Origin of the sequence: Rhodococcus sp. IEGM 1372, assembly GCF_030056835.1 — a bacterium.
Classification (GTDB): Bacteria; Actinomycetota; Actinomycetes; order Mycobacteriales; family Mycobacteriaceae; genus Rhodococcoides.
Map to the genome: position 1 here is coordinate 1 of NZ_JASHKS010000024.1, position 57,671 is coordinate 57,671.

Consider the following 57,671-nt stretch of genomic DNA (forward strand, 5'->3'; position numbering starts at 1 on the left):
ACCACCCATCACCCACACCCACGAGTATCCGACGAACGCGCGCGCACCCGCCACGATCCGGGCCTGACCTCGGCGGGCGGGCAGCCGACGCGACCGCGGATCGCTCTTACGAGCGCAGACGCGCGCGCGTTCGCTATCCGCGCGCACAATCGCGCCCCGACCGGTCACCATTTCCCGCGCACCCGACGAACGCCCGCGCACTTGCTAATAGCTGGGACTGGTTGAAAACTCGTGCCGGCAGACGACGCGACCGCTGACGCTCATAGGAGGGCAAAGGCGCGCGCATCCGCCAAACGCGCGCAGAATCGCGCCCCGACCAGTCACCATTTCCCGCGCACCTGACGAACGCGCGCGCATTCGCATACAGCCCGGGCCTGACCTCGGGGTGGCGGACAGACGACGCGACCGCGGACCACGAGTACGAGCGCAGACGCGCGCGCGTTCGCTATCCGCGCGCGGAATTGCGCCCTGACCAGCCCCTATTTCCCGCGCATCTGACGAACGCGCGCGCATTCGCGGCGATGCATAGGCGGCAGCAACTGCCATGCTGCAATAGCGGACCCACGAGCTGCCCGGCACCCCAGCCGCCCAGCCCCCACCCCCTCCGACACACACGCGCGCGCATTCGCCATCCGCGCGCACAATCGCGCCCCGACCAGCCCCCAATTCCCGCGCACTTCACGAACGCGCGCGCATTCGCGGGCGATGCCTAGGCGGCAGCAACTGTCCTGACCTGCGATACAGGTCAGGCGTGCACAGCAACGGGCTCGTCGGCGGTGACTTTCACATCTTTCGGATTCGCGAGGACTGTTTCGACGGAGCGTCCGCGAAGAGTCACCGAGTCACCGAATTCCCAGCGACCCGATTCCTCGTCTGCGGCACCGTCGACTGCCGTTTTGGAGGCCAGGATTGCCCCTGGAGCGTTCTTCGCCAGCTCGGAGAGGCGAGCAGCTTCGTTCACCGGGTCTCCGATCACGGTGTATTCGAATCGGGACTTCGCACCTACATTGCCGGCGACTGCGCGTCCCGCTGCGACACCCACAGCGGCACTGCATTCGGGCACTTCGACCAGCAGCCGTCGGGCAATTGCTCGTGCTGCGGCCAACGCCGAGCCGCAGTGGTCGGCAATTTCGTTGGGAGCTCCGAAGATGGCGAGCGCGGCGTCGCCCTCGAACTTGTTGATGAAACCGCCATGCTCGTCGACCTCGTCGACGACCACGGCGAAGAATCGATTGAGCAGATCCACGACTTCGGTGGGTGGTCGAGACGCCGCCAGCTCCGTCGATCCCACGAGGTCGATGAAGAACACTGCGATATCACGTTCCTGGCCCCCGAGTTCACTGTCGGATTGCAGTGCTTTTTCGGCGACCTCGTGGCCCACGTGCCTGCCGAACAGGTCGCGAATTTTCTCCCGATCGCGCACACCGTCGGCCATCCGGTTGAACCCACTCTGCAGCTCGCCGAGCTCGGTGCCGTCGTACACCGCGAGTCGGACATCCATGTTGCCCTTCTCCACCTCGGCCATCCCCGCGCGCACATTGTTGATGGGGGAGGTGGTCGCGAAACCTCCGAGCACTGTCAGCGCAAGGCCGAACACGATCGTGATCCCACCGAGGGAGAGGATGGACACCGCGAGCTGAGTCGCTGTCGTCTCGGGATTGATGAAGCGGAAGATTGCGATGATCATCAAACCGCTGACCGGCACGCCGGTGCCCAGCAGCCACGAGAGAATCGAGCGGCCCATGACTCCGGCAATACGAATCCGTCGAGGATCGCCGGCTTCGAGTGCCCGAGCTGCAGCGGGACGAAGGGCGAATTCACTGAGCAAATAGCTGAAGGCACAGACGACTGTGCCACCGGCGGCGATAGTGAAGGCCACCTTCGGGATCGACGCCGAGTCGATGATGCCGTCGATCGTGGTGAGTAGAAGCAAGGCTCCGATCCAGAGCAGAATCTGGATTCGCGTCAGTCGCCATGGCATCGCGAGTGTCGCGACCTGTTCTCCGCGGCTGGGTTGCCGGTCCTCGATTGCCCACCGCAAACTTCGCAGAGCGTGCGTGGTGCCCCAGACCGCACCGACGACGAATGCCACGAACACGTAGACCGGGACGACGATGTAGTTCACCCACCAGTACTTGTCGGGATCGAGCACGTCCGGACCGGGCACCACGACGCTGATCAACACACCGACGATGACCGCGCCGATCAGATTCGACAGGATCAGGAAGACGGTCAGCAGGATCTGGATTCGGACCCGCCGTCGGCGAGGTGATTCGGAGGTGTCGCCGAGCAGTCGGGAGCCCAGCGGAGCGGCAGATCGTCTCAATTGCGGCATGGTCGTCACAGACTATCGGGGCTCCTGCTTTATGGTGGTCGAGTGCGTCTAGTTATTGCTCGTTGCCAAGTCGACTACGTCGGCCGCCTCACCGCACACCTCCCGTCCGCTCGCCGCCTGCTCCTCGTCAAGTCCGACGGATCGGTCAGCGTGCACGCGGACGACCGGGCCTACAAGCCCCTCAACTGGATGTCTCCGCCCTGCTGGATGGTCGAGACCACCGAGGACGAGACGATCAAGTGGATCGTCACCAACAAGGCCGGTGAGGAACTTCGCATCACCATCGACGACGTGGAACTCGACTCGAGTCACGAGTTGGGTATCGATCCCGGTTTGGTGAAAGACGGTGTGGAGGCTCACCTTCAGGAGTTGTTGGCCGAGCACGTCAGCACCTTGGGTGACGGTTACACGTTGGTGCGACGCGAATACATGACGGCCATCGGACCGGTGGATCTGCTGTGCCGCAACGCCGATGGCGGAACGGTGGCAGTGGAGATCAAGCGACGTGGTGAGATCGACGGCGTCGAACAGCTGACTAGGTATCTGGAGCTGCTCAACCGTGATCCGCTGCTGGCTCCGGTCAGTGGAGTGTTCGCTGCGCAGGTCATCAAGCCGCAGGCGAAGACGCTGGCCACCGACCGCGGCATTCGTTGTCTCACACTCGACTACGACGTCCTACGGGGAACCGACAGCACCGAGTTCCGTCTTTTCTGACGGCGGTCGGCGCGAATCGGCCCGTTCTCTACACTGGACGGGTGCCTCGTCGTAACCAACCCCGCCGACCGAATCGGAGCGGCCCGAGTGATCTCGCTCCAGCTACCGATTCCGTGCTGGGCGGCAACCGGATCGAGGTCGGCCCGGACGGTGACACGTACACGACACGAATGGTCCCGGGTGCGAAGGCCGTGAAGACCTATCGATGCCCCGGCTGCGATCACGAGGTGCGGCCGGGCGTCGCACATATCGTTGCGTGGCCGTCGGACGATTTCGGCGGTGCCGACAATCGCAGACACTGGCACACCGGGTGTTGGTCCGGCCGAAACACGCGAGGCCTCACCCGCAGGTGGTCGTAGCGGGGGAGGCCAGGCGCAGGTCCTGCTGAATCAGGACTCCGAGTCGGCCGATTCCTTCTCGTCCTCGGCCTTCGCGGCAGCCTTCTCTTCTTCTTTCTTCAGGATGGCCGTCGGGTCGGGATTGTCGAGCAGTTCGCTCTCACGATTGACCGAGGCGAGCATCGCCGGAACCGAATCGAGCTGGCCTCGAATTCCGAGCAGCTGTGCCAGCACCCGACTGCGGAGCACACGCAGCTCCTCGGCCAGTTCCTTGGAGTGCGCGATCCGACGCTCGGCCTGCTCACTCGCGGACTGAAGCCGTCGGGCAGCCTCGGTGGTCGCCTCCTCGATGCGGCGGGCAGCGTCGGCCTTGCTCGACGCTTCGAGTTCCTCGAGAGCAGTGAGAACCTTGGTGCGGCGCTCGGCCATCGTGATCTCGAAGTCTTCCTGAACCTTGGCGCGCTTCGCCTCGGATTCGGCAGCCAACTTGTCGCGCTCGGCCTGCGCGGCCTCGACTACTCGAGCTGCCTCGGTGCGCGCCTGAGCCATGGTCTGCTGGTGTTCGGCTTCGAGCGCCGTTCGGCGCTCTTCGAGCTCGGCCACCAGTGACTCGTGCCGTCCGCGGAGTCGGGCACTCTCTTGCTGCGCAACGGAAATCATCTCCTCGGACTCCGAGTGCGCCTTCGCGCGGACCTCGGATGCCTCGTCCGAGGCCAGTCGCAGCATGCGTGAGATGCGATCGCTCATCCCCTCCGCCGTGGTGGGCGGAACCGACAGGCGATCGATGTCCTTGCGGAGTTCGTCGATCTCGTCACGAGCGTCGTCGAGTTGCTTGGCCAGATCACGAGCCTGCGCGGCGGCCGCATCACGATCTGCGGTCGTCAAACGTAGTTCGGCGTCGAACCGCTCGAAGTAGTTGGTGACTTCGTCGCGATCGAACCCCTTCCGAACGATGGAAAAGGGAAGTTGCACCGTGGAAGTGCGCTCATGATCGATGGCCATGGCCGTCAATTTACCGGTGAGTCAAGTAGAGAGCCATACGGCTCGTTCACAGAGTTCGCTCAGTGCGCGGCGGGGTTGGGTTCGACCAATTCGATCAGTACGCCGCCGGCGTCCTTGGGGTGGACGAAGTTGATCCGAGAATCGGCGGTGCCGCGGCGCGGGGCGTCGTACAGCAACCGAACGCCGCGAGCGCGCAGCTCGGTCGAGATCTCTTCGATGTCGGTGACTCGGTAGGCCAACTGCTGCAGTCCCGGGCCGTTGCGGCCGATGAACTTGGCGATGGTGGACGATTCGTCGATCGGCGCGAGCAACTGCAGTGCAGCGGACTTCTCGGTGGCTCCGGGGAAGGAGAGCATCGCCTCGCGAACGCCCTGCTCCTCGTTGATCTCCTCGTGCACGGCAACCATGCCGAGGTGGTCGGTGTACCAGGTGATGGCAGCGTCGAGATCGGGCACCGCGACACCCACATGATCGATAGCCGTCACCAGATCGGAGCGCAGCGGGGCTCCCGTGTAAGACTGCGTGCTGGAGGTCATGGCCATGACGTTAGCGCCAGCTGCGTTTCGGTGCTCCGCCCGGCCGGTATCGGTAGGGGGCGTCGGAGCGTTGATCTCGACAAGGCCGTCTTCATACTTTCGGAGGAAATCGTGACCACAACAGTCATCGTCGCCGGCGCTCGCACACCCGTGGGACGTTTTTCGGGTGCGCTCAAGGACTTCTCGGGATCGGATCTCGGCGGAATCGCCATCAAGGGTGCACTCGACAAGGCCGGTGTTGCGCCGGATCAGGTCGACTACGTCATCATGGGACAGGTTCTCACCGCTGGTGCCGGTCAGATCCCTGCGCGGCAGGCTGCGGTTGCCGCTGGTATTCCGATGACCGTGCCTGCGCTGACGATCAACAAGGTCTGCCTGTCCGGAGTCGACGCCATCGCACTGGCCGACCAGCTGATCCGCGCCGGTGAATTCGAGATCGTCGTCGCAGGCGGTCAGGAGTCGATGACCCAGGCGCCGCACATGCTCGAGAAGTCGCGGGCCGGATTCAAGTACGGCGATGTCACCATGCGTGATCACCTCGCCTACGACGGTCTGTACGACATCTTCACCGATCAGGCCATGGGCGCGTTGACCGAGCAGCGGAACCAGAGCTCCGAGGCCATCAGCCGCGAGGAGCAGGACACCTTCGCTGCCGCGTCGCACCAGAAGGCCGCCACGGCCTGGAAGAACGGGGTATTCGACAACGAGGTCGTCCCGGTCTCGATCCCGCAGCGCAAGGGTGAGCCGATCCAGTTCACCGCGGACGAAGGCATTCGCGCCGACACCACGGTCGATTCCCTCGGTAAGCTTCGCCCTGCCTTCGACAAGGCCGGCACCGTCACTGCGGGATCCGCGTCGCAGATTTCCGACGGTGCCGCCGCCGTCGTGGTGATGAGCAAGGAGAAGGCGGAGTCGCTCGGTCTGTCCTGGCTCGCCGAGATCGGTGCACACGGAGTGGTGGCCGGTCCCGACTCCACCTTGCAGTCGCAGCCGGCGCGCGCCATCGCCAAGGCGTGCGAGAAGGAAGGCATCGACCCGAAGGACCTCGACGTCGTGGAGATCAACGAGGCGTTCGCAGCGGTCGGAATCGCGTCGACGCGCGAACTCGGCATCGATCCGGAGATCGTCAACGTCAACGGGGGAGCGATCTCGATCGGGCATCCCCTGGGCATGTCGGGAGCTCGCATCGCCTTGCATCTGGCTCTCGAGCTGCAGCGTCGCGGCGGCGGAGTGGGCGCGGCCGCACTGTGCGGCGGCGGTGGACAGGGCGACGCCCTCATCGTTCGAGTGCCGAAGCAGTAGGACTCGTAGTGGCTCTGGAGAAGAACTGAGACCAGAGCCACTACGCTCCGTCGTAGCAGACCGGGCACAATAGCGGGCATGACCAACTTCTTCGACCTGAGCAGCACGGCCAAACGCTTCCGTTTCATCGCTGTGCTCGAAGCGTTCACCTGGCTCGGACTGCTGATCGGAATGGCGTTCAAGTACATCCCCGCCGACGGCAACGAAATCGGCGTGAAGATCTTCGGACCGATCCACGGCGGCGTGTTCGTGGTGTACCTGGCCGTTGCCGTGTTGACGGCGATCAAGCTCAAGTGGGACGTCAAGGCAACCCTGCTGGCTCTGGTCGCGGCGTTCCCCCCGTTCGGCACCGTGATCTTCGAGATCTGGGCCGCGCGCACCGGCCGTCTCGCCGAGTTGAGCACCGGCCGGCCCGCCGCGGACACCAAGGTTCTGTCCTGACCGACCGGCACTGCCCGCCAGTGGATGGCGCATCGCGTTAGTGACAAACTGTAGGGCGTGACTCGACCCGGTTCCCGTCCTCCCGTCCGCCCGTCAGCCGTCGTTCCCGCATCCATTGCCGGTGCCGTCGACCTGTCCGTTCTCAAGGACCGTCCGGCACCTGCACCTGCAGCCGAACCCGCAGGCGACGCGGGAGGACTGGCACCGATCGTGGACGTGACCGCGGCGACGTTCGAGGTCGAGGTTCTGCAGCGGTCCACGCAGGTACCGGTGATCGTCGACCTGGGTTCGGCGCGTTCGCCGCAGTCCCAGGCGTTGACGCGTCAGCTCGGGCAGCTGGCCGTGGAAGCCGCGGGTACGTGGGTGCTCGCGCGGGTCGACGTCGACTCCAATCCGCAGATCGCGCAGGCGTTCGGCGTACAGGCCATTCCGACGGTGGTTGCCGTCGCAGCGGGCCAGCCCCTCGCCGACTTCCAAGGCACCCAGTCGGACGAGCAGTTGCGTCAGTGGCTACAAGCCGTCGAGCAGGCGACTGCAGGAAAGCTCACCGGGCCTCCCGGGGCGGCTGCTGCCGAACCGGAACCCGAGATCGAGGATCCGCGGATCGTTGCAGCCGAAGAGGCCATCGACGAGGGCGATTTCGACAAGGCGGAAGCCGCCTACCAGGCAATCATCGACGCCGAACCGAAGAACACCGAGGCGGTTGCCGCACTGCGTCAGGTCAAGTTCCTCGCACGGGTGCAGAACCTGGCACCGGACGCGATTGCACTCGCCGACGCCGATGCCGGAAACGTCCAGGCTCGGATCGATGCAGCGGACGCCGAAATGGCCGGTCAGCAACCGGAGCAGGCCTTCGCTCGTCTGATCGACGGAATCAAGATCAGCGCGGGCGACGACCGCACTGCACTGCGCACTCGACTGCTCGAGCTGTTCGAGCTGTTCGACTCGGCTGATCCGCTGGTGGTCTCCGCGCGGCGCAAGCTTGCGTCCGCTCTGTACTGACAGCAGGACTCAGCTGTAGCGCGCGTCGCACAGTTCCTTGCCGCCGAGCACTCCCGAACGGAACGCGTCGACTCGGGAGAACCCCGACGGCAGCGTCGTACCGTTGACGTCGCTGGCCGCGAGGCCGTCGCTGAGCAGTCCGGACACGGCTTCGTCGAGATCGCCTGGGGAAAGAAAGACTTCGAGGCCGGTGTCACCGTTCTCGGCGCTCATCGCCGAGGTGATGACCCCGGACAGGCACGCCGAACGCAGAGCGGTCTGCGGGTCGTCGAGGGTCTGGCCGGCTTCCTTCTGCACCGCGAGGGTGTAGCGCGAGGCGAACAGCACGTAGGCGCTGTAGTCACCGGAGACGTTGAGCGGCAATATGTCTCCGCGCTGCGGGGTCTCGGGCTGGCCGACTTCGGCCAGGCCCTCGACGTCGACGCCGATGGTGTTGGTCGAGGGGCAGTACGACACCGGCGCTGTGGCCTCGGCGTCGGCGCATCCGACGTCCGATCCGGTGTAGTCGACGGCCGGGGGATCCGCGACGGGCAGTACCTGCTCGAAGGATCGAGTGAAGGCGTCGAGGGAGTCCTCGGTGACCGGTAGTTCACCCGAGTCGTCGGGATCGTCGAATTTCTGCGGCAACGATGCTCGACGCGAGTCGATCTCGGCCTCGTCGATGCTCGTGCATGCCCCGGCACCTCGGTGAAGCCGATCTGCACTGCGGTGACGCGCTCGAAGGCAGAGCCGTGTACCGATTCCGGATCGTTGGGATCGACGTCGCGAACGGCGACGGTTGCGGCGAGGACGCCGTTGAGTCCGTCCGAGGTGTTGATGGTGAAGTGCGGCGCATCGCCCTCGGCGACGTGGCGGATGAAGGCACCTGCGAAACAGTCGGCCTGTTGTTCGGCCACGATGGTCGGGGTGTCGTCGCCGACGAGCCCAGACTGGTGCTGAATGGCATGGCCGTATTCGTGGGCGATGACCATCACCACCGACATCGGTCCGAACGCGTCGACCAGAGCCGGGAGCAGGATGGTCCTGTCCCAGCCGATCGAGTCGTCACGGGTGCAGTACGCAGCGTTGGGAATACCGCCGGTTCGGTCTCCGCAGAATCTGATGCCCGATCCCTCGTCCTCGGACGCGTCCCACGAGACGACCTTCGAGACCGGGGTGAATGTGCCCTTGAACAAGCTGGAGTACTGCTCGGCCCAGAACTGCTGGATGTCGTCGATCGCGTTCGTGGCGAGGATGTCCGAGTCGGTGCCCTCGGCGTTCTCCACGGTGATGGTCGAATCGGGGGCATCGGGCCGGGGCCCGCTGGGCCCGCTCGTCACCGGGAGTCCGGCAACGGTGAACGGGTTCTCGTAGATCGATACGGCGTTTCCGCTGACGGTCTGCGCGCACGAGGTCAACAGAATCAGCCCTGCAGTGGCGGCCGCGGCCAGTAGTCGGGGTGTGCGGCCGCCACTCATCTATCGCTCCAGTTTAATCCAGATCGCCCCGTTGGCGGGTAGGGCGACCTGGCCTGATGCCGGTCGACCGTGCCACGAGTGCGATGTTGCCGTCACTTCACCCAGGTTGCCCACACCGGAGCCGCCGTACTCCGTTGCGTCGGTGTTGAGGATCTCTGTCCAACGGCCGGGTTCCGGTAGTCCCACACGATAGCTGCCGTGCTCGGTACCGGAGAAGTTGAAAATACACGCGATGACCGAACCGTCGGATCCGTACCGCAGAAAGCTCAGCACGTTGTTCTCGGTGTCGTTGGCGTCGATCCACGAGTATCCACTCGGCGAGGTGTCGAGCGTCCACAGTGCGGGGTGGGACTTGTATGTCGAGTTCAGATCGGACACAAGGGTTTTGACGCCGTTGTGCAGAGGTTCCTCGTCGATCTGATACCAGTCGAGTCCGCGTTCCTCGGACCACTCACGGGTCTGCCCGAACTCCTGTCCCATGAACAGCAGTTGCTTGCCGGGGTGCGCCCACATGTAGGCGAGCATGCCGCGCAGGCCGGCTGCCTTGGCGTAATCGTCGCCGGGCATCCGAGTCCACAGCGTGCCCTTGCCGTGCACCACCTCGTCGTGGCTGATGGGGAGCAGGTAGTTCTCGCTCCACGCATAGACCAGAGAGAAGGTGATCTCGTGGTGGTGGTAGCTGCGATGGATGGGATCACGCCCGAGGAAGCCCAGGGTGTCGTGCATCCAGCCCATGTTCCACTTCATGTTGAACCCGAGTCCGCCGACGTTCGTCGGCCGAGTGACGCCGGGCCACGCCGTCGACTCCTCGGCCACGGTGACGACACCGCGGTGCTTCTTGTGCACCGTCGCGTTCATCTCCTGCAGGAAGGTCACGGCCTCGAGGTTCTCGCGGCCACCGTAGATGTTCGGCGACCAGCCGCCCTCGGGGCGGGAGTAGTCCAGGTACAGCATCGACGCGACGGCGTCGACGCGCAGTCCGTCGATGTGGAACTCGTCGATCCAGTACAGCGCGTTCGCGACCAGGAAGTTGCGCACCTCGCGCCGGCCGAAGTCGAATACCAAAGTGCCCCAGTCGAGTTGCTCGCCGCGCTGCGGGTCGCCGTGCTCGTAGAGCGGGCCGCCGTCGAACCGAGCCAAAGCCCATTCGTCCTTGGGGAAGTGGGCAGGCACCCAGTCGACGATCACGCCGATGCCGGCACCGTGCAGGTGATCGACGAAGTAGCGGAAATCGTCGGGGCTGCCGAAGCGCGAAGTCGGTGCGTAGTACGACGTCACCTGGTAGCCCCAGGATCCACCGAACGGATGCTCGGCGACCGGGAGCAACTCCACGTGAGTGAAGCCGGTCTCGGTGATGTATTCGGCCAACTGCTCGGCCAACTCGCGGTACCCCAGGCCTGGCCGCCAGGACGCCAGGTGGATCTCGTACACGCTCATCGGTGCCTGCGTCGGCTCGATGCCGGCCCTGGTGTCGAGCCAGGACTCGTCGTTCCAGGTGTACGAGGACGCGGTGACGACCGAGGCCGTCGACGGTGGGATCTCGGTGGCGAAGGCCATCGGATCGGCCTTGTCCTTGACCGAACCGTCGGCACCGTGGACGCGGAACTTGTACAGCGCACCCGGAGCGATGTCGGGAACGAAGAGCTCCCACACGCCGGTCGAGCCGAGTACGCGCATCGGCCAGCTTCGACCGGTCCAGCCGTCGAAATCGCCGACCAGGGTGACACCCTGGGCTGCAGGAGCCCAGACCGCGAACGAGGTACCGGTGACGGGGCCGTCGGGTGTCGCGTACGACTGTTGGTGCGCGCCCAGAATGTCCCACAGCCGCTCGTGCCTGCCCTCGCCGAACAGGTGCAGATCGAGCTCGCCGAGAGTGGGCAGGAACCGGTATCCGTCGGCGGATTCGGAGACGTGTCCACCGGGCCAGGTCACCACGAGGCGGTAGTCGATCAGGTCCTCGAACGGAATCAGAGCCGAGAAGAGTCCGTGGGCGACGTGGGTCAGTTCGTGGTCGACGCCACCGACGCGGGCGACGACCTTCTCGGCATCGGGCTTGAGGGCGCGGATCGCGGTTCCACCGGTCACCGGATGGGCTCCGAGAACGGAATGCGGGTTGTAGTGCCGCCCTGCAGCGATGAGTTCGAGATCGTTGTCGGACGGGGCTGCGACGGTGTCTTCGGGCGTCGTCGGATTCTCGGTCACGTTGAATCCACTCACTTTCGGTTGCCGCGGTAGGCCAGTTCGATACGAGCCGGGTACGGGATGTGGGGGAGCGTGAAGATGTGCGCCACCGACGTCCAGGGCTCGAGCCGGACGAAATTGGTGTGGCCCCAGTCGTAATGGACTCCGCTCACTTCGTCCTTGATCGTGAGGGTGTCCTGCCAGTCGTGGCCGAGGGCAGGCATGTCCAGGTGGATCGTGCCTTCTTCGGCTCCGAAGGGATTGAGGTTGATCACCACCAGGATCGAATCACCGGTCTGCGGGTCGAACTTGGAGTACCCGATCAGCGCCTCGTTGTCGATGGTGTGGAAGTGGATGTTGCGGAGCTGCTGCAGCGCCGGATGCGCCCGCCGGATTGCGTTCAGCGTGGTGATCCAGGGTTCGAGCGACTCGCCGCGGGCCAGCGCACCCTCGAAGTCGCGTGGACGCAACTGGTACTTCTCCGAGTCCAGGTACTCCTCGCTGCCCTCTCGCACAGCTTGGTGCTCGAACAGCTCGTAGCCGGAGTAGACGCCCCAGGTGGGGGCCATCGTCGCCGCGAGAGCTGCTCGGAGAGCGAACATTCCGGGCCCGCCGTGCTGCAGACTCTCGTGCAGGATGTCCGGAGTGTTGACGAACAGGTTCGGACGAGCGTCGTCGGCGCGTCGGGCATGTTCCTCGGCGAACTCGGTCAGCTCCCACTTCGCGGTACGCCAGGTGAAATACGTGTACGACTGCGTGAAGCCGCGCTGCGCCAGTCCGTACATGCGCACCGGGCGGGTGAACGCCTCGGCGAGGAACAGCACGTCCGGGTCGGTCTTCTTGACCTCGGCGATGAGCCATTCCCAGAAGTCCGGCGGCTTGGTGTGTGGGTTGTCGACTCGGAAGACCTTGACTCCCAGCGAGATCCAGTATCGGACCACGCGCAGCACCTCTTCGTAGATGCCGCGTCGGTCGTTGTCGAAGTTGACCGGGTAGATGTCCTGGTACTTCTTCGGAGGGTTCTCGGCGTAGGCGATCGTGCCGTCCGGCAGCACCGTGAACCACTCGGAATGTGTTGCAGCCCAGGGATGGTCGGGAGCAGCCTGAAGGGCGAGATCGAGTGCCACTTCGAGGTTGTGTTCGTGTGCAGCGGCGACGAACGCGCGGAAGTCGTCCTCGGTGCCCAGTTCGGGGTGGATGGCGTCGTGTCCGCCGTCCTTGGAACCGATGGCCCACGGCGACCCGACGTCCTCCGGTCCCGGGGTCAGCGTGTTGTTCGGGCCCTTTCGGTTGATGGTGCCGATCGGGTGGATCGGCGGAAGGTAGACGATGTCGAATCCCATCCGCTCGATGCGGGGCAACTGCTCGATCGACGTCGCGAACGTGCCGTGCCGCGGAGAGCCGTCCTCGTTCCATCCGCCGGTCGACCGCGGGAAGAACTCGTACCAGGCACCGTTGAGTGCGAGATTGCGATCGACCCAGACGTTCACCGCGCGCGATCGAGTCACCAGTTCGCGCAGCGGGTGTACGAACAACAACTTGGCGACCGACGATGCGAATGCGGAGGAGACCCGGGCAGGCAGCGGGCGGTCGGTGTCGCGCAGCGCGGCGGCGACATCGGCCAGCATCTGCCTGCTCTCGGCAGGAACACCGGTGGCAGCCCGCAGGAACAGCCGTGCGCCGATCTCGAGATCGTTCGCGAGTTCGTGGGCACTCTGGCCCACTCCGAGCTTGGCTTCGACGGCATGGCGCCAGGTGCTGATCGGATCGCTCCACGCTTCGATGCGGCAGATCCAGTAACCCGGCCGAGAGGGGACGAACACCGCGTCGAACGTGTCGGGTTCGCGGCCCGGTGTCATCGGGATGCGTTCGAGTTTGCCTCCCGGTCCGCGCACCGACAGTGTCGCGGCCACCGCGTCGTGACCCTCGCGCCAGACGTCGGCGGAGACTGGAAACGTCTCGCCCACCACCGCTTTCGCGGGGTACTTCCCGGTCGTCGTATCTGGAAGGACATTGTCGATACCAAGTCGACCTGTCACTTCACACTCCATTCTTCGCTAGAGGTATGGCTGCGCGGGCGCAACCTCTGATCGAACCGATCTCGGTGTGCTTCTACTCGTCAACCGTAGTGCAGCAATGCAGATGGCGCGTGCGCCGACGCATACTGCCCGCGACGGGCACCGTGGAGCAGATTTCGTGCAAGCCGCCCATCGACACAGGTGTCCGTGGGTAGGGTTCGACTCTGTGAAAGCTTTGCGCCGATTCACCGTCCGAGCCCATCTTCCCGCCCGCTTGAATGCCCTCGCCGAGCTCTCGACAAACCTCAGGTGGTCGTGGCACTCGTCGACGCAGGATCTGTTCGAGCACATCGATCCACTGTTGTGGACCGAACTCGAGCGCGATCCCGTGGCCGTACTGGGAGCCGTCGCACCGGCACGTCTCGAGGAACTCGCGGCCGACGAGCGCTTTCTGGCCGAACTGGACGCCGCCGAAGCGGATCTGCACGACTACCTCGCCCGTCCGCTCTGGTACCAGAACGAACTGGCCGAGGGACGTGCTCTGCCGTCGGGCATCGGGTATTTCTCGATGGAGTTCGGCGTCACCGAGGTGCTGCCGAACTACTCGGGCGGGCTAGGCATCCTGGCCGGTGACCACCTCAAGGCGGCCTCCGACCTGGGGTTGCCGTTGATCGGCGTCGGGTTGCTCTACCGCTCGGGATACTTTCGCCAGTCGCTGACGGCCGACGGTTGGCAGACCGAACGCTATCCGTCCCTCGACCCGCACGGTCTGCCGCTGCGGTTGCTCACCGACGACGGCGACTCTCCGGTGCTGATCCACGTGTCCATGCCCGGATCTCGGGTTCTGCGGGCACGGGTGTGGATCGCCCAGGTGGGACGTGTCCCGCTGCTGCTGCTCGATTCCGACATCGCCGACAACGACCCCGAGCTCAGAGGAGTCACCGACCGGTTGTACGGCGGCGACCAGGATCACCGCATCAAGCAGGAGATACTCGCCGGTATCGGCGGAGTTCGAGCGATCCGGGCCTACACCCGTGCACACGGACTGCCCGATCCCGAGGTGTTCCACATGAACGAGGGCCACGCCGGCTTCCTCGGCGTCGAACGCATCCGCGAACTCGTCACCTCGGGAACCCTGGACTTCGACGCGGCACTGGCTGCGGTGCGAGCCGGCACCGTCTTCACCACTCACACTCCTGTCCCCGCCGGAATCGACCGGTTTCCGGCCGATCTGGTGCGGCACTACTTCGGAAGTGCGGACGGGGGCGCGGAGTCGGCGCTGCTGCCGGGTCTGCCGATGGACCGAATCCTCGCCCTCGGCGGCGAGAGCGACGCCTCGGTGTTCAACATGGCGCACATGGGGCTGCGTCTGGGGCAACGCGCCAACGGGGTGTCGAAGCTGCACGGAATCGTCAGCCGCGAGATGTTCAACGACCTGTGGCGGGGATTCGATGCCTCCGAGGTGCCGATCGGGTCGGTGACCAACGGGGTTCACGCTCCGACGTGGTCTGCCCGGGAATGGGCGCTGGAGGGGGAGCTGTCCTCGGACCGCGTGTGGTCCACGCGCAACACCCTGCGCGCGCAACTGGTGGACGAGGTGCGGCGTCGGGTGCGGCGCTCGGCGCTCGAACGTGGCTCCACCGAGGCCGAGATCAGTTGGACAGCAAACGTTTTCGATCCCAACGTACTCACCGTCGGGTTTGCTCGACGGGTACCGACGTACAAGCGGCTGACGCTCATGCTGCGCGAACCCGAGCGACTGCGCGCCATGTTGCTGGACCCGGTTCGTCCGGTCCAGCTGGTGGTCGCGGGCAAATCGCACCCCGCCGACGACGGCGGAAAGGCGCTCATCCAGCAGATCGTCAGGTTCGCCGATCAGGCCGACGTACGGCACCGCATCGTGTTCCTGCCCGACTACGACATGTCCATGGCTCGATTCCTGTACTGGGGATGCGATGTGTGGCTGAACAATCCGCTGCGCCCGCTCGAAGCGTGCGGTACCTCGGGCATGAAGTCCGCGCTCAACGGCGGCTTGAACCTGTCGATTCGCGACGGGTGGTGGGACGAGATGTACGACGGGGAGAACGGCTGGGCCATCCCGACGGCCGACGGCGTCACCGACGACAATCGCCGTGACGATCTGGAGGCCGCTGCGCTCTACGAACTGCTCGAACAGGCAGTACTGCCGAAGTTCTACGACCGCGGGGATGACGGCGTGCCGAGCCGCTGGATCGAAATGGTGCGGCACACCCTCGAGCAGCTGGGCCCGAAAGTGCTGGCGTCGAGAATGGTTCAGGACTACACACTCGGCTACTACGCGCCCGCAGCCGAATCCGCCCGCGCGGCCTCGGCGGAGAACCACCGCGGTGCCACGGACGTCGCGTCGTACCGCCGCCGCGTTGAACACGCATGGGGCGCAGTGAAAGTCACCCGCGTCGACAGTGAGGGTCTGCCCGACACACCGGTGATCGGTGCGGAGCTCTCACTGCGCGCGAACGTCGATCTCGGTGGACTGGACGCGTCGGACGTCGTGGTGCAGGCGGTCGTGGGACGCGTCGACGAGGACGAGAACCTCACCGACATTCGCACGACGGCCATGACGCACGTGGGAACCGACGGCGGCGAGCACGTGTACGCGGGCGAGACGCGGCTACCACACAGCGGCACGGTGGGATACACGGTGCGGGTGCTTCCTCATCACCGCGGTCTGGCCTCGGATGCCGAGCTCGGTTTGGTCGCGACTGCCTGAGGGGCAGCTACTTTCCGGCCAAGCGAGTGAGGGCTTTGCGGACCACCTCCGGGTCCGAGGTCTCCCAGAACGGCGGCAGCGAGGCACGTAGGTAGCCGCCGTAGCGGGCGGTCGCGAGGCGCGAATCGAGAACGGCGACAACACCTTTGTCGTCGACGCTACGGAGCAGTCGACCGACGCCCTGCGCCAGCAGCAGGGCTGCATGGTTGGCGGCGACCGCGAGAAAGCCGTTGCCGCCACGTGATTCGACGGCCTGCTGCCTGGCCACCAGCAGCGGATCGTCGGGCCGCGGGAACGGAATGCGGTCCAGGATCACCAGGCTCAGCGACGGGCCCGGGACGTCGACGCCCTGCCACAGTGACAGTGTCCCGAACAGGGAGGTGGCCTCGTCGTCGGCGAACTTCTGCACCAGGGCACCGGTGGAGTCGTCGCCCTGGCACAGGATCGGCGTGTCGAGGCGCTCCCGCATCTCCTCGGCGGCGGCCTTGGCGGCGCGCATGGACGAGAAAAGTCCGAGTGTGCGGCCACCGGCGGCGCTGACCAGCGACTCGATCTCGTCGAGGTAGGACTTGGAGAGGCCGTCGCGTCCGGGCGGCGACAGATGCTTGGCGATGTACATGATCCCGGCCCGAGCGTGGTCGAACGGCGACCCGACGTCGAGCGAATTCCACCTGATCGACCCGGTATCGGACGGCGGTTCCACACCCGACGCCATCGCGGTGTCACTGCGCGACGGTTTCTCCGCAGGCAGGCCCCAGTTGACAGCCAACCCGTCGAACGATCCGCCGACGGTCAAGGTCGCGGAGGTGAGGACCACGGTGGACTCGGCGAACAGGCGCGCTCGCAGCAGCCCGCCCACCGACAGCGGGGCGATGCGGACGGTGCGTTTGACGTTGCCGCGGAAATCGTCGACGGCATGCCAGACGACGTCCTTGCGTTTGGCCGGATCGGGTTCGTCGAATGCCGTGAGAACACGGACCGCGCTGTCGTGAACCTCGTCGACCGCCACGAGTGCGGCGCTGCGAGCCGCGGCGGCCTCGGGGTCACTGGTGGCCATGCCCTGCTTGTTGGGACCGATCGCGGTGCGGACCGCCCAGGCCGCGTCGCGAATGGAGGCGAGCGCGGGGCCGACGCCGTCGGGTAGGGATTGCCACCGGCTCGCAGGCAGCTCGTCCAGGATCGCGGCCCAGTTCTCGGCAGCTCCTTCGAGCTGGTCGACCGTCTCCTCCTCGATGAGCTTCGCGCTACGACGCGCCGCGGCGGTGACGGTGGCGGCCGACAGTTCCTCGGTGGCCACGCCGGTCACTCGGTCGACCAGTTCGTGGGCCTCGTCGACGACCACGACGTCGTGCTCGGGCAGGATCTGAATTCCGGTGATCGCGTCGATCGCGAGCAGGGCGTGGTTGGTCACCACTACGTCGACCTGGGCGGCCTCGGTGCGGGCGCGCTCGGCGAAGCAGTCCTCGCCGACGGGGCAGCGGGATTTGCCCAGGCATTCACGCGCGGTGACGCTGACCTGACGCCAGGCCTGATCGCTGACTCCGGGCACGACGTCGTCGCGGTCGCCGGTCTCGGTTTCGGACGACCACTTGGTCAGCCGTACCACCTCGCGGCCCATGCGTGAGACCGCGAACGGGTCGAACAGTTCCGCATCCGGTGCCTCTTGCGCGGCACCGGTATGGATCTTGTTCATGCACAGATAGTTGTTGCGGCCCTTGAGGATTGCGAACTTGGGGCGACGGCCGACGGCCTCGGCCAGGGCGTCGGACAGGCGGGGGAGATCGCGGTCGACCAGCTGCCGCTGCAGCGCGATGGTGGCCGTGGAGACGACGACGGTCTTGCCCGATTCCACCGCGTGCCTGATGCTGGGGACGAGGTAGGCGAGGGACTTACCGGTTCCGGTTCCCGCCTGCACCGCGAGATGCTCCCCGGTGTCGATCGAGTGCGCCACCGCCGAGGCCATCGTCAGCTGATTGCTGCGTTCCTTGCCGCCGAGCGAGTGCACCGCGACCTGCAGGAGAGCGGGAACGGTTGGCAACTCGGTCTTCGACGGCACCGAAGCAGACTACTGCCGATCGCCCACCCGGTTCGGTACCGACACCGCTGTCACCCCTCGACGAAGCGGGTGGGTATCGCCGGTTCGCCCTGGGACAGCTTCAGGCCCTCCCACGGGAGGCTGACGAGGCGCCTGGCGAGCAGGTCGCGGCCGTCGGCGAGCGTCGGAAGGTCGGCGACTCGTTCGCCGCCGCGAACCAACGGCGTGGTCAACGTCTCCGCCGTCAGATCGCTCTCGACGGTCGGGGGAGCGTCGAACGGGTACACGATCTCCTCGACTGCGGTGCCGGTCCGGCGCGCGGTACGCAGCGCCGCCTTGGTGCCACCGCGCGACTCCTTGTGACTGCTGCGCTTGGCGACGGGAATGCCGTCGACGGTGACGAGTTTGTAGACCATGCCGGCCGTCGGGGCACCGGATCCGGTGACCAGCGACGTGCCGACGCCGTAGGAGTCGACCGGCTCGGCTCGCAATGCCGCGATGGCGTATTCGTCGAGGTCACCCGAGACGACGATCTTGGTCTTCGGCGCACCCAGGGCGTCGAGTTGGTCGCGCACCTGCCGCGCGAGCACACCCAGGTCGCCGGAGTCGATGCGCACACCGCCGAGTTCGGGCCCGGCCACCTCGATGGCGTTGGCAACGCCCTGGGTGATGTCGTAGGTGTCGACGAGCAGGGTGGTGCCCATACCGAGCGCGCGCACCTGAGCCGCGAATGCGGACCGTTCGTCCGGGCCGTCGGCAGTGGTGTGCAGCAGAGTGAAGGCGTGCGCCGACGTGCCCGCGCCGGGGACGCCGTGGCGTCGGACGGCTTCGAGATTGGACGTCGCGGTGAACCCGGCGAGATATGCCGCCCGTGATGCGGCGACAGCGGCTTCCTCATGGGTTCGACGCGAACCCATCTCGATGATCGGACGGGACTTCGCTGCCGCCACCATCCGCGCTGCAGCGGACGCGATGGCGCTGTCGTGATTGAGGATCGAGAGCACAACGGTCTCGAGGACCACGCACTCGGCGAAGGTGCCGCGGACGGTCAGAACAGGGGAGCCGGGGAAGTACAGCTCACCCTCGCGATAGCCGTCGATGTCGCCGGTGAACCGGTAGTTGCGTAACCACTCGACGGTGTCGGCGTCGAGGAATTCGGCGACGATCCGCAACTCGTCCGGCCCGAATCGGAAGCGCGCGATCGCGTCGAGAATGCGTCCGGTGCCGGCGAGAACTCCGTATCGACGGCCACCGGGCAACCTGCGCGCGAAGACCTCGAAGCTGCAGATGCGATCGGCGTAGCCGCTGGCCAGAGCGGCCGAGAGCATCGTGTATTCGTACTGATCGGTCAGCAGCGCGGTGCTGGCACCGTCGCTGTGATTCGCGTGATCTGTGGTCGCGTCGTTGCTCACCTCGCCCACACTACGAGCGAAGGGGCGAGCGTGGGACGCTGGCCCGACACGCCGTACCCTGTTGGGCATGCCTTGGTTGACGGTGGACGGCTCGCTTCTGCCCGTGGACGGGTTCTCGGCACGTGAGGTCGTCGCTGCGTCACCGCAAGCGGTCCCGGCCCAGACCGAGGCCGTTGCGGCCGACGAATCTCACGACACCCCCTGGGTCACCATCGTGTGGGACGACCCGGTCAACCTGATGCACTACGTCACTTACGTCTTCCAGAAGCTCTTCGGCTACAGCAAGGCCAAGGCGACCGAGCTGATGATGCAGGTGCACTCCGAAGGCAAGGCCGTGGTGTCGAGCGGCGAGCGCGACGCGATGGAGAACGATGTTCGACGGCTGCACGCGGCGGGTCTGTGGGCCACCATGCAGCAGGACAAGTAGTCAACCGCTCATCACCTCTTCATCAGAGAAGGACATCAGCAACAGTGCGCACGTGGACGAGACGGAATTCGCTGTCCGGGGTCAAGATCAAGTCCGAGATCGATGCTCGTGAGGCCGCCGTACTCCGTTCGCTTGTCGGCTCGGTTCTCGGATTGCTGCGCGACCGTTCCGCCGCTGCCCCCACCGACGAACTCGCAGCGCTGACCGGTCTGCGCACCGGGCACAACAGTCCGCCCGAGGACGCCGCACTGGCGCGGCTGTTGCCCGACTTCCACCGCGCCGACCCCGGCCGCGACGACGAGGACCCGACCGACCTCAACGGTGCCCTGCGCGGACTGCACGAGCCCGAGATCATCGACGAGAAGTTGGCTGCCGGATCGATGATCCTGGCCACGCTTCCCGAGTCCGGTGGCAAGATCGTGCTGACCCAGGAGCAAGCGGATGCTTGGCTGACCGGCCTCAACGACGTGAGGCTGGCGCTCGGCACGACGCTGGGGATCAGCGCGGACACACCCGACGTTCTCGACGAGGGTGATCCTCGCGCTCCACATCTCGACGTCTACCACTGGCTGACCTGGATGCAGGATTCACTCGTACAGGTCCTCATCCCCTAGGACGCACGCGTGACCGCTGCATTCCAGACTCCCGGACCGCGGGACTCCCTGACCGACGTGGCCGGTCTGCTGGTCGGTCATCATCACGAACTCGACGACGACGCCGCGATGGGCTCCGGTTCGGCCACCGGCTGCACCGTGGTGCGTGCGCTGGGTGGTGCGACGGCGGCCGTCGATGTTCGCGGCGGCGGGCCGGGGACTCGCGAGACCGATCTGCTCGATCCGAGCCACTCCGTGCAGCACGTCAACGCGATCCTGTTGACCGCGGGCAGTGCCTACGGGCTCGCCGCGGCCGACGGTGTCATGCGGTGGCTCGAAGAGCACGGTCAGGGCATCCCGATGGGCAGTCCCGATCACGTCGTACCGATCGTCCCCGCCGCGGTCATCTTCGATCTTCCGGTCGGCGACTGGGCTTCACGGCCGACGGCGGAATTCGGCTATCTCGCCGCGGCCGCAGCGGCAACCGATTTCGCGACGGGATCGGTCGGGGCCGGTGTCGGTGCCCGCGCCGGAGTTCTCAAGGGCGGTGTCGGTACCGCGAGCACGGTGATCGCGGGCGGTCCGGCGGACGGGGTCACCGTCGCGGCGCTGATGGTCGCCAATCCGGTGGGCGCGGTGTTCGACCCGCGCACCGGCCTGCTGTGGGGCGTCGGCACGCTCGGACCCGCGGCGTTCGGGATGCGCAAGCCCGACGTGAACCAGCTGTGGTCCGCGCTCGCCCTCGAACCGAAGGGCACTGCGCTCAACACCACGATCGGTGTTGTCGCCACCGATGCAGCGTTGTCGTCCGCGTCGTGCAAGCGGATTGCCGTCGCCGGTCACGACGGGTTGGCGAGGGCCGTGCGACCGGCACACTCGCCGCTCGACGGCGACACGATCTTCGCCGTGTCGACCGGCACCAGACCCGTCACCGCGGAGTCCTCGGTGCCCGCCGCGTTCTCCGCGGAACTCCCGGTGCTGGCCGCGGTCACCGAGGCCGCGGCGATCGTCGTCGAGCGAGCCATCGTCGCGGCCCTGCTCGACGCCACCTCGGTGGCCGGCATCCCCACGTATCGCCAGATCTTCACGTCCGCGTTCGGTGGATCGGGGGCCTGAGCTCAGCTCGCGCGATACCTCTGCCCGGTACCGTGGAGGGAACTGTTCCGGAGGCGATCATGAGCGATATCAGTAACCGTCCCGCCGAGCGTGCGCGGCCGGTCTGGATGCAGGCCGCCATTCTGGTGGGAGCATTCACCGTGTTGCTGTGGGTCATCGAGTTCATCGATGTGGCCAGCGGGTCGAGGCTCGAACGCAACGGGATACAGGCCCGCTCGGTCGAGGGTTTGTGGGGCATTCTGTTCGCGCCCGTGCTGCACGACGACTGGCAGCATCTGATCGCGAACACCGTGCCGATAGTCGTACTCGGATTTCTGGTGTTGCTCTCCGGTTTGACGCGTGGTCTGGCTGCCACCGGGATCATCTGGGTGGTCGGCGGGTTCGGCACCTGGCTGACTGCCGGTTCCTACACGAACACGATCGGCGCGTCGATCCTGATCTTCGGTTTCATCGCATATCTGTTGGTGCGTGGCTTCTTCACCCGCAAGCTCGGTCAACTCGCGATCGGAGTCGTGGTGTTCGTGCTGTACGGCAGCGCACTGTGGGGCGTGCTGCCGAGCGAGCCCAACGTCTCATGGCAGGGGCATCTGTTCGGCGCGGTCGGCGGAGTGGTTGCCGCTCGACTGCTGTCCGCCGACGCGCGAGCCGAGCGGGCACGCGTGAAATCGCTCGATCGGCCCACTTCGTAGGTTCGAGGTAACTGCAGACACACCCGTGGTCGGTGGTGAATTTCGCCGACTCGCGCTGTGAATACTGCCCGAACGTTTCGAGTGATGCGCTCGGCGTGGCAGCATGGCTTTCATGCGAATTACCGTCCTGGGATGTTCGGGCAGTGTGTCCGGACCCGATTCACCCGCGTCGGGCTACTTGTTGGAAGAAGAGGAGACCGCGCCGGTCGTCCTCGACTTCGGTCCCGGCATCCTCGGGGCGTTGCAGCGCTACGCCGATCCCGGAGATGTGAGCGTTCTGCTCTCGCATCTGCACGCCGATCACTGCCTCGACGTTCCCGGACTGCTGGTGTGGCGTCGCTACCATCCCAGCCCGCCGGAGGGACGAGCGATCGTCTACGGACCCAAGGACACGGCGTTCCGGCTCGGAGTCGCCTCGGCCGAGTGCGGCGGGCAGATCGACGACATGTCCGACACCATCGACCTGCGTCGCTGGGTGGACGGACGCACCGTGGAGTTCGGCAAGTTGTCGATTCTCGCTCGGCAGGTGTTCCATCCCCCCGAGTCGTACGGCATGCGCGTCACCACGGCGCAAGGCCGCACCTTCGCCTACAGCGGAGACACCGGAATGTGTCAGGCCGTCCGGGACCTGGCGCACGGGGCCGACATGTTCCTGTGCGAGGCGTCGTGGACCGACAGTCCGGAGCGGCCCGAGGGCGTGCACCTGTCCGGAACCGAGGCCGGCCGCATCGCTCGTGAGGCCGGGGTGGGGGAGCTGCTGCTCACCCATATTCCGCCGTGGACGTCCCGTGAGGACGTCATCGCCGAGGCCAAAGCGGAGTTCAGTGGACCGGTGCACGCCGTTCTCCCAGGGGACGTCTTCACCGTCTGAGGACGCGCTAGGCTTCGAGTCGTGTCCAGACGAGAAGACGGCAGGGCGGACGACGAGCTCCGCAACATCAAGATCACCCGCGGCTTCACCAGCCACCCGGCAGGGTCGGTGCTGGTCGAGTTCGGCGCCACCAGGGTGATGTGCACGGCCAGCGTCGAGGAGGGCGTGCCGCGCTGGCGGAAGGGATCCGGCCTCGGTTGGCTCACCGCCGAGTACGCGATGCTCCCGGCCGCGACGCACACTCGCAACGGCCGTGAGTCCGTCAAGGGCAAGGTCGGCGGGCGTACCCAGGAAATTTCCCGCTTGGTCGGGCGTTCACTGCGTGCCTGCATCGATTTGGCCGCCATCGGCGAGAACACTATCGCCCTCGACTGCGACGTACTGCAGGCCGACGGCGGCACCAGAACTGCAGCTGTCACCGGAGCGTTCGTGGCTCTCAACGACGCCGTCACCTACCTGCGAGCAGCGGGACGACTGGCCGATCCGCAGCCCATCTCGTGCATGATCGCCGCAGTCAGTGTCGGCGTCGTCGACGGCCGAGTGCGCCTCGATCTGCCCTACGAGGAAGATTCGCGCGCCGAGGTCGACATGAACGTCGTCGCCACCGACACCGGCACGCTGGTGGAGATCCAGGGAACCGGAGAGGGTGCGACCTTCCCCCGAACCACACTCGACAAGCTGCTCGACTCCGCATTCGTCGGCATCGAGAAGTTGTTCGAGGTGCAGAAGGAAGCATTGGCGTTGCCGTACCCGGGCGATCTGCCCGAGCCTGCGGCCGCGGAATCGAAGAAGAAGTTCGGTGGCTGACACCGAGCTGCTGGTAGCGAGCCGAAACGCGAAGAAGTTGCGCGAACTCCGGCGGGTGCTCGACGCCGCCGGAGTGGCCGGAATCGAACTGGTCGGCCTCGACGAGGTCCCGCCGTTCCCGGAGGCCCCCGAGACCGGAGCGACCTTCGAGGAGAATGCACTCGCCAAGGCGCGTGACGGAGCGGCGGCCACCGGATTGCCATGTGTGGCAGACGATTCCGGAATCGAAATCGATGCCCTGAACGCCATGCCAGGGGTGCTCTCGGCTCGCTGGTCCGGTGCGCACGGGCAGGACGAGGCCAACACCGCACTGGTGCTGGCGCAGTTGACGGACACCCCCGACGAGCGTCGCGGAGCCGCATTCGTCTCGGCGTGTGCGCTGGTGATTCCCGGCGGCACCGAGACGGTGGTCCGCGGTGAATGGCGCGGAGTGGTGGGCCGAGAGCCGTTGGGGGAGAACGGCTTCGGCTACGACCCCATTTTCGTGCCCGAGGGCGACGGCCGCAGTGCCGCGCAACTGAGCCCGGACGAGAAGGACGCCGCCTCACATCGCGGTCATGCACTACGCAAGCTCGTTCCGGCGCTCGAAGAACTGACGGGGCGGTAGCTCGTGGCGATGCGAACCGTTCTGACGCGGACGTCGGTTGTGTTCGCCGCCGCTGCGCTGTGCCTGGCGGGTGCCCCGGCCTCCGCGGCACCTGCCGCGGGATCGTTCGCCGAGGCCCTCGCGTACTCGATCGCGCACCCGGGCGTGACTCCTCCGGGCTCGAACGACTTCTCGTGTGTCCCGAGCGCGCAACACCCGGAGCCGGTGGTGCTGGTGCACGGCTTCCTGGAGAACTCGTACGACAACTGGGCGTCGCTGTCGCCGAAGCTGGCCGACGCCGGATCCTGCGTGTTTGCGATCGACTACGGCAACACCGGGCCGGTTCGGGCGTTCGGTGCGCTCGAGCCCATCCCGGAGAGTGCCGCGGAACTGTCGACGTTCGTCGATTCCGTGCTCGAGGCAACGGGTGCGCAGAAGGTGTCGATCGTCGGCCACTCGAAGGGTGGCACGGTGCCGCGCTACTACGCGCGCTTCCTCGGTGGAGACCGAACGGTGGCGCGCATCGTGGCGTTGTCCCCGCCGAACTACCCGACGGCGGGCCCGCCGGTGCAGGACGACGTGCTCGAGCGACTGAACGAGGGCAGCGACACCGTCTCGGGCATCGAATACACGACGATCGTCACCCGTTACGACCAGATCGTCGTTCCGTACACTGCCTCGCTGCTCAGCGGCGCGGGAAACACGAATGTGGTGTTGCAGGACGTGTGCCCGGCCAACACCGTCGAGCACACCGGAATCTCGTACGATCCGCTTGCTCAGCGGCTGGTGCAGAACGCATTGGATCCGGAGAACGCAGAGCCGATCAACTGCTGATGTCAGACGCCGAAGTCGGCTTTGACCTGCTTGGTGCGCTTGTGCTCGACGTAGAACGACAGGAACGGGATGGTCCCGGCCAACAGTGTGCCGATGGTGCGGGCGGCAGGCCACCGCACCTTGATCGCCAGATCGACGGTGAGCACGAGATACACGAGATAGACCCAACCGTGTACGACGGCAATCCAATTGGGCACGTTCTCGACCTTGAAAATGTACTTGGCGACCATCTCGGTCACGAGAACGAGCAGCCAGATTCCCGTGGCGTACGCAAGAACGCGGTAGCGCAGCAACGCGGACGCGATCTTCTGAGTCTTGTTCGCAGACGCCTGCGTCTTCTCCGGTGCCGAACTCACGTGGTGCTCCTGTCGGTCCCGCGGGATTCGTTCAGCTCCGCGAGGTAGCTGTTGTATTCGAGTAGTTGCCGCGCCTCGGGATCGTCGAGGTCGCGGGCGTCTGCCGCAGGCGCGCTGCGCTGGGGGAGCAGGTCGAGGGGCACCTCTGTGGGTCCGTCGGGTCGCGCTGCTGCCGCCTCGTCCGGGTCCTCGTCTTCGAGGCGGACGAACTTGCGGTATGCGTAGACCACGAACACTGCGAACAGAGGCCATTGAAAGGCATATCCGAGGTTCTGGCCGTTACCGCCCACTGCCTCGAAGCGCTCCCACTGCCACCAGCCGAGGCCCAGGCATACCGCCGCGGACACGATGACCAGCGCGATCAGTGCTGGCCGACGGTTCGGGCGGGATGAAGTCACCCCTCGACGGTACCGGAGGTACTACTACTGCAGGTAGTCGCGTGCTGCGGCCCGGTGGTGATTCTCACCATGGACGGTTCGAGTTCGGCTCACGCCCGACGACGGTTGGCCCGTGCCTGGGCGAGTTGCTCGGCACCGGGCCCGGTCACGTCCGCCAGGGCGCTGCTGCGTCCGGTCAGAACCAGTGCCAGGGTGCCGGCCGATCCTTCGATGACCGGGCCCTCGCCGCGGCTCCAATCCAGATCGGTCGCGCGCCACTGCAGTCGAAGCTCGGGGCCCTTGAACGGTGCGGCACCGCTCGCGGGCACCAGGAAGTCGAGCATCGTGATCATGCGATGGTCGGGAACGTGGTGTTCGATTCCCAGCGGCGTGCACAGGTCCAATCCGTGCACGATGACGTCGGACAAGGGGGCCAGCGGACCGTGGCCCGGCGGGGTGAATTTCTTGTCGGCATGAGCGGTGAGCAAGGCGGGCAATTCGTCTTCGTGCTCGCGACGAACGCGCGTGGTCATCAGTTGATTGGCTCGGTCGAAGTTGCCTCGGGTGCGCACCATGACGAGTCCGAACTGCCAGAGCGGGACGATCAGTGGCACCACCAGATGGGCGGCGACGTCTCGGACGGTCCAGGCCTCGCACAGCGATTGGGCGTCCCATTGTTCGGGGGTGAGAGTCTCGAGAGTTCTTGCGAGAGAACGTCTCTCGTCTGCGATCTCGGCGAAGATCGTGTCGTTCGATTCCTCGGGCATTCGAACCGCCTTCACACGTCGGAACTTGCAGAAGTCTCGAGAAAAGCCGGGCCGAACGACCGTGGTGCGCGAGGGGGGACTTGAACCCCCACGTCCTGAGACACTGGAACCTAAATCCAGCGCGTCTGCCAATTCCGCCACTCGCGCGTGCCGGTGAAGTCTACAACCCGGATGGTTGTTGTCAGTGGCGCGGTCTGTTCGACTGTGTGCCCACGAATTGGTGGGATGCTCACCTGTGCAGGTAGGCATCTGGACAATCGGTGGGCACACGTCATGCGGTGTACACCGTACGGTGTCGCTACACTCGCCGAGTGGCATCGAAAAAGGACGTCCCCTTCGACCCGGCCCGGACACTCGGGCTCCTGTGGCGAGTCGGTGCCAAGCCGAGCCGGACCGGACTGAGCGTGGATGCGATCGTCGATGCCGCCATCGAACTGGCCGACACGAACGGTCTGGAGTCGGTGTCGATGCGGAACGTGGCACAGCATCTCGGTGTCGGCGCGATGTCGCTGTACACACATGTGCCGGGCCGGGAAGAGCTGGCCGATCTGATGATCGATCGAGCGCTTGCGGGTCTCTACTCGCACGTCGACGAGCCGGCCTCCGTCGCCGGCGGATGGCGTCCCGCGATGCGCTTCGTTGCCGAGCGCAATTGGTCTCTGTATCAACAACATTCGTGGCTTCTCGAGGCGGAGGGGGCACGGCCCGTGCTCGGTCCGCACACCAACGACAAGTACGAGGCCGAGTTGCGCCCTCTCGAAGGCATCGGCCTGGGCGACGTCGAGATCGACTCCGTTCTCACTCTGGTTCTCACTCACGTCTCCGGTACCGCGCGAGCCCTGGCCGGCGTGACCCGTGTCAAGGAGCAGTCGGGCATGTCCGACGCCCAGTGGTGGGCGGCTACCGCGCCGATCCTCGAACGGGTGATGGACCGCGAGCGCTTTCCGGTGTCGTCTCGGGTCGGGACGGCCGCGGCGACGTCGTACGACGCCGCCAGCGACCCCGTGCACGCCTACCGGTTCGGGTTGGAGTGCATTCTCGACGGTGTGGAGGCGATGATCTCGCGAAGTCAGCCCGTCGGTCGAAGTGCCGCCTCGGAGTGACGCTTCTTCGGCCTACGTAACTTGTGTTGATATCGCCAGATTGCGTGCTCGAGTGAGGCGAGTTCGGTGCTCAGTGCGTCCGCGGTCGTTGCAAGGATCACGGACGCGCGATCCTCGGCAATGCCGACGGACAGGTTCTGGTGGAGCGGTTCGAGCGCGTCGGTGACGAACGAGTTCAGATGTTCGGTCGCCTTGTCGGTGCGCACTCCCAGATGCATGAGCATGCACTCCCAGGTGGTCTCGCCGAGCCCGGGAATCGCGCAGAACGCCTCGAATTGGTGCTCGGTGTGCTGCACGAAGTCGCTCGAACGACTCAGGCCCACCGAGATCAACGTCCGAGCAGCCACGGCAGCGGCAGCACCCTTGGTTCGACTGTTTCCCGGAACCAGTTGACGGTTGGAGAGAATCTCCACGAGTAGATCCGGACTGTTGGTCAGTTCGGCGAGGGTTGTCAAGTCGTCGAGTCGGTTATCGCCGCGATGCGATCTCCATCGTTGGACGACCGCACGGACCCCGCTCGTAGGGCCGCCGTAGGGAGCGCGCGCCGAGAAGATCGCATCCAGCAACGCCACCTCGCTCTCGCCCCGCCACCCCGGTGTCCAGTGTGGCGAACGGGATTGCGGCGCATGCGATTCGATGTGGACAAGCATCGCGTCGAGCTCGTCCTCGGTGCAGATATCCGTTACCGATGAATACATGAATTCCCCCCGGATTTCGTCGACCGCTCTCCCGGCGAGCGGCTCGTCCGCACAAGTTAGAGGACCGCACCGACAAGGTTGGGAGCTGTTCATCTGTGCTCGAGATCACATCACGAAAAGATAACGAAAAATGCGAGGCTTTCCTCATGTTCTGGCGTCCCGCTCGACGCTCTCGCCAGCGTGGATACGGGTTACCGACGAGTCGGGTAAACAAAAGGTAAAGCCGCTTCGAGTGACGTACTCGCTGGTAGCACTCGGACGTCCGAGCAAACCTGAGGATTTCCTCATGATTTTGTGTCAACCTTGAGCAGCGCGGAGGAGACCTGTCGACGAAGACCGGCTCACCGCTTCGACCCTGTAGCCCACGACGCCATGGGGCAGTCATCACAGCGAACGCCCCGACCCCCGAGGCGTCCACGAGAGGAATCTTCAGCCTTGACGATCAACGAGAGCACACCATCACACGGACGAGGCTCGCGAAGCACCGGCAACGCAGACAAATCCCCTAGAAGCAATGGCGGCTCTCGGACTCTGGCAGATCGTTTCGCCGCGGGCGAGCCGTACGCGTTGGCCTTCGGCGGCCAGGGCGCACCGTGGCTCAGCTCCCTCGAGGAATTGGCTCGCGACTCCGCGCTCGAACCCGAACTGACCGATCTCGTCAACGAGGCAGCAGTCACTCTCGCGCCCGTGGCAGACGAGCTGCTGGTCGTGCGCTCGGTCGGCTTCGACCCGATCGGTTGGATGCTCGAACAGGACCTCGCCGACGACGACACCGTCGGCTCGTACGGACCGTCCGAGGCGGCTCTGACCTCCGCTGCCGTCTCGCTTCCCGGAGTGTTTCTCACCCAGGTCGCAGCACTGCGTGCGTTGAAGTTGCAGGGGCTCGATCCGGCCCAGACTCCGCCCGTCAAGGTCGTGGGACACTCGCAGGGACTCATCGCCGCCGAATCGGTCGCAGCCGACGGCGCACAGGATGCGAACTTCCTGGCTATCGCCCAGCTCGTGGGTGCTGCCGCAGGTCTCGTCGGCCGCCGCCGCGGCATCATCGGTGCCGGAGACCGCGCGCCGATGGTCTCGGTTGCCAACGTCGAACCCGCACGACTGCAGGCGATCATCGCCGAACTTGCGATCGACGGAGCGCCGGAGCGATCCGCAGCTCTGGCCATCCGCAACGGCCGTCGTCGCGTCGTACTCTCGGGACCGCCGGCCCAGCTGGCTCGCGTGCAGGAGAAGTGCGAGCAGATCGCTGCCGAGGAAGAGCGTGACCGCGACGCCAAGAAGCGTGGCGGTGCCGTGTTCGCCCCGGTCTTCGAGCAGCTTCCCGTCGAGATCGGCTTCCATCACCCCGCCCTGGCAGATGCAGTCGAACTCGTCAGCGCCTGGGCGCAGCGTTGTGGGCTCGACGTCGACCTCGCACGTGAGCTCGCACAGAAGATCCTCGTCGACTCCGTGGATTGGGTCGACGCCATCGACGGTGTCGTCGACGCCGGTGCCGACTGGATTCTCGATCTCGGTCCGGGCGACCTGCTCACCCGCATGACCACTCCGGCGTTGCGTGGACAGGGCGTTGGCATCATCGCCGCGTCCTCGCGCGGTGGCCACCGCAACCTGCTCACTCCGGGAGCTGCTCCCGAGGTCCAGCCCGCATGGTCCGCCTACGCCCCCACTCCGGTCACGTTGCCCGACGGCCGCGTCGTCGTCGAGACCTCGTTCACCAAGATGACCGGACGTTCGCCGATCCTGCTCGCCGGCATGACGCCGACGACGGTCGACGCCAAAATCGTTGCCGCAGCTGCCAATGCAGGCCACTGGGCCGAGCTCGCCGGTGGCGGCCAGGTCACCGAGGACATCTTCACCGATCGTGTCGCCGAGCTCTCCACACTTCTCGAGCCCGGCCGCGCGATCCAGTTCAACTCGCTCTTCCTCGATCCGTACCTGTGGAAGCTGCAGCTCGGCGGACGCCGCATCGTGCAGCGCGCTCGCGCAGCGGGTGCGGCCATCGACGGCGTCGTCGTCACCGCAGGCATCCCGGAACTCGAAGAGGCAGTGGCCCTCATCGAAGAGCTGTCCGAGGCCGGCATCAGCTACGTCTCGTTCAAGCCCGGCACCGTCGCGCAGATTCGCGCCGTCATCCGTATCGCCAACGAGGTTCCCTCGTACCAGGTCAACGTCCACATCGAGGGTGGCCGCGCAGGCGGACACCACTCGTGGGAGGACCTCGACGACCTGCTGCTGACCACCTACGCGGAACTGCGGTCACGGCCCAACCTCGTCGTCTGTGTCGGCGGCGGCATCGGCACACCCGAGCGGGCAGCGGAGTACCTCACCGGAACCTGGTCGGCTGTGCACGGCTACCCGAAGATGCCGCTCGACGGCATCCTCGTCGGCACTGCCGCGATGGCAACCCTGGAGGCCACGACGGCTCCCGAGGTCAAGCAGCTTCTGGTCGACACACCCGGAACCCCCGACTGGGTCGGTGCCGGCACCGCGAACGGCGGAATGGCCTCGGGCCGTAGCCAGCTCGGTGCCGACATCCACGAGATCGACAATGCGGCATCGCGGTGCGGCCGACTGCTCGACGAGGTCGCAGGCAACGCCGACGCCGTGGCCGAGCGTCGCGACGAGATCATCGCCGCACTCGACGGCACCGCCAAGCCCTTCTTCGGTGACGTCGCCGAGATGACGTACCAGCAGTGGCTCGTTCGCTACCTCGATCTGGCCATCGGAACCGACTCGCGCAGCGACTTCGATTGCGGCGGCGAGTTCACCGATGCCGTGTCCGAGGCAAGCGAGTCGGTGTGGCTCGACGTCACCTGGCGTACCCGCTTCCTGGAGATGCTGCAGCGCGCCGAGGCTCGGCTGCACCCCGTCGATCGCGGACCCATCCCCACCTTGTTCGCCGATGCCGAGGTTCTCGAACGCCCGCGTGCAGCTCTGAAGTCGCTGCTCGCACAGTTCCCGGACGCCGCCGACGTGGTTCTGCACCCGGCCGACATCACCTTCTTCACCTCGCTGTGCCGCATGCCCGGCAAGCCGGTCAACTTCGTCCCCGTCGTCGACGGCGACGTGCGCCGCTGGTGGCGCAGTGACTCGCTGTGGCAGGCACACGACGCTCGTTACTCGGCCGATCAGGTCTGCATCATCCCCGGTACCGTCGCCGTCGCGGGCATCACTCGCGTCGACGAGCCCGTGGGCGAGCTGCTCGATCGCTTCGAGAAGGCCACCGCGGATCAGCTTCTCGCCGAGGGCGTCGAGCCCACGGCCATCGCGAGCCGTCGCCACGCCGAGATCGCACCCGGACTGCTCGGCATCGTGCTTGCTGCTCCCGACGTCACCTGGGCCTCGCGGATGACGCAGAATCCCGTTGCACGCCTGGGTGATCCGGCCGACTGGACCGTGGAATCCGAGACGGTCGCGGCGCACCCGCAGACCGGCTCGACGCTGACCGTGCTCGATTCCGAGCACGTGGAGCTGCTGGTTCCGCTCGCCCCGGGCAAGGAAGTACGCATCCGCCTGACGGTTCCGGCCTCCACGATCGACGGCGGCGCTCCCGTCGTCACCGCGCAGGACGCTCAGCAGGCCATGTCGGCTCTGCTCGGAGTTGCTGCAGGCCAGGATCTTCCGGCTGTCAAGGGCGGCGTCGCTCGACTGAACATCGCATGGATCCCCGATCTGATCGCCGACCACGCAGGCGTCACCGGATCCGGACTGCCGGACTCGCTGACCGTCAGCGGCAAGGCCGTTCCCGACGTTCTGGTCGGAGCCTGCTGGCCCGCCGTCTTCGCGGTGCTGGGTGCCACCCGCAACGCCGAGGGCATCGACGTCATCGAAGGCATGCTCGACCTGGTGCACCTCGATCACAGCGTCAACCTGGTCGGCGAATTGCCCACCGACACCTCGATTCTCGTGGTCAAGGCTGCGGCCGGAGAGGTGCTCGACACCGACCTCGGCCGCGTCGTCGAGGTCACCGTCGAGATCGGTGCCACGCTCGGCGAGGGCCTCGATGCTCCCGCCGTCGCAACGCTGGTGGAGCGCTTCGCGATTCGTGGACGCACCGGCAAGGGAGAGCTGACCGATCCGGCTCGCGCCGGCGGCTCGGTGAGCGCCGACGCCAAGGACACCCCGCGTCGTCGTCGCCGTCAGGCCACCATCGTGGCCCCGCGCAACATGGCCGCGTTCGCTCAGGTCTCGGGCGATCACAACCCCATTCACACCTCGGACGCCGCGGCGCTGCTCGCCGGCCTCGGCAGCCCGATCGTGCACGGCATGTGGCTCTCGGCCGCCGCCCAGCAGACGGTCACCGCAGTCGACCACGCGGACACCAAGACTCCGCCGCGTCGCCTCACCGCATGGACCGCACGCTTCCTCGGCATGGTTCGACCCGGAGCGGAGATCGATGTTCGCGTCGACCGCACCGGATTCGACCAGGGTGCCGAACTGATCGAGGTCTCCTGCCGTGTCGCAGGCGAACTGGTCATGGTCGCCACCGCTCGCACCGCACCGCCGAAGACCGTCTACGCGTTCCCGGGCCAGGGCATCCAGCGGGCGGGCATGGGCCTGGACGCTCGGTCTCGCTCGAAGGCCGCACGTGAGGTGTGGGAGCGTGCCGACAAGCACACCCGCAGCGCGCTGGGCTTCTCCATTCTCGCTGTCGTGCGCGACAATCCGACTTCGCTCAAGGCGCGTGGCGTCACCCACAAGCACCCCGACGGTGTGCTGCACCTGACCCAGTTCACCCAGGTTGCGATGGCCGTTCTCGGCGTCGCACAGGTTGCCGAACTGCGTGAATCCGGTGCGTTCGTGGAGAACTCGATTCTCGCGGGCCACTCCGTCGGTGAGTACAACGCTCTCGCAGCCGTTGCCGGTGTGCTCCCGCTCGAAGCCGTCCTCGAGGTCGTCTTCCAGCGTGGTTCGGCCATGCACGCGCTGGTTCCGCGTGATGCCAGCGGCCGCAGCGACTACCGCATGGCAGCGATCCGCCCGTCGCAGATCGGCTTGGCCGATCAGGACGTGCAGGGCTTCGTCGCCGGTGTCGCAGAAGAATCCGGTGAGTTCCTCGAGATCGTCAACCTCAACCTGCGCGGTTCGCAGTACGCCATCGCAGGCACGGTTGCCGGCCTCGGCGAGCTGGAGAAGAAGATCGCGATCCGCCGAGCGGAGTTCGGTGGCAAGGCCGCCTACATCATGGTTCCCGGCATCGACGTGCCGTTCCACTCCACGGTGCTGCGCGGCGGAGTCGACGACTTCCGCAACCGCCTCGAGACTCTGCTCCCCGAGCAGATCGATCCGGCGATCCTGGTGGGACGCTACATCCCGAACCTGGTGCCCAAGCCGTTCTCGCTGAATCGCGAGTTCGTTCAGGAGATCGCCGATCTGGTTCCGTCCGAGCCGCTGAACACCGTTCTCACAGAGTTCGATTCGTGGGCCGCACGGCCGAGTGCTCTGTGCCGGGTGATCCTGACCGAGCTGCTGGCATGGCAGTTCGCCAGCCCGGTGCGCTGGATCGAGACCCAGGACCTGTTGTTCGCAGACGAGTCCGACGGCGGCATGGGCGTCGAGCGCTTCGTCGAGATCGGCCTGGGGGCAACCCCGACCGTGGCGAACCTCGCGTCGCAGACCCTCAAGCTCCCGGGCCGCTTCGGCCACCCGGTCGAGGTACTCAACCTCGAGCGCGAGGCTGCGATCATCTACGGCACCGACACCGACCCGGCTCCGGCCGACGAGGAAGAGTCGACACCCGTGGAGGCCGCTGCTCCGGCGGCAGCTGCAGCTCCGGCCGCAGCTCCCGCTCCGGCATCAGCACCGTCCGGCGGACCTCGTCCGGACGACATCGCGTTCGTCGCCGCCGATGCGACCAAGATCCTCATCGGTCTGTGGACCAAGCTGCAGCTCGATCAGATCGGGCCTGCCGACACCATCGAGGCTCTGTGCGACGGTGTGTCCTCGCGTCGTAATCAGCTGCTCGTCGACCTCGGTTCCGAGCTCTCGCTCGGTGCCATCGACGGTGCAGCCGATGCCGACATGGGTGCGCTCTCGGGCACGGTGAACAAGCTGGCTCGTACGTACAAGCCGTTCGGTCCGGTGCTCAGCGACTCCATCAACGACCATCTCCGCAAGGTCTTCGGCCCCTCGGGTCGACGCCCGGCCTCGATCGCCGATCGCGTCAAGAAGACCTGGGAACTGGGCGACGGCTGGGCGCACCACGTCACCGCCGAGGTCGCCCTCGGTACCCGTGACGGTGCCTCGGTTCGTGGTGGCGCACTCGGTGGCCTGGCCGACGGCGCTCTCGCCGACGGCAACGCAGTCGACAACGTCATCGACGCGGCCGTGGCCGCGGTGGCCGCACGCCGCGGCGTCGCAGTCTCGATGCCGCAGGCAGGGGGCGGAGCCGGCGGAACCGTCGACGCTGCTGCTCTCGGTGAGTTCACCGAGCACATCACCGGCCGCGACGGCGTCCTCGCCTCCGCAGCCCGGTTGGTGCTCGAACAGCTCGGACTGGCCGATGCGCCCAACGCACTGCTGGCCGAGGATCCCGACGCCGCTCTGGTCGAGCTGGTCTCGGCCGAGTTGGGATCCGACTGGCCTCGCCTCGTCGCGCCGGCGTTCGACGCCAAGCGCGCCGTCCTGATCGACGACCGCTGGGCCACCGCCCGTGAGGACCTGGCCCGGTTGTGGCTCGGTACCGCAGGCGACGTCGCCGTCGAGTCCTTCGCCGGTGCCGGCAATGCCGTTGCAGCTCAAGCACAGTGGTGGAAGGCCAAGGCCGACTACGAGAACAAGGCAGTGCTGGCCGAAACCTTCGGACGCATCGCGGACATCGCGGTCGCATCCGAGGACAAGGGCCCATGGGCCGACGAGGTCGCAGTGGTCACCGGCGGCAGCAAGGGCTCCATCGCAGCTGCGGTGACGGCCAAGCTGCTGGCCGGGGGAGCGACGGTCTTCGTCACCACCTCCAGGCTCGACGACGAGCGACTCGGCTTCTACCGCAGCCTCTACCGCGACAGCGCACGCAGCGGAGCGTCGCTCTGGGTGGTTCCGGCCAACATCGCGTCGTACACCGACGTCGATGCACTCATCGAGTGGATCGGCAGTGACTACATCGACACTGCCGGTGGCGCAAAGACTCTCGTCAAGGCCGCAACGACACCGACGATGCTGTTCCCGTTCGCAGCGCCTCGGGTCATGGGCGAGATGTCCGACGCCGGAGCTCGCGCCGAGATGGAAATGCGCGTGCTGCTCTGGTCGGTCGAGCGTCTGATCACCGGACTGTCGAAGGTCGGTTACGACACCGACATCGACACTCACCTGCACGTGGTGCTGCCGGGATCGCCGAACCGCGGAATGTTCGGTGGCGACGGTGCCTACGGCGAATCGAAGGCCGCACTCGACGCAGTCGTCGCCAAGTGGGGCTCGGAGAAGAACTGGGCCGAGCGGGTGTCCATCGCCCACGCTCACATCGGGTGGGTGCGCGGCACCGGCCTGATGGGTGGCAACGATCCGATCGTCGAGGCCGTCGAGGCCGAAGGCGTTCGCACCTGGTCCACCGACGAGATGGCGACCGAACTGCTCGAACTGTGCACACCTACCGCTCGCCGTCAGGCTGCGCAGGAGCCGATCGTCGTCGATCTCACGGGCGGCTTGGCCAACACCAAGCTCAACCTCGTCGAGCTCGCTCGGGATGCAGCTGCGGCCGCTGCCGAGAAGACCGAAGAGGCAGAGGACAACTCGGTCATCGCGGCGCTGCCCGCACCGCCGCGGCTGTCCACGTCGACCACGGCTCCGGCCTGGCCGACACTGGACGTCGACCCGAAGGACCTGGTCGTCATCGTCGGCGCGGGCGAGCTCGGACCGTACGGTTCGGCACGTACCCGCTTCGAGATGGAGGTCGACGAGCAGCTCTCTGCCGCAGGCGTTCTCGAACTCGCATGGAACACCGGCCTCATCGCCTGGGAGAACGATCCCAAGCCGGGTTGGTACGACATCGAGTCCGGTGACCTGGTGCCGGAGGAGGACATCGCCGACAAGTATCACGACATGGTGGTCGAGAAGTGCGGTATCCGTACCTACGGCGACGACGGCGCGATGGTCGGCAACACCGCCCCGCTGATGACCTCGATCTTCCTCGACAACGACCTCACGTTCGTGGTCGGAACCGAGATCGACGCCCGGTCGTTCGCAGCAGCGGACCCCGAGCACACGCTGATCACACCGGTTCCGGATTCGAGCGACTGGCAGGTCACCCGCAAGGCGGGCACCGAGATTCGCGTTCCGCGCAAGATGAAGCTCACCCGCACCGTGGGTGGACAGATTCCCACCGGATTCGATCCCACCAAGTGGGGCATCTCGCCCGACATGGCCAGCTCGGTCGACCGAGTGGCACTGTGGAACATCGTCACCACGGTCGACGCGTTCATCTCCTCGGGCTTCAACCCGTCGGAACTGATGCGCTGGGTGCACCCCACGCTGGTCGCCAACACGCAGGGCACCGGCATGGGCGGCATGGAATCGATGCGCTCGCTGTACATCGACACCTTGCTCGGCGACGCTCGTGCGAACGACATCCTGCAGGAAGCTCTGCCGAACGTCGTTGCTGCGCATGTGGTTCAGTCGTACATCGGTAGCTACGGCGCGATGGTTCACCCCGTCGCCGCCTGTGCCACCGCGGCCGTCTCCGTCGAAGAAGGCGTCGACAAGATCAAGCTGGGCAAGGCGCAGCTCGTGGTCGCCGGCGGCTTCGACGACCTGAGCACCGAGGGCATCATCGGCTTCGGCGACATGTCGGCCACCGCGGACTCGGCAGCGATGACCGCCAAGGGCATCAGCGATCGACGGTTCTCGCGGGCCAACGACCGCAGGCGCGGTGGATTCGTCGAATCCCACGGCGGCGGAACGATTCTGCTCGCTCGCGGAGACCTGGCACTCGAGATGGGCCTGCCGGTCCTCGGAGTGGTGGCCTACGCACAGTCGTACGGCGACGGAGTGCACACGTCCATCCCGGCTCCGGGACTCGGCGCGCTCAGTGCCGGTCGCGGAGGAAAGGATTCGGCGCTCGCGCTCTCGCTGAACGCACTGGGCGTCAGTGCAGACGACGTGGCCGTGATCTCCAAGCACGACACCTCCACCGCAGCCAACGACCCGAACGAGGCGGAACTGCACACTCGCCTCGCCAAGGCCATCGGCCGTTCGGACGGCGCTCCGCTGTTCGTCGTCTCGCAGAAGAGCCTCACCGGACACTCGAAGGGTGGAGCGGCTGCCTGGCAGCTGATCGGCCTGTGCCAGGTGCTGGCCAACGGTGTCATTCCGCCGAACCGCAGCCTCGATTGCGTCGACGACAAGATGACCGGCTTCGAGCATCTGGTGTGGGCACGGGAGCCGTTGCGCTTCGGTGACTCGGTACCGCTCAAGGCAGGTCTGCTCACCTCGCTCGGATTCGGCCACGTGTCCGGACTCATCGCTCTGGTGCACCCGCAGGCGTTCCTCGAGGCCGTTCCGGCGGACCGACGTGCGCAGTACATCGCGAAGGCGAACGAGCGTCGCATCGCCGGTCAGCGCAGGCTGATCTCCGCGATGGTGGGAGGAGACTCCCTCTACGAGCGGCCCGACGATCGACGGCTCGGACATGACGGGACGCCGGCCAAGGCGTCACGCGAACTGGAGGCAAACGTGTTGCTCAACGAGTCCGCTCGCCTCGGCGCGGACGATGTCTACTCCTCCGGTCTGCCGGGTGCCATCTGATGGCGATCCTGGGAGTGGGTTTCGACCTGGTGACGGTGTCCGACTTCGCCGAGCAGATGGAGAAGGTCGGCACGACGATGATCCGCGACAGCTTCACCGCGGGCGAGCGGCGTCATGCCGCAACGAAGAGTTCCGACCCGACCCGCCACTACGCGGCTCGGTGGGCCGCCAAGGAAGCGGTGCTGAAGGCCTGGGCGACATCGCGATTCGCGCGTCCGCCGCAGATCGGTGACAACCCGTATCCGTTGATCGAGGTCGTCAACGATGCGTGGGGTCGGCCGTCGATCAAGTTGCACGGGATGGCACAGGAGTTCCTGCCGACGGTGAAGATTCATCTGTCGCTGACACATGACGGCGACATCGCCGCCGCGGTGGCGATTCTGGAGGAGTGAATTCGCTCCGAGAACGAGTCAGGCCCGTCCGATCCACGTGATCGGGCGGGCCTTTCGTCTGTGCGGGCTCGGGTTGCTCAGGCCGGTTCGCTCTCGTTCGTCGAGCCGCCGGAACGCCTGCTCTCCTTCTCGGCGACGAGCAGATACGCCATCATGATGCGTTTGAGCTCGGCGACGGCGTCCTCGTGGCTCTGGCCGTCCTGCACGGAGAAGTTGAGCATCGAGTAGACGATGTGCACCAACACCTGAGCCATGAGGTTGCGGCGATGCCGAGGCGTGCGCGGAGTGAGCGGTCCGAGCATGCGCGAGACCTGCTCGGCGAACTCCCGCTCGTGAATCACCCCGGTTGCGCGCGTCGACGGTGTCGATTGCATGGCGAGCCACACTTCGCGTCGCGACGGATCGGTCATCCACATGCCGGCCATGTGGTCGACGAAGTTGTTCAGGAACCGCACCCAGTCCAGGGACGGGACTTCGCCGTCGAACTCGGCGAGTTCCTGTTGGACCCCCACGAGGTCCTGGCGGTTGAGCTCGCAGACGATGACGTACTTGTTGGCGAAGAACTGGTACAGCGTGCCGATCGGGAGTTCGGCGCGCGACGCGACTTCCTCGCAGGTGAACGACTCGAATCCCACATCGCTGAGCAACTCGCGTGAGGCCTGCAGCAGTGCGTCGAACTTCCGTTGGCTGCGTTCCTGGGTGGGTCGTCGTCGAGGCATCAGTTCCTGTGTCTGTGCCGTCGACTCGAGCGCGGCGTCGAGACGGCGCGAGGACTGGGCACGAGCAGAGGATTCCACCCGGTCAGGCTATCCGGCGCGGGTGCTCGTTATCCACAACGGTCCGGTAGGTCACTCCCACCGGTTTCGGTTCTGGGGCGGACACGCGTGTTTCAGCTGGAGGTATCGAAGAAACCTGGGGTCGACGACAACTGCTGGTTCCTCATACTGTGACAAACTCCAAGACCGATTCGGACCAATTTAACCGTCAACAGGTATGGTTCAGGTAACAGAATCAAATTCCGTGCAGGGTGATCGTCGTTCGGATCCGCTGGATGACGTTCATGGTCGGGCGCCTCCACCCTGAGCACAGGGAGACTGCCTGGCAACTATTGGTATAGCGATCGAATCTGGCTCGATGCAGACAATTCTTGTCGAGCCGACCTCCGGCGAGATACTCGCCGATCGGACTACCCCGCTCGATCCCGATGCGGCTTCGGTTCTGACGACAGCGATCGAGACGATGCTCGCCGAGGCGGCAGAGCTCGACGCAAGCGTGGACGCAGTGGGTGTGGTGTACCGAACCGAGGGCGAGCGCGCCGAGTTCGCAGCCGCTCTCGGCGACGATTCCGCAGTCCTGTCCTCCGCATCCGAATCGTTCCTCGGCTGGCTCGCCACGTCGAAGGACTTCGCCGACGCGAAGACCGTCCTGCTGTACTACATGGGCGACGCGGGCGTCTCCATCTCGCTCGCCGATGCCGCAGATGCCTCGATCACCCCGGTGAAGACTGCGACGCTGGACTCGATGTCGCCCGAGCGCATCGGCAGCACCATCCCACTGGCGTGGGAAGTTGTGGATCAGTCCGGCAAGAAGCCCGAGTTCGTGGCCCTCTTCGGTGATTCTTCGAGTAATCGAGACCTGGTCGACATCCTGTCGCTCGGACTCGGTGTCCCCGTGGTGCGCGTCGGTGACGCGGATCAGGTCGCAGCCCGCGGAGCTGCGCTGCTGGCATATCAGGACGAGCCGGCTGTGGTTGCCGCTGCGCAGGAGGCGACCGAGAACTCGGAGCCGGTCGCGGCCGCCGATGCCGAGGTCGTAGCAGCCGATGAGTCCGACCAGGCCGACGCCGAGATTGCCGACTCCGGGCCCGAGGCGTCCCCCGCGGTGGTGAACGACAGGGTGGCAGCGCCGCTTCCTTCACCCGCAGTGCTGTCGGGCGTCGACGCGAAGCCGGCCCGGTCGGGAGGCTCCGGGCGCAAGCTCGTGTTCGCCGCAGTGCTGCTGGCCGGTGTGCTCTCCGCTGGTGTCGCGGTCGCTGCGACGTTGCCGGGTGAATCCGAGACGAACGCCGAGCAGGTAGTCGATCGACGCGATGCCGGTGCGGATCTGGCGGGGGCAACCAGGCAGGTGGATCCGACGACGTCCGATCCGGGTGCGGTCGTGGTTGCGCCGGTGCCGGCGATTGCGCCGCCGCCCGAGACGATTCCCCCGGCTGCGGACCCATCGACAGTTGTCGAGCCTGCACCGACATCTCAGACGTGGGCGACGCAGGATCCGCCACGTCAGGCTGTGGCGGCCCCGCAGCCGGGACCTCTGCCGTCGCCGACCGAGGTGGCCCCTCCGCAGTTCACCGTTCCTGTTCCCGTTCCGGAGCCGGGCAAGTCGCCCGAACAGCTCGAGCAGGAAGCGTGGGATCGGCACTGGCAGCAGACCGGTGAGTGGATTCATCAGGAGTTCTCCGGCCGCTGACGCTGAATCGTTCCTGTGGCGAGTGATGACAGACTGGCTACGGCCCGTCTGTCATTTTCTCGTTTGGAGGATTCATGCCCGGCGATGCGCGCCCCGTCGACGTTCGATCTGCGATCGCATCGCAGATGCCCCGAGCGAAATCCGAGTTGGCAGAGTTGGTCCGCTTCACCTCGGTGCACGATCCACGGCAGTTTCCGGTCGAGGAATGCACCGGTGCGGCGCAGTGGGTGCAGCGGGCCTTCGTCGACGCTGGCATTCCGGACGTGCAGCTGATCGAGACGATCGACGGCTCACTGGCCGTCGTCGGTTCACGGCCGGCTCGGGCAGGAGCACCGACCGTTCTGCTGTACTCGCACTACGACGTTCAACCTCCGGGTGACGGAAAACTTTGGGACAGTCAGCCTTTCGAGCTGACCGAGCGGGACGGTCGTTGGTACGGACGAGGTTCGGCGGACTGCAAGGGCAACGTGATCATGCATCTGCTGGCGCTACGGGCGCTGGGGGAGTCGCTCGAGGTCGGCGTGCGGATCGTCTGCGAGGGTTCGGAAGAGATGGGCACCGGCGGGTTGGAAGCGCTCGTGGAACAGCGCCCCGAACTGTTCTCGGCAGACATGGTGGTCATCGCCGATACCGGCAACGCACAGGTGGGCTTGCCGACGGTCACCACCACGCTCCGCGGTATCGCCAACGTGGTGGTGCATGTGGAAACCCTTGCCGGAGAGGTGCACTCGGGCATGTACGGCGGGCCAGCACCCGATGCGCTCGCCGCACTGGTGCAGGTGCTCTCGACGTTGCGCAACGAGCACGGCGACACCGTGGTCGACGGACTCGACGGAACGCAGACCTGGGACGGGGTCGAGTACGACGCCGAGCAGTTCCGTGCCGATGCCGGCGTGCTCGATGGCGTCGGGCTGGCGGGTTCGGGTTCGGTGGCCGAGGCGGTGTGGGCGCGGCCCGCTCTGACGATCCTGGGGATCGACTGCCCGCCGGTCGTGGGGTCGGCTGCGGCGATCTCGCCTCGTGCGTCGGCACGGCTCAATTTGCGGGTGCCGCCCGGGATGGATCCGCAGCGGGCTCAGGATGCGTTGGTGGCTCATCTGGAGGCGCGTACGCCCTGGAATGCGCGGGTCACCGTCGAGCGTGAGGCCATCGGGTCGCCGTTTCGGGCCGGAACCGATGGGCCGGGTTACGCGGCGCTGTCCGAAGCGTTGGAGAAGGCCTTCGGGTATCCCATGGGGACGGCAGGCCAGGGCGGGTCGATTCCGCTGTGCAACGCATTGGCTCAGGTGCTGCCGGACGCCGAGATCGTGCTGATGGGCGTCGAGGAGCCTCGGTGCCGGATCCACGCTCCCAACGAGAGCGTGGACCCGACGGAAATCGAGAAGATGGCCGTCGCCGAGGCGTTGTTCCTGCAGCGGCTCGCAGGGTCAGACAGCTAGATCGCGGCGGAGCTTGGCGACGTGGCCGGTGGCGCGGACGTTGTACTGCGCCACCTCGATCTTGCCTTCCTCGTCGACGAGGAACGTGGAGCGAATGACGCCCTCGTAGACCTTGCCGTAGTTCTTCTTCTCCCCGAACGCGCCCCACGCCTGCAGGGTCGTCTTCTCCTCGTCGGAGAGCAGCGGGAACGTCAGCTCTTCCTTGTCGCGGAACTTGGCGAGCTTGGCCGGCTTGTCGGGGGAGATGCCGATGACCTCGAGGCCTTCGCCGTTGAGCTCGGCGAGGCTGTCGCGGAAATCGCAGGCTTGCTTGGTGCAGCCCGGGGTGCTCGCGGCGGGGTAGAAGTACACGATCACCTTCTTGCCTGCGTAGTCGGCGAGGGAGACGTCGTTGCCGTCGGCATCGGGCAGGGTGAACGCCGGAGCGGTGTCGCCCGGCTCGAGCTTGCTGTATTCGGTCACCGCACGAGAGTATCGAAATATCGCCGTGCTCTAGGCTCGACTGCGACCGAGACTATTTGCAACAAGCTGGAGGACACGTGGCCAAGGACACCGACCGAATCGAGCGCGAGATCGAGGCCGCTCGCAATCAGCTCGCCAGCACCCTGGACGAGCTGAGCGTCCGTGCCAGCCCCAAGAACATCGTCGCCAACACCAAGCAGTCCGTGGTGGCCAAGCTCAACGAGCCGGCAGTGAAGTTCACCCTCCTCGGAGTGGGCGCAGTGGTGGCAGTTCTCGTGGTTCGCAGGATCTTCAACTGACCCGACAGGTGCTCCGACCAGCCGATTTCACATCTGGCGGCATCTGCTGTTAATGTTTCTCCCGCACCGCAGAGAACACGCGGTGCGGATCGGCGCCATTAGCTCAGTTGGTTAGAGCAGCTGACTCTTAATCAGCGGGTCCGGGGTTCGAATCCCTGATGGCGCACAACGAATGCCCTTGCCAGTGGAAACGCTGGCAGGGGCATTTTTTGTGGTGCATCACCGACCAAGACGTGGGTGTCGCACATCCGCGAATACAGAATGCGGACCCGCACTTCGGACCGCATACTGGCTCGCGACATGAGACTGCCTTTCGTCACCCTCGCCCTGTCCGTTCTTGTCGGGTGCCTCGTTCTCTCGGCCGCACCCGCCTCGGCGGCTCCAGACGGTGCCGATTTCTACAGTGAGCCCGTCGTCGGCCTGGAGGCATACGCACCCGGGTCCATCCTGCGCCGAGAATCCGTGCCACAGCTCGACGTTCTGGGATCGCACACCGAGCGCATTCTGTACCGGTCGGCCGATCCCCGCGATCGTGCGGTGGCTGTGTCGGGGCTGCTGGTCACGCCGACGCGTGCGTGGTCCGGCCCCGGGCCCCGGCCCGTGATCGCTTATGCGCCAGGCAGTTACGGGGTTGCCGATCGTTGCTCGGGCTCCTCGGAGCTGGGGCTGACAACCACGATGCCGGCACTGCTGCCACTACTGGCGCTGGGGTACCAGGTGGTCACGACGGACTATCAAGGGCTGGGAACCCCCGGCGAGTACGAGTTTCTGGGTCGGATCGCCAGTGCTCGCGCCGTGCTGGACTCGGCACGGGCTGCGGCAGGGGAGACCGACGCGCCTGTTGTGCTCTATGGATATTCGGCGGGCGGCGTCGCGTCGGCCGCGGCCGCGGAGCTCGCGTCCATTTACGCGCCCGATGTGTCCGTGGTCGGTGCTTTCGTCGGTGCCGCACCGACCGATCCTGTGCTGCGCGTCGAGGGCCAGGACGGCTCCGAGTCCGCCGCGACGATGCTGTACACGATCGGCGGTCTGATCGGCGCTCACCCCGACCGGGCCGAACAGATTCGGGCTCTGTTCAACGATCGAGGACGGGAAGCGCTCGATGCGGCACAGGATTTCTGCACGGTCGACGCTCTCACCTACGGACCGTTGCGATCCGAGGACCTCACTGCTGACGGCTCTTCCCTGGGAACGCTCATGACCGGGCCCGTGCTGGGTCCGATGACGCAGGAGAACACCATCGGGTTCACTGCGCCCGTCGCACCCGTGATGATCGTGCACGGCGTCCACGACACCTCCGTCGAGATCGAGCAGAGCCGAATCCTGGTGCAGCGTTGGCGCGCCGGAGGCGTCACGGACATCACCGTCCGAGAGTTCGACTTCGGAACCGATCTGGTACCCGCAGTCGACCACACGGCGGCGAACGTCGCTGCCTACCCCGAGCTGATCGGGTGGATGGATCGACTCGTCACACGGGCGTAGCTCGACGATCGAGGCGTCGTACGTGATGTAGATCACGCGTATCCGATGTGTGGTTGCTCCGTTCCGATTCGACTTATCGATCGTGCCGGATCACTTCACCGGCCAGTCGCAGGGTTCTACTGCCTCAGAGAAAGGGACCGAGAATGACCGTCACCGGAAACGGGGCCGCCGTATGAGTGGCCGCAGAAGTCTCTCCAGCCGACTCTTCGAGGGTCTGGGCCGCGTCACGTGGGGCTACGGCAAGCGGAAGCTCGACGAGCGTCGCGCACGCAAACGCGGACGCCGATAAGCCGAACGCTGGGTGTCCGATTTCGGCACCCTCGATCGGTACGGTGCACGTATGTACGGATTCGAGGTGGGCGACGGAGTCACACCGCTGAGTGGGCCGATGGCAGGTATGTACGGAACCGTGGTCTGGTTCTACGAGGACAAGCAGCAGTTGCTCGTGCGTTTCGGCGCATCACAGCAGATGTACTACGTGGCGGACGAGTTGACACGATGGGGCGAGTAGCTGCCCGCTCGACACCCATCGGAATAATTGAATCTTCACCGATGCTGTTGGAGTCGACCATCCCGAATCGAAAGGTCCCACCATGCATCTGGGCGTAGACAGTTTCGTCTCTTCCGTGACCGACCCGACCGACGGTCGGGTGATCGCTCCCGAGGAGCGAATGGGTCACCTACTGGAAGAGATCGCCCTCGCAGATCAGGTCGGGCTCTACTCGTTCGGTATCGGCGAGCACCACCGCAGCGAGTACTACGACTCGGCTCCGTCGATCATTCTTGCTGCAGCAGCCGCGCGGACCGAGAACATCCGGCTCGGCAGCGCAGTCAAAGTGCTCAGCGCCGACGATCCGGTCCGGGTCTTCCAGGAGTTCGCCACCCTCGATCTGATCTCCAAGGGCCGGATCGATCTCGTCGTGGGACGCGGATCCTTCACCGAGTCGTTCCCGCTGTTCGGTCTCGACCTGGCCGATTACGACTCGCTGTTCGCCGAGAAGCTCGACCTCCTGCTGCAGATCCGGGACAACGTCGAGGTGACTTGGTCCGGTCGGCACCGCCCGGCGCTGAACCGTCAGGGCATCTACCCACGTCCGCTGCAGGATCCGTTGCCGATCTGGGTCGGGGTCGGTGGGACTCCCGAGTCCTTCGCTCGCGCAGGGCTTCTGGGGCTCAGGCTGATGATCGCCATCATCGGCGGAGAACCACGACAGTTCGCCCCGCTCGTCGACCTCTACCGTCGCGCTGGAGCGCAGGCGGGCCATCCGCCGGAGCAGCTGAAGGTGGGCCTGCACGTGTTCGGCTTCGTTGCCGAGACCACGACGGCCGCAGCAGACACCATCTACCCCGGCTGGAACGAGATGTTCACCAAGATCTCTCGGGAGCGCGGATTCGCGCGGCCCAGTCGGCAGCAGTTCGATGCCACCGCCGGTCCTAACGGTGCGTTCTTCATGGGGGATCCGAAGACGGTGGCCGACAAGATTCAGCGAGTGAGCGAACAACTGGGCGGAGTGGATCGACTGTCGTTGCAGATGACCAATCCGCGGCTGGCACACAGCGACCTTCTGCGCGGCATCGAGCTACTCGGCACCGAAGTGGCGCCCCTGGTTGCCGGGGCGTAGCGGCCTCGACCCGAAATACCCGTCACACCGGTGGCCAAATGCCCTAGTGGCGCGTCGCCAGGGCAGCGATCGTGGGAGACGACGTAGAAACCGTCTTCGGCCAACGGAGGAACGATGGACCACACGATCGCGGCAACCACATTCGACGGACCGCTCGCGGTCGTGGTCGACGGCTCGCCCACGGACAAGGGGGTGGCCGAATGGGCGGCGCATTTCGCCCGGGCGGCATCGACATCGGTGCACCTCGTCCACGGTGCACCGAAGGACGAGTGGAGTGCGGCCGTCGCCGCCGAGCTGAACACCACCGACTTCCCGACGCGGCTGCGGCAAGAGGGTGAAGGCGTACTCGCCCGCGCCGTCGACGTCGTGCACGGAGTCGATCCCCAGGTGACGGTGGAATCGGAGGTGTCCGAACTGCCGGCTGCACGTATGGCGAAGGCACTCTCCGCGGACGCGGCGATGCTCGTCGTGGGCGCGTGCGAGTCGGGGCCGTTGCGCGACATCGTCTTCGGGTACTCGACGACGGCAATCGTCAACGCCGCGACCTGCCCGGTGCTGGTATGGCACGAGCGTCGCGACGACTCCGGAGCCGAGCCGGCCCCTGTCGCGGTGGGGGTCGATGGATCGGAGCCATCGAAGCGCGCACTGTCGGCAGCGTTCGAGATGGCGAGCATCCTGGGTGCGGAACTGCTCGCCGTCCACGTGGGTGCCGTGCACGAAACCGATCAACTCGACTACGGCCCCTCGGTCGACTGGCAGCACCTTCGTGAGGCAGAACGAAAGTGGTTGCAGGCCAACGTCGACACCTACCGGGACAAGTATCCGACGGTGCCGGTTCGGGCGGTGTCCGTCGGTGCCTCGGCGGCACACGAACTTCGGTCGATCTCCGCGACGTCCCAGGTGTTGGTAGTGGGAAGCCGCGGCCGAAATCGTTTCACAGCAGCGATACTGGGATCAGTGAGCCAGAACTTGGTGCATCACTCCGAATGCCCGGTTCTGGTGGTGCACTGACAACTCCGCCTAGTTCGAGACCCATTCCATTTCGTCGACGCCTGCGACAGGCGTCAGCAGGGAACGGACTTCACCGGCGTACATGGTGCGTTTGATCTCGCCCAGTACCTCACCGCGGGTGCTGGCCAACGCGGCTGCGCGGGCGATGGCGTCGTCGCGCACACGCTCCTGCGTCGAGACGGCGTCGACCAGACCGAGCGCCATGGCGTCGCCACCGCCGTAGCGACGTCCGGTGGTGAGCGCCTCGTGAAAGGCGTGCGGAGCCAACCGCGCCCGCACCATGTCGACGGTTCCGGGGCTGTAGGTCGCACCGATGTTGACGCCGGGGAAGCACAGGAAGCCTCGATCGGAACGCATGATGCGGTGGTCGTGTGCCATCACGAAGAACGCGGCACCGCCATAGGTGTGCCCCTGCATGGCGGCGACGGTCTGCATCGGGAACGTCAGGAAGCGCACCAGCATCTCCTGCACGGTGCCGATGAACCGATTGATCTGATCGAGGTTGTCGGCACCCCACGACAGATCTACGCCGGTGGAGAAGAACTTGCCGGTTGCCGTCGTGACCAGGGCAGCCGGGCCGGAGGAGGACTCCACCTCGTCGAGCAGTGCATTGATCTCGGCAACCCAGTCGGGGCTCATGCGATTTTCGCTGTCTTCGACGCCCCGAGTTCCGAGGTTCAGCACGAACACGTCCGCAACGCGATCCAGGTATGGCATATCCCGAACGTACCCAGTTTTTCTTGTTCTAGCTCACAACGCGAACCACGTGGCGATTTTCAGGACGAGGAGGTGGCCGACCGACGACGAATCAACTCGCGATGACCGTAGGTGGCACCGAGAATGTCCTCGCGATCTGCAACCGACGACCCGACTGCACCGGCCACCGTTCCCAGCGACGCAGCGAGCCACGCGAGGGAGAAGTAGTCGCCCAGAGTCGCGGTACGACCGATCTGCATTGCCAGGAATTCCGGTGAGATCACGACCGCCGCCGAGCCCAGCACCACGGCGAACAACAGCGCGTACATACAGAGAGCGCCGGTCAGAACGGTTCCGACGGTGGCCGCGTTGTACATCCAGCGGTCGATCGTGGAACTTCGGAACGATCGCCTCTCCCACAGGCCGTTGGGAAAGATGACCCAGACGGTCATGGCGATCACTGCGGTGAGCCCGATCATGGCCAGTCGGCCGAGGCTCATCGACGCTGCCATCTGCCAGATGCTGGCATAGAACACGCCGAAGGCGGACGCCGCGCTCGCGGCAGCGAGTGCGCCTGACAACGTCGGAACCAATCGCCACGGACGATTGCACCGAATGATCCCCGACACCAACCTGATTCGACCGAAGATGCTCGACGTCAGCAGCACCTCGTCGCCCTCCTCGGAATCACTGGAAGCCCAGCGAGACTTGAGGTACCTCCGCGGTGGTCGAGACGAATCGTCGGCTTCGATCAACTCGTGCAACACGGCCAGTGCAGCCGAGACGGCACGTCGTCGAACTGCCAGCGTTCCGAAGGAGGGCACGTACAGAGCGCCGGTCGTACCGTCACGGGTCTCGGCGATCACCGGACGCGACCCGAGACGGCGAGGAACCTCCGACACACACAACACGATGTCGTAGTCGGCGTCGGCCTTCACCGACGCGAGCCACTGTCCCAGCGGGGCCGCACCGGTTGCGGTGGGCGGGAGTGGCACCGATGCTCGGGACACGCGGATCTCTCGCCGCTGCCCGTCGATTTTCGCGTGATCGGGCAACTTGGCGACAATGGCAGACGCCACCGTCGCCGCGAAGCCGTCGTCGCTGACCACCCCCACCGAGAGCGGCGCGTCGTTTGCGTCGGTGGTGTCGTCGTTGCCGGTGGTGTCTCGGCTTGCCGATTGCGGTCGATCCGAATGCATCCCGATCGCTTACCCGATGGAACTCGAAACACACACCCGATCCGCGACGTCGAGCGAGGTTTGTCGCCGTGCAGACCGGGTAGCGCCTCGACACGAACCAATGAAAGGAAGTTCCGATGCCGGCGAAGAAGAGCGAAACCGAAGACCAGCCACAGCTGAAGGACCAGGGCCTGTACGACAAGCTCCGCGAGGAAGGCAACTCGAAGGAGAAGGCCGCCCGCATCTCGAACGCTGCCGCGACGAAAGGGCGAGATCAGATCGGTAGGAAGGGTGGAGAATCCGGATCCTACGAGGACTGGACGGTCGACGAATTGACCGAGCGAGCCAAGGAATTGGGTCTCGAGGGCTATTCCAAGCTGAACAAGGAAGAGCTGATCGACGCGTTACGCAAGCACTGATTCACCGCGGGCGAAGAGACGAGTAGTACTCCTGCTGTGATGGGTAGTAATCGTCGAAACTCGGGTGCGGGTCGCCGTTTCCGGCGGCGATGAACATGTCGAGGTAGTACTCCCACCCCGGTCCGATGTCGCCCAGACCGTCCGTGCTCGTGCAGCTGTGCACAAGCACGAGAACGGTCGCAGGGCCTGTCTCGGTCAGACGGACCTCCAGTGGCCATTCGACTTCGCCGGTCATCCGCACTGCCAGGAGGCCCGGCGGCTCACACGCGTCGATGATCATGTCCGACGCGGGCGCATCCTCCTCGAATGCCATCGTGACGCGAATGGTGTTGTGCGAGATCCGCTCCCACGGACCGAACCACTGTGCCGTCCAGGACGATTCGGTGAGGCGTGCCCACACGTCCTCACGCGGAGCCGAGATGGTTCTGGTCAGCTCGAGAGCGACGCCGGTGTCGGTGCTGCGCAACGTTCCTGTGGGGGTAGGTGCCATCGACCGATTATGCATCTCGGTCAGCTCGGGGCGTAGAGCTTCTCCACCAGGCCGAGGGTCCACAGCGCGGTCAGTGGGCCGCCGTCGTTGGTGAACTTGTCGGTCCGGACGATGCGGTCGGTGCGCACCGCCGGCAATCCGGTCCAGAGCGGGTTGGCGTTCATCGCCTGCAGATCCTGCTCGGACGTGATGGCGGCAATCATGGCCACCGCGTCGGATGCGGCAGTGACATTCTCGGGGCCGTACTCGATTTCGGGATCGGCGTCGTTCCAAGCGGAGGCGAACCGGGCTCCCACGTCTCCGAGCACGATGGACGGCACTCGTTGCCTGCCCACCGAAATTCCACCTTCCTCGGACGTACTGATCGGCAGGACCGCGGTGTTCGCGATCGCGTCGGCATGCCGCACGATGAGCTCGTCGACGCGAGAGTCGTACTCGGCCACGATCGTTGCCGCTCGGTCCTGCAGGTTCAGTGCATCACCTACCGTGGTCACGTCCTGTTGCCAGCTGACACCGCTGCCGGTGGACCCCACCGGCAGCACCGGTGCGATGTCGCTGAGCTGGCCGTATATCTCCTCGACCACTTCGTCGCGCCCGATGATCAGATCCGGCGCGACTCGCGCGACCGCCTCGAGGTCGACCGTGTTGCGGGGATACAGCTCCGGCACGCCGTCGGCGAGCAACATCCGAGTCGGTTCGGTCAGCGGCCCGGCCATCTCCGGCGGAGCCTCGGTTTCCACCGGCATCCCGACTATGGGTAGGTCGAAGGCCAGCGCGATGTCGAGATCGCGTCGGCCGTCGATCACAACCACCGAGTCGATCCGTTCCGGCACCACGATCGTCCCGAACTGTGTGGTGACCGGTCGGCCTGCCGCGTCGTCCGCCGGCTCGGCAGCGGAACTGCACGACGTGATCAGCGATACGGCAACAAATGCGGCAACGGTTACGGGCGCGAGGGGGAGAGTCTTCACTAGTTAAGTAAAGCAAACCTAAGTCGGAAGTGAAGAACCGGTCAGTCGTCGAACTCGATGCGGACCGAGATCGGATCGGTCTGGAGCGCTCGGAAGCCGGCTCCGATGATGCGTCCGAGGACGGGATTGCCGGAGAACGACCGCGCTCTGACGACGACATCGTCATCGGGAACGAATGTGGCTGTGCCGGTGCGCCATCGGTTGCCCACGCGAATTCGGATTCTGGGCTCGTCTGTGATGTTTGCGCCCCAACCGGACCTGGTGCCGTGCTGCGACACCAGCCACGCACCGGAATCGTCGAATGCCGCCGACACCGGCACGCGACGGGCGAGCCCGGTCTTGCGTCCTATGGTCTCGAGGTCGGTCACCAGGGAGGTCGTCACTCCCAGCGACGTCAATCCGTTCTCGATGGGATTGGCGACATACTTTCCGATCAAGCGCTCGCGGCGAAACTTCGTCACGGCAGCAGAGGTGTCCACCCGAGCGGAGCTTCGACGATTACGGAACGCGTCCCAGCCGTTGCGCTGCAGCATCGTGGCCGCAGTCTTCCATGCCGGGCGGCTCGAATTCGGCTGCCGCCCAGCGCCGATGAGCTGCAACTGGTCGGTGTGCCACTGCAGATCGAGAGCGCCGTTGATCTGCTTGAACGCGCTGGACTTCGACGGGACGCGCAGAGCCACGCGCGGCGATTCGACTCGATCGACTGTGCCGTCGACCAGTGATGTCGCGACGGCCGGGGCGAGGGCAGTCGGACGGCCGAGACCGACCATGTCGCACTCACCCGATTGCACTGCCGCGCTCATGACCGAGCGGGTACGGAAGCCGCCGGTGACCGCCAGTGGCACTGTTCCGGCCGCGTCGCGCACGGTCCGCGCGTACTCCAGGAAGTACGCCTCCCGATCGCGGGTGCTCGCGGTGCCCATCATCGCGGGTGATTCGTAACTGCCACCGCTGATTTCGATCAGATCTATCGATTCCCGAACGAGATGCTCGACGGTGATGCGTGATTCTTCCTCGCTGAACCCGCCGCGTTGGAAGTCCGCCGAGTTCAGCTTGATTCCCACCGCGAAACTCGGCGACACCGCCGCTCTGATTGCGTGGACGACTTCGATCACGAACCGCATGCGTCCGTCGAGGTCCCCGCCCCAGGCGTCGTCGCGCATGTTCGACAGAGGGGAGAGGAACTGCGACACCAGGTAGCCGTGCGCACCGTGGATCTGGACGCCGTCGAAACCGGCCGTCTCGGCCACGGCCGCCGCGGTGGCGAATCGGCCGATGATGTCGTGAATCTCGTTCTCGCTCAACGCGCGAGGTGCCGGGATACCCGGAATGTTGGGGGCGATGGCGGACGGTGCTACGGGCTTGGTGCGAGTGACGATCGGATTGGCCTGCCGGCCAGGGTGATTGAGCTGCATCCAGATGGGGGCACCGCCGTCGGACGTCGCTTTCGCCCAACGGGCAAGCGCTTCACGGTCTCGGTCGTCCTCGATGACGACATTGCCCGGTTCGCCGAGATGGGACCGATCGACCATCACGTTGCCGGTCACCACCAGGCCGTAGCCGCCGGCACCCCACTGGCGGTACAGCGTTTCGAGGCGGGAGTCCGGGCCGTGCTCGGCGGTGGACAGTCCTTCGCTGAGCGCTGCCTTCATCACACGATTCGGCAGGATCTGCCCGCAGGCGAGGGTGAGCGGGCTGCTCAGGTCGATCACGTCGGTGTCAGGGGACATGCGTTGCTCCGGTTCCGGGACTGCGGCTCCAGCTATGATGGACAACATAGCTACAGAACGACTGTAGGTGTAACGAGACGTCACGTCAATCATTGTGGCGTCCGTGGGAGGGGTTCGGATGACGAATCGAAGCAGTGCTCGGGACGACATGCTGCGCAGCGCTGCCCAGCTGTTTCGTCGACGCGGCGTCGACGCCACCTCGCTGGCCGACGTTATCGATCACGCGGGCGCTCCCCGCGGCTCGATCTATCACCACTTTCCCCGCGGCAAGCCTCAGCTGGTGGAAGAGGCGACGCGTACTGCGGGAGCCGAGATGAGCGCGATGATCTCGGCCGGCCTGGCGTCGGCCGGTCCGTCGGCGACCGTACGGGCCATTCTCGAGGGATTCCGCAGCGAACTGCTGGCCACGGATTTCGTGGCGGGGTGTCCCGTCGCGCCGGCCGCGCTCGAGGGGCTGCATGCGCCGCAGGCCGTTGCCGCGGCGGGTGAGTCCTTCTCGTCCTGGGAGGACGTGATCGCGGCGTCCCTGTGGCAGCGCGGATTGACTCGCGAGCGGTCGTACGCGTTGGCGACCTTTGCGATCGCGGCCATCGAAGGTGCGCTGATCATGGCCAAGGCGCAGCGCTCGACCACGGCTCTGGATCGGACCGAGGGGGAGTTGTCGGCGCTGCTCGAGGCGGTTCTGGAGGCCTCGGCGGGCCGCTGACGTCGACCGGGAAGAGTCGGGCGATGTTGCTATAACTATCAGTTACAGCTAACTTCCCTTCATGAACTATGCCGACCGTCATAGTCGAAGGGATTCCGATGTCGTCACCCACCACCTCCAGTCAGCCAGTGAAGTTGCCGCAGTTCCGTCGGCGATGCCTCGCGCTGATCGTGATCTGCGCAGCCGAGCTGCTCGTCGTGCTGGACAACACCGTCGTCAACGTCGCGCTGCCCTCGATGGGACTGCAGCTACGTGCCGATATGAGCGGCCTGCAGTGGGTCGTCGACGCATACACATTGACGTTCGCCGGACTGCTGTTGGCGTTCGGTCACCTCGGCGATCGCTACGGCCGCAAGAAGGTCATGATTTTCGGGCTGGCGGGCATCGCTGTGATGTCGATCGGCGGCGCTGTCGCCGCCGATCTGGGACAGGTGATCGCGGCGCGAGCGGCCATGGGAGTGTGTGCGGCCGCAGTGTTTCCGGCGACCCTTGCCCTGATCATCAACATCTTCACCGATGCCAAGGAGCGAGCGCTGGCCATCGCGGCCTGGACTGCCATGGCGGGCTTTGCCATCGCAATCGGCCCGACTGCCGGTGGGTTTCTGCTCGAGCACTTCTCGTGGCACTCGGTGTTCTGGATCAATGTTCCTGTGGCACTGCTCGTTCTGGTGGCCGCGCTGGCCTGCGTACCGGAGTCCAGAGCAGAGCACGTCGGGAAGTACGACCCCCTGGGTATTGCGCTGTCGTTGGCCGGCATCACCGTGCTGGTCTGGGCGATCATCGAAGCGCCACACAACGGTTGGCTGTCTGCAACGAGCATCGGAGCCTACCTGGCAGGATCGGCAGCCATCGTCGCGTTCGTGTGGTGGGAGCTGCGGACACCGTCTCCGGTACTGGACCTGAACCTGTTTCGGAACCGGCGATTCTCACTGCCCGCCTTGGCCATTGCCGTGGCGTACTTCGGTATGTTCGGCTTCCTGTTCATGATCACCCAGTACTTCCAGGGTGTGATGGAGTTGACCCCACTGCAGTTCGGCGTTCACTCACTGCCCTTCGCAGTATCCATCGCCATCGGTGCGCCGCTGGCGACGATCATTGCGCAACGCATCGGAACCACGGCGGTGATCGTTTTCGGGCTGATGGTGATGAGCATCGGGATGTTCATCGCAGGTCAGGTGGAGGTCGAAACGCCCTATCTGGGGCCGGTTCTCGTTTCGATGGTGCTGATGGGCCTCGGCTTGGCGATCGTGCAGGGCCCTGCCACCGAGTCGATCATGTCCTCGGTGACGCTCGACGAAGCAGGTGCGGGCTCCGCGGTGAACGACACCACCCGAGAGGTCGGCGGAACGCTCGGAGTTGCCGTGCTCGGATCGATCGTCGCGTCGATCTACACCTCACAGGTGAGTCCGAAGATCGACGCGATACCCGACGCGATCATGGAGCCCTACCAAAAGGCGTTCGCTCGCGAAACGGTCGTCAGCGTCATCGAAATCGTGAAAGCGCCCACCGACCCGATCTTCGCGACGCAGAAGGCCGACCTGATCCACGCGATGAAAGCGGCCTCGCTGGAGGGCTTCAGCTCGCGTCGTTCGTGACCGTCGGTGCCGCTGTGGCATGTGCGCTTGCCGTCGCATTGTTCCTACCGTGGCGACGACCCGAGGGAAACGGTGTGCTACTTGCGTGGCGCGACACCGCAGAGGGCGACAAGATCAGTTGAACGGCGTGCCGCCGGTGACCGCGATGGTCTCGCCGGTGATGTAGCTCGACTCGTTCGATGCCAGGAAGACGTATGCCGGTGCCAGCTCTGCGGGTTGACCCGGCCGTCCCAGCGGGACGGTCTCGCCGAACTTCTCGTACTTCTCCGCCGGCATTGTGGCCGGGATCAGCGGCGTCCAAATAGGCCCGGGTGCAACGGCATTGACGCGAATTCCGCGTTCGGCGAGATCTCCGGCGAGACCCTTGGTGAACGCCACGATTCCGGCCTTGGTGGTGGCGTAGTCCATCAACTCGGGAGAGGGATTCGATGCCTGGATCGAGGTGGTGTTGATGATGGTGGAACCCGCGTCCATGATTTCGGCAGCGCGTTTCGAGATCCAGAACAGGGCGTACAAGTTGGTCTTGAGTACGCGATCGAACTGCTCGGTGGTGATGTCTGCGATGCCGCCCATCTGCGCCATCTGAAACGCGGCGTTGTTGACGACGATGTCGAGCCCGCCGAGAACCTCGGACGCGGTGTCGACCAATTGCACGCACTGCGACTCGTCGGTCAGATCACAGGCGATGGCTCTACCGGCGCGGCCCGCTCCCTCGATGAGGTCGACGGTGGTCTGCGCGTCCGGACCTTCGGATTCGAGGTGTGCAATGACGACGTCGGCACCCTCGCGCGCGAATGCCAGTGCAACGGCACGGCCGATACCCGAGTCGCCGCCGGTGACCAATGCTTTACGGCCGTGCAGGCGATCCGATCCACGGTAGGAATCCTCGCCGTGATCGGGAGCGGTGACCATGTCGCGGGTCAGTCCGGGGTGCTCGAGACGACCCTGTTCGGCCCGATCGGGCATCGGAAACGCGGTGGTCGGGTCGGATTTGCTGAACTGGTCGGACATTGTCGATCCTTGCCTCGGTGTGCGTGAAATGCTCCACGCGGCAAGTCGAACGAGCCGCTTCGATTCCGTGGAGACGACTCGCGGCACATGTGCCGTCCGGAGTCGCTGTCCTCCTCGGGTTTGCCGAATCGGCCGGACCGCAAACCTCCACCGGTCAGGCGGCGCGCGGATCCGCCCCGATCGTCGCCGCGCCCAGTGCGTCGAGAACGATGCGCGCGGGCCGCGTCGGAGCGAAGACCTCGAGGCGGCCCGCGCTGCGTGCTACAGCGTCGAGGACCACGCACGCAGACCCCGAGTACATGAACGTCACTGCCGACAAGTCGAGCAGCACAACGGATTCACCGCGTAAGGCCTCGTCGATCGCCTGCGCCAGATCGGCACGAGACCCATGGTCGAGATCGCCCGTCGCGCGGACGACAGTCAGACGAGGGGAGTAGAGCTCGGTGCCGATGAAGTAATGAGCGTTGCCGCGCCCGACACGTGCGAGGCGAGAATCGAAGTGGTCGGTGACAGTCACGGTGCGAACCTCTCAGTTCGGATGGCCTAACGACCGACGTGCACGGGGCGGAACCCGAGGGCTACAGGTTCCAGTGCATGCCGTGCGGCAATCCTGACAGCGCAACGTCACCGAATCGAGGCCTGATCATCACGGACCGATAGCTAGTCGGTAACGAAAAGGTAACGGCAGATGTGACGCCGCTGAGCGTCTTTCAGGGCAGGTCGTTCAGGGCAGTGTGTGGCCTGCCGTCCGGAACAGGCGGTACCACTCCTGCCTGGTCAGGCGTAGGTCCGAACCGCCGGCGGCTTCGACGACTCGATCGGGATTCGTGGTTCCGAGCACAACCTGAATATCGGCCGGGTGCCTGGTGATCCAGGCCGTTGCCACCGCCGACGGGGTCGAGCCGTGTACGTGGGCGATCTCGTCCAGTGCCACGTTCAGATCGGGATAGTTCTCGCGGTCGCCCACGAACACACCGGAGGATGTCCCGCTCTGGAACGGTGACCACGCCTGCAGGGTGATGCCGCGCGTTCGCGCGTAGTCCAGCAAACCGTTGTCGCGGTCGATCGACTGATCCTCGGTGCCCATGTTGGCGGTCAGGCCCGCCGCGATCAACGGCGAGTGCACGATGCTCAGCTGTACTTGATCGAACAGAATGGGTTGATTCACAGCAGTTTTCAGCAACTCGATCTGGCCGGGTGTGTGATTGGAGACGCCGAAGC

At 65.6% G+C, this 57,671-nt stretch carries 47 protein-coding genes, 2 tRNA genes and 2 pseudogenes (1 of these 51 running past the window's edge); 28 read left to right on the forward strand and 23 right to left on the reverse strand.

All coding sequences use genetic code 11. The features are described 5' to 3' along the window. Nucleotides 1–745: 745 nt before the first annotated feature. Nucleotides 746–2,335 carry an adenylate/guanylate cyclase domain-containing protein gene (locus QM590_RS17865; RefSeq protein ID WP_269595882.1) on the reverse strand — a complete coding sequence of 530 codons (1,590 nt, stop codon included), beginning with the start codon at nucleotides 2,333–2,335 and terminating at the stop codon, nucleotides 746–748. A gap of 42 nt (nucleotides 2,336–2,377) precedes the next feature. Between QM590_RS17865 and nucS the strand changes: the two genes are divergently transcribed. Beyond that, nucleotides 2,378–3,049 (forward strand): endonuclease NucS, encoded by a 672-nt coding sequence (nucS, locus tag QM590_RS17870; protein ID WP_269595881.1) that lies wholly within the window; start codon nucleotides 2,378–2,380, stop codon nucleotides 3,047–3,049. 41 nt (nucleotides 3,050–3,090) lie between these two features. Next, nucleotides 3,091–3,408, forward strand: a complete 318-nt coding sequence (locus QM590_RS17875) for an Rv1322 family protein (RefSeq protein WP_149406336.1) — start codon at nucleotides 3,091–3,093, stop codon at nucleotides 3,406–3,408. Nucleotides 3,409–3,438: 30 nt separating this feature from the next. On the opposite strand, the gene QM590_RS17880 is transcribed toward QM590_RS17875, so the two are convergent. Together QM590_RS17880 and mce are read right to left on the reverse strand one after the other, a co-directional pair. Next, on the reverse strand, nucleotides 3,439–4,389 hold the full coding sequence (locus QM590_RS17880; protein WP_269595880.1) for a coiled-coil domain-containing protein: 951 nt from the start codon (nucleotides 4,387–4,389) through the stop codon (nucleotides 3,439–3,441). A gap of 59 nt (nucleotides 4,390–4,448) precedes the next feature. Further along, a complete protein-coding gene (gene mce / locus QM590_RS17885) occupies nucleotides 4,449–4,931 on the reverse strand; it encodes a methylmalonyl-CoA epimerase (protein ID WP_394855427.1) in 483 nt (160 codons plus the stop codon). Nucleotides 4,932–5,036: 105 nt separating this feature from the next. On the opposite strand from mce, the gene QM590_RS17890 reads away from it, so the two are divergent. From QM590_RS17890 to QM590_RS17900, 3 genes are all read left to right on the forward strand, one after another. Beyond that, nucleotides 5,037–6,227, forward strand: a complete 1,191-nt coding sequence (locus tag QM590_RS17890) for an acetyl-CoA C-acetyltransferase (protein ID WP_269595878.1) — start codon at nucleotides 5,037–5,039, stop codon at nucleotides 6,225–6,227. 69 nt (nucleotides 6,228–6,296) lie between these two features. After that, nucleotides 6,297–6,668 (forward strand): DUF3817 domain-containing protein, encoded by a 372-nt coding sequence (locus QM590_RS17895; protein WP_188078681.1) that lies wholly within the window; start codon nucleotides 6,297–6,299, stop codon nucleotides 6,666–6,668. A gap of 57 nt (nucleotides 6,669–6,725) precedes the next feature. Further along, on the forward strand, nucleotides 6,726–7,670 hold the full coding sequence (locus QM590_RS17900; protein ID WP_269595877.1) for a tetratricopeptide repeat protein: 945 nt from the start codon (nucleotides 6,726–6,728) through the stop codon (nucleotides 7,668–7,670). Between the two features lie 9 nt (nucleotides 7,671–7,679). On the opposite strand, the pseudogene QM590_RS17905 reads toward QM590_RS17900, so the two are convergent. From QM590_RS17905 to QM590_RS17915, 3 genes and pseudogenes are all read right to left on the reverse strand, one after another. Beyond that, nucleotides 7,680–9,127 (reverse strand): annotated as a pseudogene (locus QM590_RS17905) (neutral zinc metallopeptidase). Next, on the reverse strand, nucleotides 9,128–11,329 hold the full coding sequence (gene glgB, locus QM590_RS17910; protein ID WP_269595876.1) for a 1,4-alpha-glucan branching protein GlgB: 2,202 nt from the start codon (nucleotides 11,327–11,329) through the stop codon (nucleotides 9,128–9,130). An 11-nt stretch (nucleotides 11,330–11,340) separates the two neighbouring features. Beyond that, nucleotides 11,341–13,347 carry an alpha-1,4-glucan--maltose-1-phosphate maltosyltransferase gene (locus QM590_RS17915; protein ID WP_269595875.1) on the reverse strand — a complete coding sequence of 669 codons (2,007 nt, stop codon included), beginning with the start codon at nucleotides 13,345–13,347 and terminating at the stop codon, nucleotides 11,341–11,343. A gap of 205 nt (nucleotides 13,348–13,552) precedes the next feature. Here QM590_RS17915 and glgP point away from each other — a divergent pair, with 205 nt between their 5' ends. Next, the gene (gene glgP, locus QM590_RS17920; protein ID WP_269595874.1) at nucleotides 13,553–16,075 is read left to right on the forward strand and encodes an alpha-glucan family phosphorylase; all 2,523 of its coding nucleotides are present in this window, start codon (nucleotides 13,553–13,555) and stop codon (nucleotides 16,073–16,075) included. Between the two features lie 7 nt (nucleotides 16,076–16,082). Here the strand turns inward: glgP and QM590_RS17925 are convergent, their stop codons facing one another. Both QM590_RS17925 and QM590_RS17930 read right to left on the reverse strand, forming a co-directional pair. Then, nucleotides 16,083–18,131, reverse strand: a complete 2,049-nt coding sequence (locus tag QM590_RS17925; RefSeq protein WP_269595873.1) for an ATP-dependent DNA helicase — start codon at nucleotides 18,129–18,131, stop codon at nucleotides 16,083–16,085. A 50-nt stretch (nucleotides 18,132–18,181) separates the two neighbouring features. After that, nucleotides 18,182–19,531 (reverse strand): nicotinate phosphoribosyltransferase, encoded by a 1,350-nt coding sequence (locus tag QM590_RS17930; RefSeq protein WP_269595872.1) that lies wholly within the window; start codon nucleotides 19,529–19,531, stop codon nucleotides 18,182–18,184. Between the two features lie 58 nt (nucleotides 19,532–19,589). Between QM590_RS17930 and clpS the strand changes: the two genes are divergently transcribed. The 8 genes from clpS to QM590_RS17970 all read left to right on the forward strand — a co-directional run bounded on the left by clpS (nucleotide 19,590) and on the right by QM590_RS17970 (nucleotide 25,445). Beyond that, the gene (gene clpS, locus QM590_RS17935) at nucleotides 19,590–19,949 is read left to right on the forward strand and encodes an ATP-dependent Clp protease adapter ClpS (protein ID WP_269595871.1); all 360 of its coding nucleotides are present in this window, start codon (nucleotides 19,590–19,592) and stop codon (nucleotides 19,947–19,949) included. A 44-nt stretch (nucleotides 19,950–19,993) separates the two neighbouring features. Further along, nucleotides 19,994–20,563 (forward strand): oxidative stress transcriptional regulator AosR, encoded by a 570-nt coding sequence (aosR, locus tag QM590_RS17940; protein WP_269595870.1) that lies wholly within the window; start codon nucleotides 19,994–19,996, stop codon nucleotides 20,561–20,563. A 9-nt stretch (nucleotides 20,564–20,572) separates the two neighbouring features. Next, on the forward strand, nucleotides 20,573–21,658 hold the full coding sequence (locus tag QM590_RS17945) for a P1 family peptidase (RefSeq protein WP_269595869.1): 1,086 nt from the start codon (nucleotides 20,573–20,575) through the stop codon (nucleotides 21,656–21,658). A gap of 59 nt (nucleotides 21,659–21,717) precedes the next feature. Next, nucleotides 21,718–22,347 (forward strand): rhomboid family intramembrane serine protease, encoded by a 630-nt coding sequence (locus QM590_RS17950; protein WP_269595868.1) that lies wholly within the window; start codon nucleotides 21,718–21,720, stop codon nucleotides 22,345–22,347. A 112-nt stretch (nucleotides 22,348–22,459) separates the two neighbouring features. Beyond that, the gene (locus tag QM590_RS17955) at nucleotides 22,460–23,218 is read left to right on the forward strand and encodes a cyclic nucleotide-degrading phosphodiesterase (protein WP_188078671.1); all 759 of its coding nucleotides are present in this window, start codon (nucleotides 22,460–22,462) and stop codon (nucleotides 23,216–23,218) included. Between the two features lie 21 nt (nucleotides 23,219–23,239). Then, the gene (rph, locus tag QM590_RS17960; protein ID WP_269595867.1) at nucleotides 23,240–24,025 is read left to right on the forward strand and encodes a ribonuclease PH; all 786 of its coding nucleotides are present in this window, start codon (nucleotides 23,240–23,242) and stop codon (nucleotides 24,023–24,025) included. Further along, the gene (gene rdgB / locus QM590_RS17965) at nucleotides 24,018–24,632 is read left to right on the forward strand and encodes an RdgB/HAM1 family non-canonical purine NTP pyrophosphatase (protein WP_269595866.1); all 615 of its coding nucleotides are present in this window, start codon (nucleotides 24,018–24,020) and stop codon (nucleotides 24,630–24,632) included. Before rph ends, rdgB begins: the two co-directional genes overlap by 8 nt. 9 nt (nucleotides 24,633–24,641) lie before the next feature. Further along, nucleotides 24,642–25,445 carry an esterase/lipase family protein gene (locus QM590_RS17970; RefSeq protein WP_269595865.1) on the forward strand — a complete coding sequence of 268 codons (804 nt, stop codon included), beginning with the start codon at nucleotides 24,642–24,644 and terminating at the stop codon, nucleotides 25,443–25,445. A 2-nt stretch (nucleotides 25,446–25,447) separates the two neighbouring features. Here the strand turns inward: QM590_RS17970 and QM590_RS17975 are convergent, their stop codons facing one another. From QM590_RS17975 to QM590_RS17990, 4 genes are all read right to left on the reverse strand, one after another. Next, on the reverse strand, nucleotides 25,448–25,801 hold the full coding sequence (locus QM590_RS17975; protein WP_068050412.1) for a DUF3817 domain-containing protein: 354 nt from the start codon (nucleotides 25,799–25,801) through the stop codon (nucleotides 25,448–25,450). Next, on the reverse strand, nucleotides 25,798–26,199 hold the full coding sequence (locus QM590_RS17980; RefSeq protein ID WP_188078670.1) for a transcriptional regulator: 402 nt from the start codon (nucleotides 26,197–26,199) through the stop codon (nucleotides 25,798–25,800). Before QM590_RS17980 ends, QM590_RS17975 begins: the two co-directional genes overlap by 4 nt. 89 nt (nucleotides 26,200–26,288) lie before the next feature. Further along, nucleotides 26,289–26,945, reverse strand: a complete 657-nt coding sequence (locus QM590_RS17985) for a maleylpyruvate isomerase family mycothiol-dependent enzyme (protein WP_269595864.1) — start codon at nucleotides 26,943–26,945, stop codon at nucleotides 26,289–26,291. 62 nt (nucleotides 26,946–27,007) lie between these two features. Then, nucleotides 27,008–27,092: transfer RNA gene (locus QM590_RS17990), tRNA-Leu, on the reverse strand. A 164-nt stretch (nucleotides 27,093–27,256) separates the two neighbouring features. Between QM590_RS17990 and QM590_RS17995 the strand changes: the two genes are divergently transcribed. Beyond that, nucleotides 27,257–28,048: a TetR/AcrR family transcriptional regulator gene (locus QM590_RS17995; RefSeq protein ID WP_269595863.1), complete on the forward strand. Its 792-nt coding sequence runs from the start codon at nucleotides 27,257–27,259 to the stop codon at nucleotides 28,046–28,048. On the opposite strand, the gene QM590_RS18000 is transcribed toward QM590_RS17995, so the two are convergent. Then, entirely contained in the window at nucleotides 28,015–28,746 is a 732-nt protein-coding gene (locus QM590_RS18000) for a DUF8548 family protein (protein ID WP_269595862.1), read from the reverse strand. The two genes, QM590_RS17995 and QM590_RS18000, sit on opposite strands and share 34 nt — an antisense overlap. A gap of 435 nt (nucleotides 28,747–29,181) precedes the next feature. On the opposite strand from QM590_RS18000, the gene QM590_RS18005 reads away from it, so the two are divergent. Both QM590_RS18005 and acpS read left to right on the forward strand, forming a co-directional pair. Continuing rightward, on the forward strand, nucleotides 29,182–38,481 hold the full coding sequence (locus QM590_RS18005; RefSeq protein WP_269595861.1) for a type I polyketide synthase: 9,300 nt from the start codon (nucleotides 29,182–29,184) through the stop codon (nucleotides 38,479–38,481). Then, entirely contained in the window at nucleotides 38,481–38,873 is a 393-nt protein-coding gene (gene acpS, locus QM590_RS18010; RefSeq protein ID WP_008715184.1) for a holo-ACP synthase AcpS, read from the forward strand. Before QM590_RS18005 ends, acpS begins: the two co-directional genes overlap by 1 nt. Nucleotides 38,874–38,950: 77 nt before the next feature. On the opposite strand, the gene QM590_RS18015 is transcribed toward acpS, so the two are convergent. After that, nucleotides 38,951–39,592, reverse strand: coding sequence for a TetR/AcrR family transcriptional regulator (locus tag QM590_RS18015; RefSeq protein WP_149406378.1), 642 nt, complete (start codon nucleotides 39,590–39,592; stop codon nucleotides 38,951–38,953). A 415-nt stretch (nucleotides 39,593–40,007) separates the two neighbouring features. Between QM590_RS18015 and QM590_RS18020 the strand changes: the two genes are divergently transcribed. Both QM590_RS18020 and QM590_RS18025 read left to right on the forward strand, forming a co-directional pair. After that, the gene (locus QM590_RS18020) at nucleotides 40,008–41,339 is read left to right on the forward strand and encodes a hypothetical protein (RefSeq protein WP_269595860.1); all 1,332 of its coding nucleotides are present in this window, start codon (nucleotides 40,008–40,010) and stop codon (nucleotides 41,337–41,339) included. A 74-nt stretch (nucleotides 41,340–41,413) separates the two neighbouring features. Continuing rightward, nucleotides 41,414–42,778, forward strand: a complete 1,365-nt coding sequence (locus QM590_RS18025) for a dipeptidase (protein WP_269595859.1) — start codon at nucleotides 41,414–41,416, stop codon at nucleotides 42,776–42,778. On the opposite strand, the gene bcp is transcribed toward QM590_RS18025, so the two are convergent. Beyond that, nucleotides 42,767–43,240, reverse strand: coding sequence for a thioredoxin-dependent thiol peroxidase (gene bcp, locus QM590_RS18030; protein WP_032370166.1), 474 nt, complete (start codon nucleotides 43,238–43,240; stop codon nucleotides 42,767–42,769). The two genes, QM590_RS18025 and bcp, sit on opposite strands and share 12 nt — an antisense overlap. 77 nt (nucleotides 43,241–43,317) lie before the next feature. Here bcp and QM590_RS18035 point away from each other — a divergent pair, with 77 nt between their 5' ends. The 6 genes from QM590_RS18035 (at nucleotide 43,318) to QM590_RS18060 (ending at nucleotide 47,654) form a co-directional block, all read left to right on the forward strand. Further along, a complete protein-coding gene (locus tag QM590_RS18035; RefSeq protein WP_032375974.1) occupies nucleotides 43,318–43,539 on the forward strand; it encodes a DUF3618 domain-containing protein in 222 nt (73 codons plus the stop codon). Nucleotides 43,540–43,631: 92 nt separating this feature from the next. Continuing rightward, nucleotides 43,632–43,705 (forward strand) — tRNA-Lys (locus QM590_RS18040). Between the two features lie 134 nt (nucleotides 43,706–43,839). Then, on the forward strand, nucleotides 43,840–45,021 hold the full coding sequence (locus tag QM590_RS18045) for a lipase family protein (protein WP_269595858.1): 1,182 nt from the start codon (nucleotides 43,840–43,842) through the stop codon (nucleotides 45,019–45,021). 340 nt (nucleotides 45,022–45,361) lie between these two features. Then, nucleotides 45,362–45,532, forward strand: a complete 171-nt coding sequence (locus QM590_RS18050; RefSeq protein ID WP_269595857.1) for a KOW domain-containing RNA-binding protein — start codon at nucleotides 45,362–45,364, stop codon at nucleotides 45,530–45,532. A gap of 82 nt (nucleotides 45,533–45,614) precedes the next feature. After that, a complete protein-coding gene (locus tag QM590_RS18055) occupies nucleotides 45,615–46,643 on the forward strand; it encodes an LLM class flavin-dependent oxidoreductase (RefSeq protein WP_269595856.1) in 1,029 nt (342 codons plus the stop codon). Nucleotides 46,644–46,757: 114 nt separating this feature from the next. Then, nucleotides 46,758–47,654, forward strand: a complete 897-nt coding sequence (locus QM590_RS18060) for a universal stress protein (RefSeq protein WP_269595855.1) — start codon at nucleotides 46,758–46,760, stop codon at nucleotides 47,652–47,654. A gap of 9 nt (nucleotides 47,655–47,663) precedes the next feature. Here the strand turns inward: QM590_RS18060 and QM590_RS18065 are convergent, their stop codons facing one another. Then, nucleotides 47,664–48,371 (reverse strand): enoyl-CoA hydratase/isomerase family protein, encoded by a 708-nt coding sequence (locus QM590_RS18065; protein ID WP_269595854.1) that lies wholly within the window; start codon nucleotides 48,369–48,371, stop codon nucleotides 47,664–47,666. 59 nt (nucleotides 48,372–48,430) lie between these two features. Next, on the reverse strand, nucleotides 48,431–49,549 hold the full coding sequence (locus tag QM590_RS18070; protein WP_269595853.1) for a hypothetical protein: 1,119 nt from the start codon (nucleotides 49,547–49,549) through the stop codon (nucleotides 48,431–48,433). Between the two features lie 116 nt (nucleotides 49,550–49,665). Here QM590_RS18070 and QM590_RS18075 point away from each other — a divergent pair, with 116 nt between their 5' ends. Further along, nucleotides 49,666–49,947, forward strand: coding sequence for a Rho termination factor N-terminal domain-containing protein (locus QM590_RS18075; protein ID WP_269595852.1), 282 nt, complete (start codon nucleotides 49,666–49,668; stop codon nucleotides 49,945–49,947). 1 nt (nucleotide 49,948) lies between these two features. Here QM590_RS18075 and QM590_RS18080 read toward each other — a convergent pair whose 3' ends face one another. The 3 genes from QM590_RS18080 to QM590_RS18090 are packed head-to-tail and all read right to left on the reverse strand — an operon-like array spanning nucleotide 49,949 to nucleotide 53,138. Then, nucleotides 49,949–50,437 carry an SRPBCC domain-containing protein gene (locus tag QM590_RS18080; protein ID WP_269595851.1) on the reverse strand — a complete coding sequence of 163 codons (489 nt, stop codon included), beginning with the start codon at nucleotides 50,435–50,437 and terminating at the stop codon, nucleotides 49,949–49,951. Nucleotides 50,438–50,457: 20 nt separating this feature from the next. Further along, on the reverse strand, nucleotides 50,458–51,408 hold the full coding sequence (locus QM590_RS18085) for an ABC transporter substrate-binding protein (RefSeq protein ID WP_269595850.1): 951 nt from the start codon (nucleotides 51,406–51,408) through the stop codon (nucleotides 50,458–50,460). Nucleotides 51,409–51,449: 41 nt separating this feature from the next. Beyond that, nucleotides 51,450–53,138 (reverse strand): nitroreductase family deazaflavin-dependent oxidoreductase, encoded by a 1,689-nt coding sequence (locus tag QM590_RS18090; RefSeq protein ID WP_269595849.1) that lies wholly within the window; start codon nucleotides 53,136–53,138, stop codon nucleotides 51,450–51,452. A gap of 118 nt (nucleotides 53,139–53,256) precedes the next feature. On the opposite strand from QM590_RS18090, the gene QM590_RS18095 reads away from it, so the two are divergent. Both QM590_RS18095 and QM590_RS18100 read left to right on the forward strand, forming a co-directional pair. Beyond that, nucleotides 53,257–53,844 carry a TetR/AcrR family transcriptional regulator gene (locus tag QM590_RS18095; RefSeq protein ID WP_262498397.1) on the forward strand — a complete coding sequence of 196 codons (588 nt, stop codon included), beginning with the start codon at nucleotides 53,257–53,259 and terminating at the stop codon, nucleotides 53,842–53,844. A gap of 98 nt (nucleotides 53,845–53,942) precedes the next feature. After that, nucleotides 53,943–55,561 (forward strand): annotated as a pseudogene (locus QM590_RS18100) (MFS transporter). Here QM590_RS18100 and QM590_RS18105 read toward each other — a convergent pair. The 3 genes from QM590_RS18105 to QM590_RS18115 form a co-directional block, all read right to left on the reverse strand. Beyond that, nucleotides 55,554–56,450 carry an SDR family oxidoreductase gene (locus tag QM590_RS18105; protein ID WP_269595848.1) on the reverse strand — a complete coding sequence of 299 codons (897 nt, stop codon included), beginning with the start codon at nucleotides 56,448–56,450 and terminating at the stop codon, nucleotides 55,554–55,556. The pseudogene QM590_RS18100 and the gene QM590_RS18105 sit on opposite strands and share 8 nt — an antisense overlap. A gap of 154 nt (nucleotides 56,451–56,604) precedes the next feature. Then, entirely contained in the window at nucleotides 56,605–56,967 is a 363-nt protein-coding gene (locus tag QM590_RS18110) for an STAS domain-containing protein (protein ID WP_269595847.1), read from the reverse strand. 207 nt (nucleotides 56,968–57,174) lie between these two features. Next, on the reverse strand, nucleotides 57,175–57,671 hold the 3' portion of the coding sequence (locus QM590_RS18115; protein WP_269595846.1) for an aldo/keto reductase. The gene runs 433 nt beyond the window's last position; the window shows 497 of its 930 coding nt (coding positions 434–930); its start codon lies beyond the right edge, outside the window — the gene reads right to left on this strand; its stop codon occupies nucleotides 57,175–57,177.

What these genes read in the sequence shown, in the direction of transcription:
- QM590_RS18105 (WP_269595848.1), bottom strand. Translation starts at nt 56,450, where the DNA reads ATGTCCGACCAGTTCAGCAAATCCGACCCGACCACCGCGTTTCCGATG.
- QM590_RS18025 (WP_269595859.1), top strand. Translation starts at nt 41,414, where the DNA reads ATGCCCGGCGATGCGCGCCCCGTCGACGTTCGATCTGCGATCGCATCG.
- QM590_RS18020 (WP_269595860.1), top strand. Translation starts at nt 40,008, where the DNA reads ATGCAGACAATTCTTGTCGAGCCGACCTCCGGCGAGATACTCGCCGAT.
- QM590_RS18015 (WP_149406378.1), bottom strand. Translation starts at nt 39,592, where the DNA reads ATGCCTCGACGACGACCCACCCAGGAACGCAGCCAACGGAAGTTCGAC.
- QM590_RS18060 (WP_269595855.1), top strand. Translation starts at nt 46,758, where the DNA reads ATGGACCACACGATCGCGGCAACCACATTCGACGGACCGCTCGCGGTC.
- QM590_RS18000 (WP_269595862.1), bottom strand. Translation starts at nt 28,746, where the DNA reads ATGTATTCATCGGTAACGGATATCTGCACCGAGGACGAGCTCGACGCG.
- QM590_RS18070 (WP_269595853.1), bottom strand. Translation starts at nt 49,549, where the DNA reads ATGCATTCGGATCGACCGCAATCGGCAAGCCGAGACACCACCGGCAAC.
- QM590_RS17955 (WP_188078671.1), top strand. Translation starts at nt 22,460, where the DNA reads ATGCGAATTACCGTCCTGGGATGTTCGGGCAGTGTGTCCGGACCCGAT.
- clpS (WP_269595871.1), top strand. Translation starts at nt 19,590, where the DNA reads ATGCCTTGGTTGACGGTGGACGGCTCGCTTCTGCCCGTGGACGGGTTC.
- QM590_RS18050 (WP_269595857.1), top strand. Translation starts at nt 45,362, where the DNA reads ATGTACGGATTCGAGGTGGGCGACGGAGTCACACCGCTGAGTGGGCCG.
- QM590_RS17950 (WP_269595868.1), top strand. Translation starts at nt 21,718, where the DNA reads ATGAGCGATATCAGTAACCGTCCCGCCGAGCGTGCGCGGCCGGTCTGG.
- QM590_RS18075 (WP_269595852.1), top strand. Translation starts at nt 49,666, where the DNA reads ATGCCGGCGAAGAAGAGCGAAACCGAAGACCAGCCACAGCTGAAGGAC.
- QM590_RS18065 (WP_269595854.1), bottom strand. Translation starts at nt 48,371, where the DNA reads ATGCCATACCTGGATCGCGTTGCGGACGTGTTCGTGCTGAACCTCGGA.
- QM590_RS18055 (WP_269595856.1), top strand. Translation starts at nt 45,615, where the DNA reads ATGCATCTGGGCGTAGACAGTTTCGTCTCTTCCGTGACCGACCCGACC.
- QM590_RS18045 (WP_269595858.1), top strand. Translation starts at nt 43,840, where the DNA reads ATGAGACTGCCTTTCGTCACCCTCGCCCTGTCCGTTCTTGTCGGGTGC.
- QM590_RS17985 (WP_269595864.1), bottom strand. Translation starts at nt 26,945, where the DNA reads ATGCCCGAGGAATCGAACGACACGATCTTCGCCGAGATCGCAGACGAG.
- QM590_RS17865 (WP_269595882.1), bottom strand. Translation starts at nt 2,335, where the DNA reads ATGCCGCAATTGAGACGATCTGCCGCTCCGCTGGGCTCCCGACTGCTC.
- acpS (WP_008715184.1), top strand. Translation starts at nt 38,481, where the DNA reads ATGGCGATCCTGGGAGTGGGTTTCGACCTGGTGACGGTGTCCGACTTC.
- QM590_RS18095 (WP_262498397.1), top strand. Translation starts at nt 53,257, where the DNA reads ATGACGAATCGAAGCAGTGCTCGGGACGACATGCTGCGCAGCGCTGCC.
- mce (WP_394855427.1), bottom strand. Translation starts at nt 4,931, where the DNA reads ATGGCCATGACCTCCAGCACGCAGTCTTACACGGGAGCCCCGCTGCGC.
- QM590_RS17880 (WP_269595880.1), bottom strand. Translation starts at nt 4,389, where the DNA reads ATGGCCATCGATCATGAGCGCACTTCCACGGTGCAACTTCCCTTTTCC.
- QM590_RS17970 (WP_269595865.1), top strand. Translation starts at nt 24,642, where the DNA reads ATGCGAACCGTTCTGACGCGGACGTCGGTTGTGTTCGCCGCCGCTGCG.
- QM590_RS18090 (WP_269595849.1), bottom strand. Translation starts at nt 53,138, where the DNA reads ATGTCCCCTGACACCGACGTGATCGACCTGAGCAGCCCGCTCACCCTC.
- QM590_RS18080 (WP_269595851.1), bottom strand. Translation starts at nt 50,437, where the DNA reads ATGGCACCTACCCCCACAGGAACGTTGCGCAGCACCGACACCGGCGTC.